The sequence below is a fragment of the Enterococcus sp. HMSC072F02 genome, from assembly GCF_001837725.1.
In the GTDB taxonomy this organism is placed as follows: Bacteria; Bacillota; Bacilli; order Lactobacillales; family Enterococcaceae; genus Enterococcus_B; species Enterococcus_B lactis.
This window is the reverse complement of the sequence record NZ_KV833885.1, coordinates 14,299-71,969: the sequence shown is the minus strand read 5'-3', so window position 1 is coordinate 71,969 and position 57,671 is coordinate 14,299. Positions and strand designations below refer to the sequence as shown.

At 40.1% G+C, this 57,671-nt stretch carries 50 protein-coding genes, 1 pseudogene and 1 other annotated feature (1 of these 52 running past the window's edge); of the genes and pseudogenes, 38 read left to right on the top strand and 13 right to left on the bottom strand.

The features are described 5' to 3' along the window. Positions 1-887, bottom strand: the 5' portion of a protein-coding gene (locus HMPREF2731_RS00700; RefSeq protein ID WP_002336146.1) for an ABC1 kinase family protein. 859 nt of this gene lie to the left of the window's left edge; the window shows 887 of its 1,746 coding nt (coding positions 1-887); its start codon is at positions 885-887; the stop codon falls past the left edge of the window. Between the two features lie 195 nt (positions 888-1,082). Here HMPREF2731_RS00700 and HMPREF2731_RS00695 point away from each other — a divergent pair, with 195 nt between their 5' ends. From HMPREF2731_RS00695 to HMPREF2731_RS00670, 6 genes are all read left to right on the top strand, one after another. Beyond that, positions 1,083-2,159 carry a D-alanine--D-alanine ligase gene (locus tag HMPREF2731_RS00695; RefSeq protein WP_002293424.1) on the top strand — a complete coding sequence of 359 codons (1,077 nt, stop codon included), beginning with the start codon at positions 1,083-1,085 and terminating at the stop codon, positions 2,157-2,159. 152 nt (positions 2,160-2,311) lie between these two features. Beyond that, entirely contained in the window at positions 2,312-3,664 is a 1,353-nt protein-coding gene (gene murF / locus HMPREF2731_RS00690; RefSeq protein WP_002293421.1) for a UDP-N-acetylmuramoyl-tripeptide--D-alanyl-D-alanine ligase, read from the top strand. Between the two features lie 321 nt (positions 3,665-3,985). Beyond that, positions 3,986-5,497 (top strand): degradosome RNA helicase CshA, encoded by a 1,512-nt coding sequence (locus HMPREF2731_RS00685; protein WP_002293419.1) that lies wholly within the window; start codon positions 3,986-3,988, stop codon positions 5,495-5,497. Between the two features lie 129 nt (positions 5,498-5,626). Beyond that, positions 5,627-5,977: a holo-ACP synthase gene (acpS, locus tag HMPREF2731_RS00680; protein ID WP_002293418.1), complete on the top strand. Its 351-nt coding sequence runs from the start codon at positions 5,627-5,629 to the stop codon at positions 5,975-5,977. A 15-nt stretch (positions 5,978-5,992) separates the two neighbouring features. Then, positions 5,993-7,114, top strand: a complete 1,122-nt coding sequence (gene alr, locus HMPREF2731_RS00675) for an alanine racemase (protein WP_002329725.1) — start codon at positions 5,993-5,995, stop codon at positions 7,112-7,114. A 10-nt stretch (positions 7,115-7,124) separates the two neighbouring features. Further along, the gene (locus HMPREF2731_RS00670; protein WP_002289874.1) at positions 7,125-7,487 is read left to right on the top strand and encodes a type II toxin-antitoxin system PemK/MazF family toxin; all 363 of its coding nucleotides are present in this window, start codon (positions 7,125-7,127) and stop codon (positions 7,485-7,487) included. A 171-nt stretch (positions 7,488-7,658) separates the two neighbouring features. Here the strand turns inward: HMPREF2731_RS00670 and rpsN are convergent, their stop codons facing one another. Further along, the gene (gene rpsN, locus HMPREF2731_RS00665) at positions 7,659-7,928 is read right to left on the bottom strand and encodes a 30S ribosomal protein S14 (RefSeq protein ID WP_002293413.1); all 270 of its coding nucleotides are present in this window, start codon (positions 7,926-7,928) and stop codon (positions 7,659-7,661) included. Between the two features lie 187 nt (positions 7,929-8,115). On the opposite strand from rpsN, the gene HMPREF2731_RS00660 reads away from it, so the two are divergent. The 3 genes from HMPREF2731_RS00660 to HMPREF2731_RS00650 all read left to right on the top strand — a co-directional run bounded on the left by HMPREF2731_RS00660 (position 8,116) and on the right by HMPREF2731_RS00650 (position 14,317). Further along, entirely contained in the window at positions 8,116-9,063 is a 948-nt protein-coding gene (locus HMPREF2731_RS00660) for an NADP-dependent oxidoreductase (protein ID WP_002293412.1), read from the top strand. A 307-nt stretch (positions 9,064-9,370) separates the two neighbouring features. Then, the gene (locus HMPREF2731_RS00655; RefSeq protein WP_070872065.1) at positions 9,371-12,076 is read left to right on the top strand and encodes a YhgE/Pip domain-containing protein; all 2,706 of its coding nucleotides are present in this window, start codon (positions 9,371-9,373) and stop codon (positions 12,074-12,076) included. A 417-nt stretch (positions 12,077-12,493) separates the two neighbouring features. Beyond that, complete coding sequence (locus HMPREF2731_RS00650; protein WP_002293409.1) at positions 12,494-14,317, top strand: APC family permease; 1,824 nt, start codon at positions 12,494-12,496, stop codon at positions 14,315-14,317. Between the two features lie 97 nt (positions 14,318-14,414). Here HMPREF2731_RS00650 and HMPREF2731_RS00645 read toward each other — a convergent pair whose 3' ends face one another. The 4 genes and pseudogenes from HMPREF2731_RS00645 to HMPREF2731_RS00630 all read right to left on the bottom strand — a co-directional run bounded on the left by HMPREF2731_RS00645 (position 14,415) and on the right by HMPREF2731_RS00630 (position 17,823). Next, a complete protein-coding gene (locus HMPREF2731_RS00645; RefSeq protein ID WP_070872063.1) occupies positions 14,415-15,092 on the bottom strand; it encodes an ABC transporter permease in 678 nt (225 codons plus the stop codon). Next, positions 15,089-16,006: an osmoprotectant ABC transporter substrate-binding protein gene (locus tag HMPREF2731_RS00640; RefSeq protein ID WP_002293406.1), complete on the bottom strand. Its 918-nt coding sequence runs from the start codon at positions 16,004-16,006 to the stop codon at positions 15,089-15,091. The genes HMPREF2731_RS00645 and HMPREF2731_RS00640 overlap by 4 nt, the downstream gene beginning before the upstream one ends. Beyond that, positions 16,003-16,644, bottom strand: coding sequence for an ABC transporter permease (locus HMPREF2731_RS00635; protein WP_002293405.1), 642 nt, complete (start codon positions 16,642-16,644; stop codon positions 16,003-16,005). The genes HMPREF2731_RS00640 and HMPREF2731_RS00635 overlap by 4 nt, the downstream gene beginning before the upstream one ends. 3 nt (positions 16,645-16,647) lie before the next feature. Beyond that, a pseudogene (locus HMPREF2731_RS00630) lies at positions 16,648-17,823 on the bottom strand (betaine/proline/choline family ABC transporter ATP-binding protein). Between the two features lie 217 nt (positions 17,824-18,040). Between HMPREF2731_RS00630 and queA the strand changes: the two are divergent. Beyond that, the gene (gene queA / locus HMPREF2731_RS00625) at positions 18,041-19,072 is read left to right on the top strand and encodes a tRNA preQ1(34) S-adenosylmethionine ribosyltransferase-isomerase QueA (protein WP_002293403.1); all 1,032 of its coding nucleotides are present in this window, start codon (positions 18,041-18,043) and stop codon (positions 19,070-19,072) included. 865 nt (positions 19,073-19,937) lie between these two features. Continuing rightward, positions 19,938-22,577 carry a cation-translocating P-type ATPase gene (locus HMPREF2731_RS00620; protein ID WP_002312450.1) on the top strand — a complete coding sequence of 880 codons (2,640 nt, stop codon included), beginning with the start codon at positions 19,938-19,940 and terminating at the stop codon, positions 22,575-22,577. 228 nt (positions 22,578-22,805) lie between these two features. Here the strand turns inward: HMPREF2731_RS00620 and HMPREF2731_RS00615 are convergent, their stop codons facing one another. After that, positions 22,806-23,504 (bottom strand): DUF975 family protein, encoded by a 699-nt coding sequence (locus HMPREF2731_RS00615; RefSeq protein ID WP_002293400.1) that lies wholly within the window; start codon positions 23,502-23,504, stop codon positions 22,806-22,808. A gap of 216 nt (positions 23,505-23,720) precedes the next feature. Here HMPREF2731_RS00615 and tgt point away from each other — a divergent pair, with 216 nt between their 5' ends. The 9 genes from tgt to HMPREF2731_RS00570 all read left to right on the top strand — a co-directional run bounded on the left by tgt (position 23,721) and on the right by HMPREF2731_RS00570 (position 34,323). Further along, complete coding sequence (tgt, locus tag HMPREF2731_RS00610; RefSeq protein ID WP_002294183.1) at positions 23,721-24,866, top strand: tRNA guanosine(34) transglycosylase Tgt; 1,146 nt, start codon at positions 23,721-23,723, stop codon at positions 24,864-24,866. Positions 24,867-24,966: 100 nt separating this feature from the next. Continuing rightward, complete coding sequence (yajC, locus tag HMPREF2731_RS00605; protein ID WP_002320627.1) at positions 24,967-25,347, top strand: preprotein translocase subunit YajC; 381 nt, start codon at positions 24,967-24,969, stop codon at positions 25,345-25,347. Between the two features lie 304 nt (positions 25,348-25,651). After that, positions 25,652-28,249 (top strand): bifunctional acetaldehyde-CoA/alcohol dehydrogenase, encoded by a 2,598-nt coding sequence (gene adhE, locus HMPREF2731_RS00600; RefSeq protein WP_070872062.1) that lies wholly within the window; start codon positions 25,652-25,654, stop codon positions 28,247-28,249. 228 nt (positions 28,250-28,477) lie between these two features. Continuing rightward, positions 28,478-29,584, top strand: a complete 1,107-nt coding sequence (locus HMPREF2731_RS00595) for a beta-galactosidase BglB (protein WP_002309738.1) — start codon at positions 28,478-28,480, stop codon at positions 29,582-29,584. A gap of 16 nt (positions 29,585-29,600) precedes the next feature. Beyond that, the gene (locus tag HMPREF2731_RS00590) at positions 29,601-30,629 is read left to right on the top strand and encodes a TRAP transporter substrate-binding protein (protein ID WP_002316606.1); all 1,029 of its coding nucleotides are present in this window, start codon (positions 29,601-29,603) and stop codon (positions 30,627-30,629) included. A 5-nt stretch (positions 30,630-30,634) separates the two neighbouring features. Then, positions 30,635-31,114, top strand: a complete 480-nt coding sequence (locus HMPREF2731_RS00585; protein WP_002309736.1) for a TRAP transporter small permease — start codon at positions 30,635-30,637, stop codon at positions 31,112-31,114. 15 nt (positions 31,115-31,129) lie between these two features. Continuing rightward, entirely contained in the window at positions 31,130-32,425 is a 1,296-nt protein-coding gene (locus tag HMPREF2731_RS00580) for a TRAP transporter large permease (protein WP_002313984.1), read from the top strand. 10 nt (positions 32,426-32,435) lie between these two features. Further along, the gene (locus HMPREF2731_RS00575) at positions 32,436-33,260 is read left to right on the top strand and encodes a sugar phosphate isomerase/epimerase family protein (RefSeq protein ID WP_002309734.1); all 825 of its coding nucleotides are present in this window, start codon (positions 32,436-32,438) and stop codon (positions 33,258-33,260) included. Positions 33,261-33,423: 163 nt separating this feature from the next. Beyond that, positions 33,424-34,323, top strand: a complete 900-nt coding sequence (locus HMPREF2731_RS00570; protein WP_002309733.1) for an AraC family transcriptional regulator — start codon at positions 33,424-33,426, stop codon at positions 34,321-34,323. Between the two features lie 115 nt (positions 34,324-34,438). On the opposite strand, the gene HMPREF2731_RS00565 is transcribed toward HMPREF2731_RS00570, so the two are convergent. Further along, positions 34,439-35,308, bottom strand: coding sequence for an AraC family transcriptional regulator (locus HMPREF2731_RS00565; protein ID WP_002309732.1), 870 nt, complete (start codon positions 35,306-35,308; stop codon positions 34,439-34,441). 152 nt (positions 35,309-35,460) lie between these two features. Between HMPREF2731_RS00565 and rhaB the strand changes: the two genes are divergently transcribed. The 10 genes from rhaB to HMPREF2731_RS00515 all read left to right on the top strand — a co-directional run bounded on the left by rhaB (position 35,461) and on the right by HMPREF2731_RS00515 (position 44,903). Then, positions 35,461-36,921 carry a rhamnulokinase gene (rhaB, locus tag HMPREF2731_RS00560; protein WP_002313985.1) on the top strand — a complete coding sequence of 487 codons (1,461 nt, stop codon included), beginning with the start codon at positions 35,461-35,463 and terminating at the stop codon, positions 36,919-36,921. Continuing rightward, entirely contained in the window at positions 36,918-38,174 is a 1,257-nt protein-coding gene (gene rhaA, locus HMPREF2731_RS00555) for an L-rhamnose isomerase (protein WP_002313986.1), read from the top strand. The genes rhaB and rhaA overlap by 4 nt, the downstream gene beginning before the upstream one ends. A 13-nt stretch (positions 38,175-38,187) precedes the next feature. After that, positions 38,188-39,033, top strand: coding sequence for a rhamnulose-1-phosphate aldolase (gene rhaD, locus HMPREF2731_RS00550; protein WP_002309729.1), 846 nt, complete (start codon positions 38,188-38,190; stop codon positions 39,031-39,033). A gap of 1 nt (position 39,034) precedes the next feature. Further along, positions 39,035-39,346: an L-rhamnose mutarotase gene (gene rhaM, locus HMPREF2731_RS00545; protein ID WP_002293379.1), complete on the top strand. Its 312-nt coding sequence runs from the start codon at positions 39,035-39,037 to the stop codon at positions 39,344-39,346. An 81-nt stretch (positions 39,347-39,427) separates the two neighbouring features. Continuing rightward, positions 39,428-40,579 carry a lactaldehyde reductase gene (gene fucO, locus HMPREF2731_RS00540; RefSeq protein WP_002312462.1) on the top strand — a complete coding sequence of 384 codons (1,152 nt, stop codon included), beginning with the start codon at positions 39,428-39,430 and terminating at the stop codon, positions 40,577-40,579. A gap of 126 nt (positions 40,580-40,705) precedes the next feature. Next, positions 40,706-41,464: an IclR family transcriptional regulator gene (locus HMPREF2731_RS00535; protein ID WP_002293373.1), complete on the top strand. Its 759-nt coding sequence runs from the start codon at positions 40,706-40,708 to the stop codon at positions 41,462-41,464. A gap of 99 nt (positions 41,465-41,563) precedes the next feature. Then, positions 41,564-42,208 (top strand): bifunctional 4-hydroxy-2-oxoglutarate aldolase/2-dehydro-3-deoxy-phosphogluconate aldolase, encoded by a 645-nt coding sequence (locus HMPREF2731_RS00530; RefSeq protein WP_002320629.1) that lies wholly within the window; start codon positions 41,564-41,566, stop codon positions 42,206-42,208. Positions 42,209-42,214: 6 nt separating this feature from the next. Continuing rightward, positions 42,215-43,222: a sugar kinase gene (locus HMPREF2731_RS00525; RefSeq protein WP_002309726.1), complete on the top strand. Its 1,008-nt coding sequence runs from the start codon at positions 42,215-42,217 to the stop codon at positions 43,220-43,222. A gap of 15 nt (positions 43,223-43,237) precedes the next feature. Further along, entirely contained in the window at positions 43,238-44,080 is an 843-nt protein-coding gene (kduI, locus tag HMPREF2731_RS00520) for a 5-dehydro-4-deoxy-D-glucuronate isomerase (RefSeq protein ID WP_002288239.1), read from the top strand. 19 nt (positions 44,081-44,099) lie between these two features. Continuing rightward, on the top strand, positions 44,100-44,903 hold the full coding sequence (locus HMPREF2731_RS00515) for a gluconate 5-dehydrogenase (protein WP_070872061.1): 804 nt from the start codon (positions 44,100-44,102) through the stop codon (positions 44,901-44,903). A 116-nt stretch (positions 44,904-45,019) separates the two neighbouring features. On the opposite strand, the gene fni is transcribed toward HMPREF2731_RS00515, so the two are convergent. Genes fni through mvk form a run of 4 tightly spaced genes read right to left on the bottom strand, consistent with a single transcriptional unit; the run spans position 45,020 to position 49,084 of the window. After that, entirely contained in the window at positions 45,020-46,075 is a 1,056-nt protein-coding gene (gene fni / locus HMPREF2731_RS00510) for a type 2 isopentenyl-diphosphate Delta-isomerase (RefSeq protein WP_002313987.1), read from the bottom strand. Beyond that, positions 46,072-47,157 (bottom strand): phosphomevalonate kinase, encoded by a 1,086-nt coding sequence (locus tag HMPREF2731_RS00505; RefSeq protein WP_002309723.1) that lies wholly within the window; start codon positions 47,155-47,157, stop codon positions 46,072-46,074. The genes fni and HMPREF2731_RS00505 overlap by 4 nt, the downstream gene beginning before the upstream one ends. A gap of 12 nt (positions 47,158-47,169) precedes the next feature. Continuing rightward, positions 47,170-48,147 (bottom strand): diphosphomevalonate decarboxylase, encoded by a 978-nt coding sequence (gene mvaD, locus HMPREF2731_RS00500; RefSeq protein ID WP_002293367.1) that lies wholly within the window; start codon positions 48,145-48,147, stop codon positions 47,170-47,172. Continuing rightward, positions 48,140-49,084: a mevalonate kinase gene (gene mvk / locus HMPREF2731_RS00495; protein ID WP_002309722.1), complete on the bottom strand. Its 945-nt coding sequence runs from the start codon at positions 49,082-49,084 to the stop codon at positions 48,140-48,142. The genes mvaD and mvk overlap by 8 nt, the downstream gene beginning before the upstream one ends. A gap of 315 nt (positions 49,085-49,399) precedes the next feature. On the opposite strand from mvk, the gene HMPREF2731_RS00490 reads away from it, so the two are divergent. After that, on the top strand, positions 49,400-50,059 hold the full coding sequence (locus tag HMPREF2731_RS00490) for a deoxynucleoside kinase (protein ID WP_002316609.1): 660 nt from the start codon (positions 49,400-49,402) through the stop codon (positions 50,057-50,059). An 84-nt stretch (positions 50,060-50,143) separates the two neighbouring features. Next, complete coding sequence (locus HMPREF2731_RS00485) at positions 50,144-51,049, top strand: magnesium transporter CorA family protein (RefSeq protein ID WP_002313988.1); 906 nt, start codon at positions 50,144-50,146, stop codon at positions 51,047-51,049. Position 51,050: 1 nt separating this feature from the next. Here the strand turns inward: HMPREF2731_RS00485 and HMPREF2731_RS00480 are convergent, their stop codons facing one another. Next, positions 51,051-51,683 (bottom strand): pentapeptide repeat-containing protein, encoded by a 633-nt coding sequence (locus HMPREF2731_RS00480; protein ID WP_002313989.1) that lies wholly within the window; start codon positions 51,681-51,683, stop codon positions 51,051-51,053. A gap of 150 nt (positions 51,684-51,833) precedes the next feature. Further along, positions 51,834-51,959, top strand: a sequence feature (ribosomal protein L20 leader region). A 43-nt stretch (positions 51,960-52,002) separates the two neighbouring features. Here HMPREF2731_RS00480 and infC point away from each other — a divergent pair. The 6 genes from infC (at position 52,003) to HMPREF2731_RS00450 (ending at position 57,641) form a co-directional block, all read left to right on the top strand. Continuing rightward, positions 52,003-52,527, top strand: a complete 525-nt coding sequence (gene infC / locus HMPREF2731_RS00475) for a translation initiation factor IF-3 (RefSeq protein WP_002293357.1) — start codon at positions 52,003-52,005, stop codon at positions 52,525-52,527. A gap of 71 nt (positions 52,528-52,598) precedes the next feature. After that, a complete protein-coding gene (gene rpmI / locus HMPREF2731_RS00470; protein ID WP_002289309.1) occupies positions 52,599-52,799 on the top strand; it encodes a 50S ribosomal protein L35 in 201 nt (66 codons plus the stop codon). 52 nt (positions 52,800-52,851) lie between these two features. After that, positions 52,852-53,211 (top strand): 50S ribosomal protein L20, encoded by a 360-nt coding sequence (gene rplT, locus HMPREF2731_RS00465; protein WP_002293355.1) that lies wholly within the window; start codon positions 52,852-52,854, stop codon positions 53,209-53,211. A gap of 251 nt (positions 53,212-53,462) precedes the next feature. Next, positions 53,463-54,800, top strand: coding sequence for a citrate transporter (locus HMPREF2731_RS00460; RefSeq protein ID WP_070872060.1), 1,338 nt, complete (start codon positions 53,463-53,465; stop codon positions 54,798-54,800). Positions 54,801-54,847: 47 nt separating this feature from the next. Continuing rightward, complete coding sequence (locus tag HMPREF2731_RS00455; protein ID WP_002313991.1) at positions 54,848-56,977, top strand: hydantoinase/oxoprolinase family protein; 2,130 nt, start codon at positions 54,848-54,850, stop codon at positions 56,975-56,977. Then, positions 56,952-57,641 carry a hypothetical protein gene (locus HMPREF2731_RS00450; protein WP_002313992.1) on the top strand — a complete coding sequence of 230 codons (690 nt, stop codon included), beginning with the start codon at positions 56,952-56,954 and terminating at the stop codon, positions 57,639-57,641. Before HMPREF2731_RS00455 ends, HMPREF2731_RS00450 begins: the two co-directional genes overlap by 26 nt. The last annotated feature ends 30 nt before the right edge of the window (positions 57,642-57,671 follow it).

Below are 57,671 nucleotides of genomic sequence, written 5' to 3'. Positions count from 1 at the left end.
GCTGTTCGGCGAGCTCGTGTCTGTTCTTCTTTTGTTAGCACATGGAACAGCAAATTCCCCGGATGAGGATCAGCATGGAAAAAACCATCATCAAACACCTGTTTCATAAAGTTCTCAACTAAAAGCTTTGCAACTTCTTGTTTCAGCTGCTTGTTTTGAATACCGGTGATAAAAGTTTCTGTTCCGTTTTCGGCATTCATCAAATGATTCAAGTTTTTACCAGACATTTCTTCCATCACGATCACTTTTTTCGAACAAAAAGCGTCATAAATTTTGGGGCTGCGGATCTCTTTCCAGCCATTGTTCTTTTGATAGAATTGTTCGCCATTTTGACTTTCTTTTAAGAAGTCCATTTCATTGATCAAGGAACGTTTTACTTCTTGGAGTACCCCTTTTAGATCAACGACGCTAGTTTCAGGAATGTATTTGATCAAAGGGATTGCACGTTCAAATAGTTGAAGATCAAGGCGGATCTCTTCGGCAATGTTAGGGTGTTGGATCTTAACAACTACCGCGTCACCGCTTTTCAGCTTGGCACGGTGCGCCTGTCCCATAGAAGCGGAAGCAAAAGGTGATTTGGAAAAATCATCGAATATATCTGATACTGAAAGAGAAAGTTCCGTTTCAATCGTCCTTTTGACCGTTGAAAATGTGTCGCTAGGTACACTGTCTTGTAATGTTTTGAATGTCTGAGTGAAGGCAGAGGAAAGCAAGTCCTCCCGAACAGAAAGCATCTGTCCTATCTTGATGAAGGTGGGTCCTAATTCTTCAAAGGCTTTTTTTACCTGTTCGGGATTTTTTTGCTGTACAAAGTTTGGCACTACATTGTAGTTGATGAACACTCGAATGATTTCTGCCAAGCGGCTGCGTGGATTTGTTTGCGCCATCATCATCCCTCCTTTCCTTTATCATAACTTTTTATAAAAAACGGGACAAATAATCTAGCTGACAAAAAATAAATGACGTTTGTTCTTTTAGAAACCAACTCGTTTTTTTATAAATAAGTTATTCGTTTATTTTTGTTTTGTGCTAAAATATGAGAGTAAATCACTGAACGATTTAGAATACAGGAGGACAATCTTTTGAAGATTACTTTACTATATGGCGGACGCAGCGCAGAGCATGAAGTGTCCATTCTTTCCGCATTTTCAGTTTTAAATGCCATTTATTATAATTATTACCAAGTTCAACTCGTATTTATTACAAAAGAAGGACAATGGGTCAAAGGTCCATTACTAACAGAAAAACCTGCCAGCAAAGATGTCTTGCATCTTTCATGGGACCCAAGTGGACAGACAGAGGAAGGCTTTACAGGAAAAGTGATCAATCCGGGCGAAATCAAAGAAGAAGGAGCCATCGTTTTTCCAGTTTTACATGGGCCAAACGGAGAAGATGGAACGATCCAAGGCTTCTTAGAGACATTGAATATGCCTTATGTCGGCGCAGGCGTATTGACCAGTGCATGTGCCATGGATAAAATCATGACCAAATATATTTTACAAGCTGCTGGTGTGCCACAAGTTCCTTATGTACCAGTACTTAAGAATCAATGGAAAGAAAATCCTAAAAAAGTATTTGATCAATGTGAAGGTTCTTTGCTTTATCCGATGTTTGTCAAACCGGCGAATATGGGTTCTAGTGTCGGTATTACAAAAGCAGAAAACCGCGAAGAATTGCAAAATGCTTTAGCAACAGCCTATCAGTATGATTCTCGAGCAATCGTTGAACAAGGAATTGAAGCGCGCGAAATCGAAGTTGCTGTATTAGGAAATGAAGATGTTCGGACGACTTTGCCTGGTGAAGTCGTAAAAGACGTAGCATTCTATGATTATGAAGCCAAATATATCAATAATAAAATCGAAATGCAGATTCCAGCCGAAGTGCCGGAAGAAGTTTATCAAAAAGCGCAAGAGTACGCGAAGTTAGCTTACACGATGTTAGGCGGAAGCGGATTGAGCCGGTGTGATTTCTTTTTGACAAATAAAAATGAATTATTCCTGAATGAATTAAATTCTATGCCAGGATTTACGGAGTTCAGTATGTACCCACTCTTATGGGAAAACATGGGCTTGAAATACGGTGATTTGATTGAAGAACTGATTCAATTAGGAATGAATCGATACCATCAGCGTCAATCTTTTTTTGAAAAAAATGAATAAAGAGAAATAAAGAAGAAGCTGGAGTGATTGCGTAACCGCGTTCATTCTAGCTTCTAAATACGAATAGAGAAATTTACTTGGAAGTGAGAGTCATGCGAACCCGCCGTTTAGGCCAAACGCTTTTTTCACAACCTTTTTTAGGAGAGATCTCAATGAATCTAACAATACAAGAAATTGCACAAGCCGTGGGCAGCGAATGCTCTGCACTGACAAAGATTACCAATGTCGAATTTGACAGCCGGAAGATAACCGAAGGAAGTTTATTCGTTCCTCTTGTCGGTACGCGAGATGGACATGAATTTATCCAGCAAGCGATCACAAACGGCGCATCTGCTTCATTTTGGAGCTTGCCTGTTGAACAAGCACCAAAAGATTTTCCAGTTATCCCTGTAGCAGATCCTTTGAAAGCCATGCAGCAATTGGCAACCTATTACTTGGAAAAAGTAGGCGCAGAAGTCGTTGCAATTACAGGAAGCAATGGTAAAACAACCACGAAAGATCTAACCGCGTCTGTCTTGTCTGAAAAATACAAAACATATAAGACGCAAGGAAATTACAACAATAATATTGGTCTTCCTTACACGATTTTGCACATGCCGCAAGATACAGAAAAAATCGTTTTGGAAATGGGCATGGATCACGCCAATGAAATCACAGAACTTTCACTTATGGCTCAACCAAAAGCTGCAGCAATCACAATGATCGGTGAAGCACACATAGAAAATCTTGGGTCGCGAGAAGGAATCGCTAAAGCCAAAATGGAAATCACTGACGGACTTGTACCAGACGGATTACTCGTTGTGCCCGCAGATGAACCGTTGCTGACACCTTTAACGGCAACATTAGTACAAACAGTCACAACATTCGGTATTGGAAATGGCGATGTTCATGCAGAAGTGACAGCAGAAGGAAAAGCGCAAACCGATTTTGTAGTAGAAGGAGAAACATTTACGATCCCGCTGCCTGGAAGTTATAATGTAACGAATGCTTTGATTGCGTATACGATCGGGCGCTTCTTTGGACTGTCCATACCTGAGATACGCCAAGGGCTCGCTCATGTTTCTATCACACAAAACAGAACTGAATGGCTAACGGCAGGAAATGGTGCAGCTATTTTGAGCGATGTCTACAATGCAAATCCAACAGCCATGGGACTAGTATTAGATACTTTTAAAAATCTGCCAACAAAAGGGCGCAGAATCGCTGTGTTAGCAGATATGCTGGAATTAGGGAAAGATTCATTAAACATGCATGCGCAAATGAGTGAACATATCGATCCTGAGAAATTTGCCATGATTTTCTTGTACGGGGAACAAATGCATGCATTAAAAGAAGACTTGAATCAAAAATATCCGCAACTACCTGTGTTCTATTTTGAAAAAGAAAAGAATAAATTGATTGAAGCTGTCAAACAAAATCTTGAATCAACAGACAGTATTATGCTGAAAGGCAGCAACAGCATGGGCTTATTCGAAGTAGTAGAACAGCTTCAGCAAATGAAATAAAAATCTGTAAACTTGCAGAAAATGAAAAGCTATGTTAGAATAACCTATTGCCGAAAGATGAAGAGAAATTGGACTGGTTTTGCCATGGAAGCAACTTGTCGAAACCAGATGTCATAATCATGATAAAGCTGAACGCGACCCGTTTGGCTTTTCTAATGCCTAAACTTCGCAAAGTGATTTTTCGGTGGTGCCACAGGGGCTAAGAATGGGTAAAAACGTGCGTGGCCACTGTCAAAAAGAAACAATACACTTTGACCGAACAAATCGACGGGGTAGCAAAAAAGCTACATCCTCAGTTAACAACCATATAGGAGGATTCATTTGAAATTTAAAGAACTAGAATTATCACCAGAATTGTTGAAATCAGTCGAACGTGCTGGTTTTGAAGAAGCAACACCTATCCAAGCAGAAACGATTCCGCTAGCATTAGCTGGAAAAGACGTTATTGGACAAGCACAGACAGGTACAGGGAAAACAGCTGCATTTGGATTACCAATGTTAGAAAAAATCGATCCAGATCGTCACGAATTACAAGGTCTGGTTATCGCACCAACACGTGAATTAGCTATCCAAACACAAGAAGAACTATATCGTTTAGGGCGCGACAAAAAAGTGCGTGTGCAAGCCGTCTACGGTGGAGCAGATATTGGCCGTCAGATCCGTGGCTTGAAAGATCGTCCACATATCGTTGTGGGTACACCAGGACGTATGCTTGACCACATCAACCGCCATACATTGAAGCTTGGAACTGTTCAAACATTAGTCTTGGATGAAGCAGATGAAATGTTGAATATGGGCTTCTTGGAAGATATCGAAAAAATCATTTCTCAAGTTCCTGAGCAAAGACAAACATTACTTTTCTCAGCAACAATGCCGCCAGCCATCAAGAATATCGGCGTTAAATTCATGAAAAGTCCACATCATGTGAAGATCAAAGCGAAAGAAATGACAGCTGACTTGATCGATCAATACTATGTCCGCGCAAAAGAATACGAAAAATTTGATATCATGACTCGCTTGTTTGATGTTCAAACACCGGAACTAACAATCGTCTTCGGACGTACAAAACGCCGCGTAGATGAATTGGCACGCGGATTAGAAGCACGTGGTTATCGTGCAGAAGGAATCCATGGCGATTTGTCTCAACAAAAACGGATGAGCGTATTGCGTTCATTCAAGAACGGTCATTTAGATATCCTTGTAGCGACAGACGTTGCCGCACGTGGATTAGATATCTCAGGTGTCACTCATGTGTACAACTATGATATCCCTCAAGATCCAGAAAGCTACGTTCACCGTATCGGACGTACAGGTCGTGCCGGAAAAGGCGGTATGTCTGTGACTTTCGTTACACCAAATGAAATGGACTACTTGCATGTGATCGAAAACTTGACGAAAAAACGGATGACGACTTTACGTCCGCCAACTGAAAAAGAAGCATTCAAAGGTCAATTAGGTGCTGCAGTTGAACAAATCGAAACAAAACTTGCAGAAAACGGTCTAGATAAATACCTGCAAACAGCAGATAAATTATTAGAAGAATATTCTGCACAAGATTTGGTTGCATTACTGCTGAAAACGACAGCAAAAGATCCAGCTGATGCAGTACCAGTGAAGATCACACCAGAACGTCCATTGCCAATGCAGAAAAAAGGATACAACAAAAATGGCAAACGTGGCGGCGGAAACAACCGTAATCGTCGTGACGGCGGGAATTATCGTGGAAACAAATCAAAAGGCGGTTATAGCAAAAATAATAACAGCCAAAAAGATGGCGGTAAACGTCACAATGATAAAAAACGCGGATTTGTGATCCGTTCAAATAACGATTAAACCTAAAATGAAAGTTTCTCTGTTTTAAGAGAAACTTTCATTTTTGTTATTTGTGGACTTATTTGTGGCAAAATGGTTATAATTTGGTAGAATGAGAGTGTTCTAAATTTATTGAAAAGAGAAAAGCATATGATAAAAGGAATTGGGATCGATGCAGTCGAATTGTCTAGGATCACTCGGCTGATCGAAGAAAAACCAAAATTCATTGCACGAATCTTGACCTCTGAAGAAACGAAACTGTTCCAGTCCTTGCCTTTTCATCGCCAAGTAGAATTTTTAGGCGGGCGTTACGCCTGTAAAGAAGCTTTCTCTAAAGCTTGGGGAACGGGGATCGGGAAAGTTACCTTTCAAGATATCGAGATTTTAAAAAATGAAAACGGTCAGCCCGTTGTTACGCGTTCCCCTCATGAAGGCAATGTATGGGTCAGTATTACTCACACAAATGAAACAGCTTTTGCACAAATTATTTTGGAAGACTAGAAAGAAGGAAAAATGATGGTTGTCGCTTGGCACCGCCCAACGAAAGCAGTGATACATAAAAAAGCTATAACTGAAAATGTAGCAAATGAAGTGGCAAGACTTCCGCAAGGGAAAGAATTGTTTGCAGTAGTAAAAGCAAACGGATACGGTCATGGAGCTGTAGAGACAGCTGAAGCAGCAGTTGCTGGTGGAGCTTCGGGCTTTTGTGTTTCAAATTTAGATGAAGGAGTCGAGTTGAGAGAAGCTGGATTTACTCAGCCCATCCTTATCTTGAACATGGTTCCTTACGACGCACTGGCTTTAGCTGTTGCTCATGATTTGTCAGTAACTGCAGGTACCCGGGAATGGTTGCAGGCAGCAGCTGCTATTTTAGAGGAAAGTAAGCTAGAGATGCCTCTTTCGATCCATTTAAAAGCAGATACTGGGATGGGGCGTATCGGTTTTTGTACACCTGAAGAAGTAAAAGAGGCAGCTGCATTCATCAGAGAAAGTCGTGTATTAGAATGGGAAGGATTATTTACCCATTTTTCTACAGCAGATCAATCAGACGATACGTATTGGAATCTGCAAAAGGAACGCTTTATGGAAGTGCTAAAAAAACTTTCTGAACTTCCTCGATATGTACATGTCAGTAACAGTGCAACGGCTTTATGGCATGATGAAACAATCGGCAATATGATTCGTTATGGAGTAGCAATGTACGGACTGAACCCATCTGGACATGCACTACCGGAAGTTTATCCGTTACAGCCAGCGCTTGAACTGGTTTCTGAATTGATCCAAGTCAAAAAACTCCCAGCAGGTGAAGGAATCGGCTACGGGGAAACATATATCACTCCTGAAGCAGAATGGATCGGAACGATACCGATCGGTTATGCAGATGGCTGGCTACGAAAGATGCAAGGTTTTTCTTTATTGGTAGAAGGAAACTATTGTGAAACGATTGGACGTGTATGTATGGATCAACTGATGATCCGATTGCCTCAAGAATTTCCGGTCGGAACAAAAGTGACGCTTATCGGCAAAAATGCAGACAAAGAAATCACTATGCAAGATGTAGCAGATCAATTAGGTACGATCCACTATGAAGTGGCATGCGGATTAGGACAGCGGATACCAAGAGAATATCAAGAATAAGGAGGATCCTATGGTAAAAAGAGGAGATATTTATTTTGCTGATCTTTCTCCAGTCGTGGGATCGGAGCAAGGCGGAACACGTCCAGTTTTGGTTATTCAAAATAATCTAGGTAACCATTTCAGCCCGACGATCATTGTTGCGGCTATAACGGCAAAAATGGCTAAGCCTAAGCTTCCGACTCACATTGGGATCAAAGCTACTGGAACAGGAATAGAAAGAGACTCCGTTATCCTGTTGGAGCAGATCAGAACGATCGATAAATCAAGATTGAAAGAAAAAGTCTGCCATTTGGATCGTCCAATTATGGCAGAAGTTGACCGAGCATTAAAAATTAGTGTGGGCATTGAGGCACTCACTCCTGTTACTAAATAAGTATAGCGAAGTAACCATGCAGCCTTTACATATAAAAAAAGGACCAACTGTGCGTAAAAAAAGATACGTCCGCTTCTAGTACCAGCATTTCTGCTAGAAGAAGCGAACGTATCTTTTTTGATGATCCAAGGAGTGGTCCATGCGCCCTCCTCCTTTACAGCCAGACTTGGACTACCAGCTGGCTTTTTTTACTCCTGGAATCAAACCTTTATGTGCTAACTCACGGAATTTTATACGGGACATCCCGAATTTACGCATGTATCCGCGAGGTCGTCCATCGATTAGATCGCGATTTTTCAACCGTTCTGGACGAGCATCTAAAGGAAGTTTACGCAAGCCTTCATAATCTTTTTGCGCTTTTAATTCCTGACGTAAAGCAGCATAGCGTTCAATCGTTTCTTGCTGTTTTTTTGCTTTGGCAATCTTTGATTTTTTAGCCATCAACAAATTCCTCCAATTTTTTTATTAGCGTAAATCGTAATCTTTACGCTTTTAGATGAATAATTTAACACGATACGCGAAAAAAAACAACTATTTTGTTTTGGATCATGTTCCAAATCGAAAAGACATTTTTTTTGTCAAAATAAAGGCATGAACGTAAACTTAAAGAAAAAGGGAGATGGTAACCATGCGAAGATTTGCAATTAACGGTTACGGAGAAGCGCAAGATGTTTTTGAAGAAATCGATGCTCATCCCAGAAAAGTCGATTCCGGACATATTCGTGTAGAAATAAAAGCATTCAGCGTGAATCCGTATGATGTTGCCTTGCGTTCAGGAGAGATGAAAGAGATACGAACATTGAAATTCCCTTATGTACTAGGTAATGATGGCGCTGGTATCGTGACAGAGATTGGTTCAGATGTCACAACTGTTCATGTAGGTGATCGAGTAGCTGTCCATGCAGTCGGCGGGACTTACGGAGAAGAAGTCGTACTGCCATCAGCAAAAGCAGCAAAAATTCCAGATGAAATGAGTTGGGAAGAAGCAGCCGGAATGGTCACACCCGGGATTACGGCGTACAATCTAATCAATCATTTGACGGAAATCCAGCCGACAGATACAGTGATGGTTCTAGGTGCCTCAGGTGCGGTCGGGTCTAGTCTGATCCAGCTTCTCCACGAAAAGGGTATCCGAATCTTAACCAGTGCCTCTAGTAAAAACGAAGAAAAAGTAAGGAAACTAGGAGCTTCAGCATTTGCTGCTTATGATAAAACAGATCCAGGTATGCAATTTGCTGATCAAGCAGACCTTGTGATTGATGCCACGAAAGGAAGCATCAAAGGAGAAACCGGCATCCATATCCTGAAACCAGGTGGGAGATATGTTGCATTAAATGACCTCCCAGACCTAGATTTGCGGCAAAAAAAGGAAGGCTTTTATGAATCATTTGTTCCAAGAAAGGAATATCAAGATGCAGAAGCCTTTGCTGGCATAATCAAAGCCTATCAAAAAGGTGCCTTTCATATTTTTATTTCAATGAATCTGTCTGCTTCCCTTGCACATGTCATCCAAGCACATCAGCAAGTTGAAGGGCATCCTCCTGCTGGGAAAATCATTTTGTCATTCGAAAAGTAAGAAATATAGGAATAAAAAATGAAAAAAGTTGAAACATTTTTGTAGGGGCAAAGACCAAAAAAGTGTTTTAGCTTTTTTGCGTATACGTATAATAGATAAAAACTTTGGCATAAAATTATCTTTCCCTTTTATTTCATGATAAAGTAAAGGCTGTAATCCTTAATTATTTCTCAATATGTAAGAGATTACAATGAGACAATTGCCGTGATATGTCCAAAAATTCGACTTTTTTGAAAAAAGCCGATTGAAAAAAGTATGAAATACATGGTAAAGTAATTCAGCTGAAAAAAGAAGAAGGGGGAGAACTATGCAGTCAATCAAAAATACACTTCGTTTATATTTGCTTGACTGGAAACGGATTTTCAAAAACCCGATTGCTACACTTTTGATCATTGCGATCATGATCATCCCTTCGCTATATGCGTGGTTTAACATTAAAGCACTATGGGATCCATATGGAAATACTGGAGAGCTGCCAATTGCTGTTTACAGTGCAGACAAGCCAGCAGAGTTTCAAGGTAAAGAAGTGGCCATTGGGAAGCAAGTCATCGAATCGCTTCATAAAAATAAACAATTAGGATGGCAATTCGTTGATTCAAAAGAGCAATTAGAAGACGGAGTCCGTTCCGGAAAGTATTACGCAGGTATTTACCTGCCAAAGGATTTCTCAGAAGATCTGCTGAGTTTTACTAGTGGTGACATCAAGAAACCGAAAATCGAATATACGGTAAATGAAAAAATCAATGCGATTGCACCGAAAATCACCGATAAAGGAGCAAGTTCGATCCAATCGCAAATCACAAATGAATTTATCAAAACAGCCAGTTCGACTTTATTGAAAGTATTCAATGAAATAGGTTACGACATCGATACGAACCTAGTAAGTATCAATAAAGTCAAAGATATGATTTTATCAACAGATGAAAATCTGGACACGATCGACGGCTACACAAAGCAAGTCCTCGAATTACAAAGTCAACTACCTGACATTAAAGAAAAACTGAATAAAGCAAATGAATTCGTGGATTACATCCCTAAAGTAGACGAGATGGGCGAAAAAGTCGTTGCATTGAATGACAAAATGCCTGAATTGAAAGACCAAGCAAAAATCATCCTTGATTTGCAAGAAAAAATCCCAGAGATCCAAAATGCCGGTAAACAACTAGCAGAGATCGACGGTGATTTTGCTTCGATCCAAGAGACAATGAATCAAGGAATTGACGAAGCAAAACAAGGCTTGACGATCATCCAACAAGTACAAGATATCTTGCCAGATGTGAAAAATTTAGAAAACCAGGCAAGTGATTTAGCAAACCAAACAAAATCAGGTGCCTCTCAGCTGAAAGATGCGATACCAAGCATCACAAACAGTGTAGATGTTACATTGAAGTCAATTGGACAAGTGGCAACAACGACAGGTTCGCTAGCTGAGACGATCAATGCAGCTGTCCAAGATAACCAACTAAGTGAAAAAGAAAAAGAAGATATCGGGAATGTATTAAACAGTTTTATCAACAGTATTCCTCAACAACAAAATGCAATCGATAAACTGGTCGAGTTCCTGACTAAATTGCAAACAAGTGCTGGAAATACGAAATTGCAGCCAGTTATTGATCAGCTAAATCAATTGAAACCCTTGCTAGGCGATTTGCAAAGTCGTCTCACTGATTTGAACACAGCTGTTCAAGAAGGGAACACGGATAGAGTTACTGATTTATTAAAACAAGTACAAACTGCTGCTGAAAATGTTAATGATATCGTTACTGGTATCAAGACGGATCAAGTCAGCTCCACCGTCACTTCTCTACTAGACCAAGTCATCGATACGATTGGGACTGCACAAGGCGCACTGAGCAAAGCGGACCAGATCGACTTTGATTCGCTTCTCAGCTCAACGAAAGCAACTGTAACAAATGCAGTGGCAATCTTAGAAAAATATCAAAAAGAAATGCCTGCAATTGGACAAGAAATCCACGATGCCAATACAATGTTGAATGGCAATATGGAGACCATCGTCAATGGCATCAATGAAGGGGCAGACCTATACAACAATGAATTACCGATCCTTCAGCAAAAATTAGGGTTGGCCGCTGATTTTATCCAAAATGATTGGCCCGCACTAAAAAATGAAATCACCGGTACATTGACAACAGTAAATGAAAAAATGCCAGAAGTCGAAACAGCTGTGAACGCTGCTGCGGACTTCATCAACAATGACTGGCCAAATATCAAAGCTGGTATCCAAAAAGCAGCAGATGCGATCCGAAAAGGCGAACAGGAAGTTGATCTAGGCGAAGTCATCAAATTATTGAAACTAGATGCAACAAAAGAAAGTGACTTCTTTACACAACCTGTTGAGCTGCAAACCAATGCGCTCTATCCAATCGCAAATAACGGTTCAGCTAGCACCCCATTTTATACTGCACTATGTCTGTGGGTCGGCGCTGTTCTTCTTTCAAGTGTTGCTACGACAGAATACTATTTAGGAAAGAAAGACCGAAACAATTTTACGAAACGAGAACAATTCGTTGCTCGTATGCTGACATTCTTGACAATGGCAATCGCGCAAAGCTTGATTGTTACATTAGGGAATATTTTCTTACTAGGAGTAGATGTCCAAAATCCAGTTTACAGCGTGTCATTTGCTGTCTTGATCGCCTTAGCGTTCATGATGATCGTTTACGTCTTGGCTGCATTATTCGATAATGTCGGTAAAGGGATCGCTATCATCATTTTAGTACTGTCAATCTCTGGTGGAGGCGGGAACTATCCGATCCAAGTCTCAGGAAAATTCTTCCAAATGATCAATCCGTTCTTGCCATTTACGCATGCGGTAAACTTGTTGCGAGAATCTGCAGGAGGCATTTATTGGCCAAATGCTACGAATGCAATCTGGATCATGGTCGGTTTGTTTGTTGTCTTTGGAGTCGTAGGAACGGCAGTCTATCCGTTCATCGAAGAAAAAATGACGAAATTCAAAGAAGCGGCGCACGAGAGCCATATTTTTCATTAAAGAAAAGAGGGTGTGAGATCAGCGTTTTGAGCTAATACCGAGGGTCAGCTGATGGAACACCGTGTACCAAGAGGTTGTGAAAAAGCTGTTCTGCATAAAGTAATAAGAATGACCAAACAAAAACAGCTTCACATTTCTCTTTCAAAAGTTAAGATATAAAAAAGGATAGAACCTGATTTTCTAAGTCAAGTTCTATCCTTTTATTATAGAATTCAAAGAAAAAGCCCATAAAAAAATGTTAGATTTTTTCTGTATTAAAGCGTTTGAAAAAGGGCTTGATATTTTTCTGTTTTTTTCCAATTATTTTCTTAAAGTTTATTGACTTTTAAGGTCAGTGAGCGTACTATAACATCTTGTTTACTATAAATTTTCGACTATAATACTTGAAGTAAAATTGCGTGTAAAGGAGTTTAAAAATTGGATTACTTAAAAAGGTTGTTAGTAGGTAAGCCTTTAAAATCTGCTGAAAATGATGAGCACAAATTAACCCGTTTTGCTGCTTTGGCATTATTGTCGTCTGATGCGTTATCATCTATTGCATATGGTACGGAACAAATCGTTGTCGTTTTAGTCGCTTTGTCTGCTGCAGCTATCTGGTATTCGCTGCCCATTGCCGCTTTTGTTATTATTTTATTGATTTCCTTAACGCTATCATATCGTCAAATCATCCATGCTTATCCTCATGGCGGTGGAGCTTATGTCGTCAGCAGTGAGAATCTTGGGAAGAATGCGGGCTTGATTTCCGGTGGCTCTTTATTGATCGACTACATGTTGACGGTAGCAGTATCTGTCTCAGCAGGTGCTGAAGCAATCACATCAGCGGTGCCAGCATTATACGGGCATCAAGTTGCTATTTCTGTGACAATCGTTTTACTACTGATGATGCTGAATCTTCGTGGTCTGAGAGAATCTGCATCGTTCCTGTTATTTCCGGTGTACACATTTATCCTTGTGATCTCGTTGCTAATCGTTGTTGGGTTATATAATATCGTGACAGGTGCTGTGCCATTGCAAGCTACTGCGCTTCCAGGAGCGGCTGTTCCGGGGGTTTCTATCGCCTTGATTTTACGAGCATTTTCTTCTGGTTCCTCCTCTTTGACTGGGGTTGAGGCTATCAGTAATGCCGTACCATTCTTCAAAAAGCCAAGAGCCAAAAATGCCGCTGCCACATTGACGATGATGGCCTTGATCTTAGGTTTCTTCTTCGTTGGAATCACATTTATCAATTATTGGTATGGAATCGTTCCAGAAAAAGAAGTCACTGTTTTGTCTCAAATCGGTAAAGCTGTCTTTGGACATGGTATTTTGTATTACATCCTTCAATTTGCTACAGCGCTGATTTTAGCCGTTGCTGCCAATACTGGTTTTTCTGCTTTTCCAGTTCTTGCATACAATCTGGCAAAAGATAAATTCATGCCTCACATGTATCAAGATCGTGGGGATCGACTAGGCTATTCCAATGGGATTATCACTCTAGCGCTAGGTTCGATCGTGTTGCTGTTTATTTTCCATGGCTCAACAGAACGCTTGATTCCGTTATACTCTATCGGCGTGTTCATTCCATTTGCTTTATCTCAAACAGGGATGGTCGTCAAATGGAAAAAAGAAGGAAAAAAATGGTTAAGCAAATCGATTGCCAATATTACAGGTGCGTTCATCTCATATGCAATCATTGCGATTTTGTTCGTCTATCGGTTAGGAGACATTTGGCCTTTCTTCATCATCATGCCAATCGTTATGTTCATTTTTTATAAGATCCATGATCATTATAAAAAAGTGGCAGAACAGCTTCGTTTAGAAAATGATGCAAAACTACATGACTATGACGGAAATACCGTTCTTGTATTAGTTGGGAATGTGACACGGGTGAATATCGGTGCGTTGAATTATGCACGTTCGATCGGTGATTATGTCGTTGCGATGCACGTTTCGCTAGACGAAGATGTCGAAAAAGAAAAAGAAATCGAAGCAGAATTTAAAAAGCATTTCCCAGATGTCCGTTTCTCAATCGTCCACTCTTCTTACCGCTCGATTGAAAATCCAATTATCCGTTATGTAGATATCGTAAGTAAAAATGCAGCGAAACAAAACTATACAACTACTGTGCTGATTCCTCAATTTGTACCAAACAGACGCTGGCAGAATATTCTCCATAACCAAACAAGTTTGCGGTTAAGATTGCGATTGTCTTGGCGTGAAAATATCGTTGTCAGCACCTATAGCTACCATTTGAAGAAATAAGTCCATCAAGAATCTGGGACACAAAGTAGTTTATTGAATATCATTTAAATAAAAAAGGTCGTAGCGCTCAAGCGCTACGACCTTTTTTTGTCTTGATTCATTCTGTCTGCGATTTTTTTGAAGCAGGATCTAGCCGTCTTTCCAAAATACCTAAAAGCCAGTCCGTGATGATCGCCATTAATGCAGTTGGCAATGCACCGGCTAAAATAATCGATGTGCCATCTGTTGCATTGGTTCCTCGGATAATGATATCTCCAAGACCACCAGCACCGACGAATGCACCGATCGCGGTTATCCCGATGGCAACAACTAACGCATTTCTTATGCCTGCCATGATAACAGAAACAGAGAGTGGTAACTCTACCATGAATAGTCGTTGTCTAGCAGTCATCCCCATGCCTTTGCCGACATCAAGGATATTTTTGTCTACTTGGATCATCCCAGTGTACGTATTCTTGATAATGGGTAACAGGGAATATAAAAATACAGTAACAATCACGACATTGACTCCCAGACCTAATCCAATGATCAGAATGGAGATCATGGCTAAGGAAGGGATCGTCTGGATGATATTCGCCAAACGAATCCCCCAGTTTGCTAATTTACGTCTCCTAGAAATCATGATCCCGACCGGAATCCCGACAACTGCTGCAAAGAGGACACCATAGATAGAAATCAGGAAGTGACGGATAAATTGTGCAAAGATATAGGAGCCATTTTCCTGGAAATAATAGAAAAATTGTTGAAAGACATTCATTTTATCCAATTGCTTCACTTCCCTTCAAAATAGTGGTTTTCTTGTAAGAAACGTTGTGCTACTACTGATGGTTCCACTAGATTATTATCTGCTTCGTAGTTCAATTCCTGCATTTTTTCCGTACTGATGGTATGACCTAACTTATTTAAGGCTTCTTTTAAATGAGGTGTATCAGCTAATACCTTGTTGTCTACAACTGGAGCAGCATCATATGGTGGGAAGAATTGACGATCATCTTCCAACATGACTAGATCATAACTGGCAATCCGTCCATCCGTAGAGTAGCCAAGAACAATATCCATTTTTCCTGCTTCGACTGCATCGTAAACAAGTCCAATCTGCATAGGTAAGATCGAATTAAAAGAGAAGCCATAAGTTTCCTGGAAGCCGTCGTAACCGTCTCCTTTACGATTGATCCAAGAAGTATCTACACCAGCTACTAATTCATCCGCTACATTTTTCAGATCGCTGACTTTAGATAGATGGTATTTTTGTGCGGTGTCTTTTCGAACAAGAAAGACATACGTATTTTCAAAACCATAGGACGGGAACCACGTTTGATCGTATCTTTTCTCAAATTCATCTTTCACGGTAGCAAATGCTTTTTTCGGATCTTTTTCAGGAGGAAGATTCAATGTAGTGGTTAAATCTGTTCCTGTGTAACGAGCTGCTGAAATCGAAGCATCTCCGTTCATCATCGCTTGGTGGTTGATAGTTGTAGTAGCCAGATTGTTGATGATCGCTGTGTTTTTATCTGTATAATGTTCAACCATACCGGCAACTAGACTTGCTAAGATCTGAGCTTCAGAAGTGATTCCACCTGTGATCGAGATGGTGTCTTCATCTGTATTGCTGGCAAGTCCAGGGAAGGAACAACTCGCAAGTATAAGAAGAGAGAGAAGAACCATGGTCATTTTTAATATACGTTTCATTCTTCATTCTCCTCTCTAAGTGCGATCGGTGTCAGCCGGTGTTCCAAGAGACCTAGAAGCCAATCAGCCAACAGTGCTAAAATCGTTACAGGGATCGTACCTGCCAAAATGAGATCTGGTTGGTAATTATTCAGTCCACTAAAAATCAAATCACCTAGACCACCAGCCCCGATATAAGAGGCAAGGGTAGCCCATGCAATCACGTAAACGGCAGCTAAACGAATGCCGGCCATGATCGTTGGCATAGCAATAGGCAGTTCGACGGAAAAAATGGATTGGAACTCAGTCATTCCCATCCCTTTTGCCACATCCCTATAATTCCAATCGACATTTTTCATCCCGATATACGTATTTCGTAGAATTGGCAATAATGAATAAATAAAGAGAGCGATGATCGCAGGTAATTTACCTACACCAAATAGCGGGATCATCAATGCCAATAAAGCAAGAGAAGGGATTGTCTGCAAGGCACTGGTTAAGCCAATCACAATCGTGGCAGCTTTCGGAAAACGTGTCAGTAAGACACCAAGCGGTACAGCAATGATGATACCAATGATCAAAGCAAGTCCCGAAATATAAAGATGTTCAAAACCTTTTGAGAGAATTTCTGAACCGTGCTGATGAAAAAACTGCTGCATAGGTCAGACCTCCTTAGATTCTTCAGGAGTAGCTGACTCTGCAACATCAGTAGTTGCGGGGTCTTCTCCCCAAATCACATCGTAGACGATATCCACTAATGATGCGCGAGTCAAGATACCTACGACTTTGTTCTGTTCATCAACGACCGGCACGTATTTCAGCCCGCGTTTTAAAATGCGTTGCAAGGTATCACGAAGATAGGCGGATTCTTTTACGTAAAAAACATGTTTATTCAAAATGTCGCCTACACTGGATACTTTTCCTCGTTTTTTATTCAACGTTTCTACATCGATAAATCCTTTTAATACATTCGAATTATCGGTAACTAACAACGTATCTACACGTTTTTCCCTCATCAGTTTGATTGCTTCTTGTAATGATTTTTCCGGTGTAATCGTGATTGCTGTATTTAGCATAACTTCTCCGACTCTTGTCGCATTTGGTTTTGCTTGTAGTAAGCGATCTTCTCCAATCAACTCTTCTACGAAATCGTTTGCAGGATGACGTAAAATATTTTCTGGTGTATCGAATTGGATCACACGACCTTCACTCATGATGGCGATACGACTTGCTAGTTTAATCGCTTCATCCATGTCATGGGTAACGAAGACGATGGTTTTACCGAGTCGTTCTTGTAAATCTTTGACCAGATCCTGAAGTGAATCGCGAGTGATGGGATCAAGGGCACCAAATGGCTCATCCATCAGTATGATATCCTGATTGGCTGCCAAGGCACGAACGACTCCAATACGCTGCTGCTAACCACCAGATAACTCATGTGGGTAGCGATCTAACATCTCACGGGGCAATTCCACAAGATCAATCATTTTTTCAGCTGTTTTATTCCGTTCTTCTTGACTGACTTTCAACAATTTTTGGACAAGAGTGATGTTTTCACGAATCGTCATGTGAGGCATCAATCCAATACTTTGGATAACATAGCCTATCTGACGTCGCAATTCCACTGGATCAATTTCTTGGATGGATTTTCCATCAATCAAAATTTTCCCTTGTGTTGGATCAGTCATTCGGTTGATCATCCGCATCGTTGTGGTTTTTCCGCTTCCGCTTGTACCGATAAAACAGATGAATTCGCCTTTTTCAAACGATAGATTGACGTCTTCGACAGCGATTTTTCCGCCTTTATAGATTTTTGAGACATTCTGGAATTCAATCATGGTGCCACCTCTTCTTTTCTTTTTCAATGAAGGTTCTCCTACTACTAGTATGCCTAAAAGAACGCTAGATTACAAATGAGGTGTATTTTTTTGGGCGCTGAGTGTTTTTGATGAAAATAAAAGGGACAGAGTCAAGAAAAATCAGTCGCCGTTTTTTGCCAATTCAGCACGAAAAATGGTAGAATGATTGAGCACATGATAGAAAGTGAGTGACGATATGTTAACAACAGAAGATTTTGATTTTGACTTGCCGGAAGAGTTGATCGCACAGACACCATTAAAAGACCGCGATCATTCTCGTTTACTTGTTTTGGATCGGAAAACTGGAGAAATGAAAGACAAGCATTTCCATGAAATCATTGAAGAATTACACCCTGGTGATGCGCTAGTCATGAATAATACACGAGTTCTGCCTGCTCGTTTATATGGAGAAAAACCAGATACTGGTGCTCATTTAGAAGTCCTTCTTCTAACGAATACAGAAGGAGATACGTGGGAGACATTGATCAAACCTGCGAAACGTGCCAAAGTTGGGACAAGAATCTCTTTTGGTGATGGCAGACTGCAAGCAGTAGTGAAAGAAGAATTGGAACACGGCGGACGGATCATTGACTTTGAGTATGAAGGAATTTTCCTAGAGATTCTTGAATCATTGGGAGAAATGCCATTGCCTCCATATATCAAAGAACGTCTGGAAGACCCAGATCGCTATCAAACTGTCTATGCGAAAGAAAATGGGTCTGCTGCAGCGCCAACAGCGGGATTGCATTTTACGAAAGAACTGCTTGATGAAATCGAAGCAAAGGGTGTTGAATTAGTCTATCTGACACTACACGTAGGGTTAGGTACGTTCCGTCCTGTCAGCGTAGATAAGATCGAAGAACACCATATGCATAGTGAATTCTACCGTTTGACGGAAGAAGCAGCTGAACGATTGAATCAAGTACGTAAAAATGGCGGGAAAATCGTGGCTGTCGGAACAACTTCAATTCGAACATTAGAAACGATTGGGACGAAATTTAATGGAGAAATCAAAGCAGACAGCGGATGGACTGATATTTTCATTACGCCTGGCTATGAATTCAAAGTGGTAGAAGCTTTCTCAACTAATTTCCATTTGCCAAAATCAACTTTAGTCATGTTAGTAAGTGCTTTTGCCGGAAGAGAATTGACATTATCTGCTTATCAGCATGCGATTGACGAGCGCTATCGTTTCTTTAGTTTCGGAGATGCGATGTTCGTGAAATAAGACTGTTTAGAACAATCGTACTCTGAGTATGAAAAAGTCAAGAATATCTCCGTAAAAACAAAGAAAAAAGCTGCCGATTTTTTAACTGGCAGCTTTTTTCGATGCTTCTATTCGCAGATAATTATACAGTTGCGTTTCTGCTTTGAAACACGTGTTATTACTAGAAACTTCATTAACGAGTAATAACATTGAAGAAGTTAAGAACTATCTTTATGATACACCAACTTTTCAGCGACAATCGATCAATTTTTGTATGAAAAATGTAGTAAGATGCAAGTTAAAAGATAAGAAAAATGCGTACAAATAAGAAAAAGCCGAGCTCTCGATAAGCTCGGCTTTCTTGTATCTCGGAAGGATTCAAATAAACAGAAATGATTGTAACTTTCCATCATACATGCAAAGCACGGTGTTGAATTTCTTCATGTTAAACAAAAATTTTGTTTTCGTTACATCTTCAACATTTGAAACATCTCTTGTTCCTATTCAATTTTCAGACGTTTACGTTATTCAATTGTTACGTATCGCATTACTTCTTGTTTCGGATACTTCGTGATCCAAACATCCATACGCATTCACTATTTATAGGTTTGTACTCTACACGCATGTCTGGGTGAAACCTGTACTTCTAACAACTTTGTTTGCTTACACTGTTCTATCGAGAAATTCTTCTGTTTATTTGATGGTATCCTCCTTCCTTACATCTATATAATAGCATCTTTTGGTAGCGTTTGCAAATATAAGTGCTTTGGATTTTATGCTTTCTTAACAAATAATCAATAAGCCCTTTGTTTGAAGTAATTAAAAAAAGGATGTTATAGTAAAATTAGTACCTTTTTTTGTACGAAGATTTTAAAGGAGGAATAGGATGGAAGAATACAAGCAGACAATAGAAGAAGTAAGGAAGGTTACGGAAGCAGATCCAGATACTGGGTTGTCTTCACAAGAAGTGGATGAACGTCGAAAAAAGCAGGGATTGAATAAATTCGATGAGGCACCAAAAGAATCGATAATCAAGAAATTCTTTCGAAGCTTGTCGGATTTTACAACGATCATCCTTCTTATAGCAGCGGTGATTTCCTTTTATACTGCATTTGCTACAGAGCATGGAGATTTATTTGAAGGACTGTTGATCATCGCTATCGTTGTGATCAACTCGGTATTGGCGATCGTCCAAGAAGGAAACGCAGAAAAAGCACTGGAATCCTTGCAAGATATGAATAAACAAACGGCAACTGTCATACGTGACGGCAAAGTGACCACTGTTGAGTCAGAGCAACTGGTGGTTGGTGATATTCTTGTTTTAGAGTCCGGTGATGCTATTTCTGCCGATGCCCGTTTGATCGAAGCATCACAATTACGTGTAGAAGAATCGGCGTTGACTGGGGAAAGTGAAGCAGTTGAAAAAGATGCAGCATTCGTCGCAAAAGAAGATGAGTCATTAGGTGACCAACTCAATATGGTATTTAAAGGATGTACGGTTGCTGCAGGTCGTGGGAAAGCCATCGTCACTGCTATTGGTATGGCTACTGAAATGGGTAAGATCGCGGATCTTTTGAACGAAAACACCATGCAAAAAACACCTTTACAGGTCCGATTGAATCAGCTAGGCAAACGAATCAGTATGATCGCTTTAGCGGCTGCGGCTTTAGTATTTGTGATTGGTGAATTACAAGGAGAACCACTCCTTGAAATGTTCATGACTTCGATTTCCTTGGCTGTTGCAGCTGTACCGGAAACCTTGACTGTTATTGTTACGTTGACACTTGCATACGGTGTGCAGAAGATGGCGAGGAAACATGCGATTATCCGGCAGCTACCAGCAGTAGAGACTCTAGGAACTGCTAATGTTATCTGCTCAGACAAAACAGGAACGCTGACACAAAATGAAATGCGCGTCCGCCGAGTCTGGAGCAAAGACGATGAAGTAACGAATATCGAAGACTCAATGACGAACAGCGCGATGGAAATATTGAAAATGGCCGCACTATGTACAGATGTGACGGTCGAACAAGAAGATGACGACCTTGTTATCAAAGGTAATCCAACAGAGGTAGCCATCGTCAGGGCTGTTGAAGAGAATTATCATACAAAAGCAGAATTAGAAGAAAAATATCCACGAGTAAACGAGCTTCCTTTTGATTCTGAACGAAAAATGATGACAACGGTTCATCAAATGGGCGAAAAATACATCTCAATCACCAAGGGAGCATTCGATGTTCTGGCTCCGCGCTTTAGTTCAGGCGATGTAGAACAAGCAGCAATTGTTAATGATCGCTTTGGTAAACGGGCACTGAGAGTGATTGCTGTTGGTTATGCTACTTATGACGAAGAACCGCAAGATATTTCTTCTGAAGCATTGGAAAAAGACTTACGTTTGATTGGCCTGATCGGAATGATCGATCCACCACGTCCAGAAAGTAAAGGAGCAATCAAGCGAGCGAAAAAGGCCGGCATCAAAACAGTCATGATCACTGGAGATCATGTGGTAACTGCCAGTGCCATAGCGAAAGAATTAGGTATCTTGAATGATCCGTCAGAAGCACTCTCAGGATCAGAACTGCATCAATTATCAGACGAAGAATTAGATGCGCGTGTCAAAGCTCTCTCTGTCTATGCTCGGGTAACGCCAGAAGACAAGATCCGGATCGTCAAATCTTGGCAACGTACGGGTGCAGTCGTAGCGATGACTGGTGATGGTGTGAATGATGCACCAGCGTTGAAAGCAAGTAACGTCGGATGTGCTATGGGGATCACAGGGACAGACGTGGCGCAAAGTGCCGCAGATATGATTCTGACGGATGACAACTTTGCGACGATCGTCGATGCTGTCAGTCAAGGACGCTCGGTTTATCAGAATATTCGTAAAGCAATCAACTTTTTGCTAAGTTGCAACATTTCGGAGATTTTTATTGTTTTGATTGCGATGCTGTTAGGTTGGGGCGCACCATTCACAGCTGTACAGTTACTGTTTGTCAATGTAGTTGCCGATGGACTTCCAGGATTTGCTTTAGGAAGAGAACCAGCAGAACACGGCATCATGGATCAGCCTCCTATTCCGAAAAACGAAGGGATCTTTGCTCGAGGCTTATTGCAAAAAATCGCCATAAACGCAGGGGTCTTCACCATCGTAACTTTGTTTGGTTATTATTTAGGTAGTTATGTCGATACTATCAGCCCATGGGTAGACGCAAGTCAACATGTCGGTCAAACAGTTGCATTCTTGATCTTAGCTTACTCATCAATTTTGCATGTGTTCAATGTACGCAGCAGTCAATCGATCTTCAAAGTCAATTTAGCAACAAATAAAGCGTTGTTTGAAATGGCGTTACTGGCATTAGCTATTACAACGGCTGTTGCTTTGCTGCCGTTTACGCAAGAACTATTCGGCCTAGTACACATCAGTTTGAATCACTGGTTCTTGGTAGGGATTTTGTCTATCGTACCAATCGCGGTCAATGAACTGATCAAGTTCCACCGATTGCCGGAAGCAGAAGAAGAGGAATGATCAACTGTTTCTAAGTTGATTTTCTTTTTACTGGAACTATACAAAAAAGGAGGCGTGACATGAATGTTGTCACACCTCCTTTTTTGCTAATAGGCTGAATGTTTCTTTTACTGCCTCTTGATAAACGGTGTTCTCCTGCCAACCCTTCGGTCACAAGTCACGATATTCATCAAACATGAGAAACTGTTTTTTGTGACTCGGAATTAAACGGCAGGCTCACACTCTCTTTTAAATATCTTTTGGCAATTGTTCATAAAATGCTGCTTTTGTTGCAGAAATGTATGGGCTGAGCCATAGATAACCGATACCAGCAGTTGCTAATGCTAAGATATGCCAGCCGATAAATGAAAGATCTAACCAGAAAAGTTTTCCTTTGTAACCATCCATCAATTTTCGACTTGCGGTGATCGTATCCAGTACTTTAGGCGTTTGACCTGTTTCTTGGACGATATCATAATAGATAAAATAGCTTTGAGAATAAGAATAGCTTTTAATGATTCCAGGAATAACTAATAACAAACCCCATAATGTTGTAAAGATTGAAATCAACACAGCTAAACCGATCACTCCGCCGATAAACAAACCTTTGAATCCACGAAATGCATCTTTGAATGGTTCAATCTGATCTTTTTGACCACGTAAAACATCAAGATAAGTCCAAGAAATACCACTCATGAACAAAGCGCTGATAATGCTAGAAATAATTCCACCACCACCTCCTGAACTACCGCTTCCTGATGCCATCGCATCTGAGACGTTCGCTGATCCATCATATGTGGCAATAGCAAACAAGATAATAGGAATCATAATAAGAAGAATAGCAACAATACCAATCAATGTAGGGATTAGATTTAATAAAACAGCTTGACCCCACCGACCTTTTAAACTCTCTTTTGCTTGGCGTTTTAATTCTGCAGAAGATTGCATGATTTTCCCCTCCTTTCTTTCATAAAACCAATATACCATGTATCAAAAAATATTTCTGTCATAATGTTTTTTTCTTTTTTGTTATTCATGAAAAAAAGATAAAAAAAAGAATATTAAATAAAGTAGAAGGAAGCCGAGGGAACTTGCAAAAAGCACTTGAAACGATTATGATGGTGGGAGTTGTCAAGATATTTTATATAGAAAGTAGGGAAATGAATGACGCAACCTGCCATTCGCTATCGTTTAATCAAGAAAGAAAAACACACTGGCGCGCGTTTAGGGGAATTGATCACGCCACACGGAACTTTTCCCACACCAATGTTCATGCCAGTAGGAACATTAGCTACAGTAAAAACAATGTCCCCAGAAGAGTTGAAAGAAATGGGTGCTGGCGTTATTTTAAGTAATACATATCATTTATGGCTACGCCCTGGTGAAGACTTAGTAGAAGAAGCTGGCGGACTGCATAAATTTATGAACTGGGATCAACCGATTTTAACAGATTCAGGCGGCTTTCAAGTTTTTTCATTAAGTGATATGCGGAATATCGAAGAAGAAGGCGTGCATTTCAAAAACCACTTGAACGGTTCGCGTATGTTTTTATCACCAGAAAAAGCAATCAACATACAAAATAAATTGGGCTCTGATATCATGATGAGTTTTGACGAATGTCCACCATTCGATGAAAGTTACGACTACGTGAAAAAATCAGTAGAACGTACGTCTCGATGGGCAGAACGAGGATTGAAAGCTCATGCTAACCCAGACCGTCAAGGATTATTTGGAATCATCCAAGGCGCAGGATTTGAAGATCTTCGTCGTCAAAGCGCGAAAGATCTAGTCGGCATGGATTTCCCTGGTTACTCAATCGGCGGATTATCTGTCGGGGAACCTAAATCAGAAATGAATCGTGTATTAGAATTCACTACACCGTTGATTCCCGAAAACAAACCACGTTACTTGATGGGTGTCGGTGCTGCTGATTCATTGATTGATGGTGTTATCCGTGGAGTAGACATGTTTGACTGTGTCTTGCCTACTCGAATCGCTCGAAATGGCACATGCATGACTTCTCAAGGCCGTCTAGTAGTGAAAAATGCGAAATATGCCCATGATTTCCGTCCAATTGATGAGAAATGTGATTGTTACACATGTAAAAACTATACACGTGCCTATATCCGCCATTTGATCAAATGTGATGAAACATTTGGCATTCGTTTGACTTCTTACCATAATTTATACTTCTTGTTGAATTTAATGAAACAAGTACGTCAAGCGATCATGGATGATAATTTGCTTGAATTTAGAGAAGCCTTTTTTGAAGAATACGGATTCAATAAAGAAAACGCAAAAAGTTTCTAAAGAAAAATCTTTTAAAAATTAAGTAAAAAACTAGTGTTAGCAGCATTTTTCTGCTAAAGTGTTTTTTGTAGATACAGACAGAATTAGTGAGGTGAAAAAAATGGGATCATTACCAATGCTTGTGATGTTTATCGCGCTATTAGCAATGTGGTTTTTTATGTCACGTTCGCAAAAGAAACAACAGCAAGAACGTCAAAACTTGTTAGATAGCATGAAACCAGGTGATTCAGTCGTAACGATTGGCGGATTACACGGAGTTGTTTCAGAAATCGACAATGATAAACGGACAGTCGTTTTAGACTGCGAAGGGATCTTCCTTGAGTACGATCGTGCAGCAATCAAAACGGTCAAACCAGGGACTGTCGTAACAAATGATGCAACAACGACTGTTGAAACAACAGAAGAACCAGCTGATACAGTTGAAGTAAAAACTGAAACAACAGAAACGCTGGAAGAGACAGAAGAGAAGAAAGAAAAATAAGTATCAAAGCTTATTTAAAGACGAGGTAGGGCAGAAAGATGTCCTACCTCGTTTTTTGTTCAAAAAAGAAAGAGATAAGAGCATGGGATACATTGCTCAATATTGAATAATCGGGTGTGTCATATAAATAATAATAAATAACTTTATATATTTTTCTATACAAATACTTGTAAATAAAGCAATTTTGTATTTAAAAATAACTGTGAAAAAAATCACAAAAAAGTGTTTACATAGAAAAACAAATATTGTATGATATACATGTGAATGATTTAACAAATAACCATGACCCATTAGGAGGATAATGATGGCTAAAGTAATGGAAAAAGAAAAAACGAAGACAATTGACGTACAAGCAATGATTGATGGTTTGGCAGAAAAAGCAAATGTAGCATTGAAAGAAATGGAAAGCTTTGATCAAGAAAAAGTAGACCATATCGTGCATGAAATGGCAATGGCAGCTTTAGATCAACATATGCCATTAGCAAAGATGGCTGTGGAAGAAACAGGTCGCGGTGTTTACGAAGATAAAGCAATCAAAAATATGTATGCGTCCGAATATATTTGGCATAATATCAAACATGATAAAACAGTTGGTGTAATCAACGAAGATGTCCAAAAAGGATTGATTGAAATTGCTGAACCAGTCGGTGTGGTTTGCGGAGTAACTCCAACAACGAATCCGACTTCCACAACGATTTTCAAATCAATGATCGCGTTGAAAACAAGAAATCCAATCGTTTTTGCTTTCCATCCAAGTGCCCAAAAATCTTCTGCAGAAGCAGCACGAGTGGTACGTGATGCTGCTATCGCTGCCGGAGCTCCTGAAAATTGTATCCAATGGATCGAACATCCTTCGATCGAAGCGACTTCTATGCTAATGAACCATCCAGGTATCGCGATCGTCCTAGCGACAGGTGGAGCTGGAATGGTCAAGTCTGCTTACTCTACAGGAAAACCAGCTTTAGGTGTAGGTCCAGGTAACGTACCAGCTTATATTGAAAAAACAGCAAAAATCAAACGTGCAGTGAACGATTTGATCGTTTCGAAAACATTTGATAATGGGATGATCTGTGCTTCTGAACAAGCTGTGATCGTGGACAAAGAAATCTATGCAGCAGTAAAAGCGGAATTCCAAGCACACCAAGTTTATATCGTAAAACCAGATGAATTGCAAAAATTGGAAGATGCAGTGATGAACGAAGGAAAATATGCGGTCAATCCATCGATCGTTGGACATTCTGCGATGGAAATCGCTAAATTAGCAGGAATCAGTGTACCAAAAGGAACGAAAATGCTGATTGCTGAATTGGAAGGCGTAGGACCAGATTATCCGCTATCAAGAGAAAAACTTTCTCCAGTTCTTGCCATGATCAAAGCTAACAACACGGACCATGCGTTTGATTTGTGTGAAGGTATGTTGAATCTTGGAGGATTAGGACATACAGCAGTTATCCATTCAGAAAACGAAGAGTTGCATGTCAAATTCGGTCTTCGAATGAAAGCTTGTCGTATTTTAGTGAATACACCATCTGCAGAAGGCGGTATCGGTGATATCTATAACGAAATGATTCCGTCATTGACTTTGGGATGCGGTTCTTATGGTAAGAACTCTGTTTCTCGTAACGTCTCTGCTGTAAACTTAATCAATGTCAAAACTGTAGCGAAACGGAGAAATAACATGCAATGGTTCAAATTACCGCCAAAAATCTTCTTTGAAAAGAATTCTCTATTGTACTTAGAGAAAATGGAAAATGTTGAACGTGTCATGATCGTTTGTGACCCAGGTATGGTCCACTTTGGTTACTGCGATACAGTTCGTGAAGTATTGTCACGACGCAAAAATGATGTGAAAATCGAAGTCTTCTCAGAGGTTGAACCGAATCCATCGACAAATACCGTATACGCAGGAACGAAATTGATGGCAGACTTCAAGCCGGATACAGTAATTGCTCTGGGAGGCGGTTCTGCAATGGACGCAGCTAAGGGAATGTGGATGTTCTATGAACACCCAGACACATCTTTCTTCGGTGCAAAACAAAAATTCTTGGATATCCGTAAACGGACATACAAGATCGATAAACCAGAAAAGACACAATTCGTGTGTATCCCGACAACATCAGGAACTGGTTCTGAAGTAACACCATTTGCGGTCATCACTGACAGTGAAACACATGTGAAATATCCGTTGGCAGATTATGCATTGACACCGGATGTCGCAATCGTCGATCCTCAATTCGTCATGTCAGTTCCAGCATCTGTCACAGCAGATACAGGAATGGATGTGTTGACACATGCAATTGAATCTTATGTTTCAGTCATGGCTTCAGACTATACACGCGGATTGAGTCTGCAAGCAATCAAATTAGTCTTTGACTATTTAGAAAAATCAGTGAAAACACCTGATATGGAATCACGTGAAAAAATGCACAACGCTTCTACAATGGCTGGTATGGCGTTTGCTAACGCATTCCTAGGTATTTGTCACTCAGTCGCACATAAAATCGGTGGGGAATACGGGATCCCTCATGGACGGACAAATGCGATTCTTTTACCGCATATTATCCGCTACAATGCAAAAGATCCACAAAAACATGCGATGTTCCCTAAATATGACTATTTCCGTGCAGATACAGATTACGCAGATATTGCAAAATTCTTAGGTCTGAAAGGCGAAACAACAGAGGAATTAGTCGAAGCTTTAGCAACTGCTGTTTATGAATTAGGAAAATCTGTCGGCATCAACATGAGTCTAAAAGCTCAAGGAGTCACACAAGAAACACTAGATACAACCGTAGACCGTATGGCTGAATTAGCTTACGAAGACCAATGTACGACAGCTAATCCGAAAGAACCATTGATCTCTGAATTGAAACAGATCATCATTGATGCTTACAATGGATAAGCAAAAGAAAGCATAGAAAAGAGATAAAAAAATAGATGAAAAAGAACTTGGAAAACGTTGTTTCTCCAAGTTCTTTTTTTGTTTTCTAAGTATTTGAAAGTTACTTTTGTTATTTAACGTTTAGGTCAATTTTAGACAGTTTTTGTTCAAAAAGCGATATTTATAGTGAACGGTATTACTGCTATATTAAGGATATAAAATGAAAGCGTTTAAAAAGGTGGCATAAAGATGATTATTAAAGAAGAGATTTTTGTACCTAAAGAATTAGTGAAAGAAAAAATTGACCTGCTCGTTGAAAACCTGACAACGATCAAAGACGATAACGGTGAATTTTTATTGGACTTTGATGGATTGAAAGTAGATGACAAAAGCTGGACAGTATGGAATTGGCCACAAGGTGTCGGATTATACGGTATTTATAAAAATTACCAGATGACAAAAAATCCTCGCGCTTATCAAGTAGTCAATGAATGGTTTGAAGATCGGATGGAAGAAGGCGCTCCGCCAAAAAACGTCAATACAATGGCCCCATTGTTGACGATGGCTTACTTGTATGAAGACACGAAAGATTCACGCTATTTGCCTTATTTAGAACAATGGGCAGAATGGGTCATGAATGACATGCCTCGGACAAATGAAGAGGGGTTGCAACATGCCACATATGGACCGGAAAATAAGAATCAGTTGTGGGACGATACATTGATGATGACAGTGCTTCCTTTGGCAAAAATCGGGAAACTGTTGAATCGCCCAGAATATTTAGAAGAAGCTCGTTACCAGTTTATGATCCATATCAAATACTTGATGGATAAACGAACAGGGTTGTGGTATCACGGCTGGACGTTTGAAGGAAATCATAACTATGCCGAAGCATTTTGGGCTCGTGGAAACTGCTGGTTGACGATTGCTATTCCAGAGATCATTGAAATCTTAGAACTATCGAAAGAAGATGCATTGCGCAAGTTGTTGATTGAAACACTTGAAGCACAAGTGCGCGCATTAAAAACTTATCAATCTGAAAGCGGTTTATGGCATACGTTGTTGGATGATCCTTCTTCTTACGTAGAATCTTCTGCAACTGCAGGATTTGCTTACGGTATTTTGAAAGCGGTCCATAAACGTTATTTGCCGCAAGAATATAAAGAAGTCGCTTATCGTGCTATCCAAGGATTGCTTGAACAAATTGATGAAAAAGGAGAAGTCCAAAACGTTTCAATCGGGACAGGAATGGGGGATAGTTTAGATTTTTATCGGAATATCGGAATCACAGCAATGCCTTATGGACAGTCGTTAACGGTGCTTTGTTTGACAGAATTGCTCGTCTCTTATTGTTAAAAGAAAGGAAACCCATATGAAAAAAACATCACTGCTGTTTGCAGCAAGTTCGCTTAGCCTAGGTCTGCTAGGTCTAAGCGGCTGCGGAAATAATTCTAGTGTGGCAACTGTCGCAGATGCAGACGTAAATGAGACAGTTACCTTGCGCTTTGCTTATGCAAGCAACAGCCAGCCGGTAATTGATGCAATGAATGAATTTGGGCGTTTAGTAAAAGAAAAAACAGATGGTTCCGTACAGATCCAGTATTTCCCAGATGGACAACTGGGTGGAGAACGTGAACTAATCGAATTGACACAGTCAGGAGCAGTAGATTTCACAAAAGTAAGTGCCTCAGCGTTGGAAAGTTTCTCTAAAGATTATTCGATTTTTTCAGTTCCTTATCTATTCAATGATGAAGAACATTTCTTTAAGGTGATGGATAATGAAGAAATAATGGAACCGATCTACCAATCGACCAAAAATTTAGGGTTTACCGGATTGACCTATTATGATTCTGGTCAGCGCAGCTTTTATATGGTAGACGGTCCGATCCATACGCCGGAAGATTTGAAGGGAAAGAAGATCCGTGTGATGCAAAGTGAAACAGCTATTAAAATGGTCGAGCTTTTAGGTGGTTCGCCAGTCCCTATGGGAAGTGATGAAGTGTACACGTCTCTTCAATCCAATTTGATCAACGGATCAGAAAACAATGAATTTGTCTTGTATACAGCTGGACATGGTGGGGTAGCTAAATACTATTCTTATGATGAGCATACACGTGTGCCCGATATCATCATCATGAATGATGCTATCAAAGAACAGCTAACTGCTGAACAGGAAAAAGCGATTGAAGAAGCAGCAAAAGAATCGACGGTTTTTGAAATCGAAGCTTTTGCCAGAGCAATTGAAGAAGAGAAAGCTTTAGCACAAGAAGAACATGGAGTTCAATTCAATGATGTAGATAATACACCGTTTCGAGAGGCAGTCGCACCGCTTCATGATACATTCAAAAACGATCCTGCCTACAAAGACCTTTATCAAAAGATCCAAGAGCAAGGAGCGTAGCTGTAATGAAAATGATTTTAAATAAGGTGTTAGAGATCCTAGGAGCTGTTTTGCTTGTTGGGATGGTCGCTGTCGTTTTATGGCAAGTATTTTCCAGAACGGTTTTAGGAAATCCGAATACGGTGACAGAAGAGCTTGTCCGATTCGGACTTGTCTGGTTTGCTATGTTGTCTTCTGCGTATGTTGTGGGACAAAAAGCACATCTAGCCGTAACGGTTTTAAGTGAAAAATTATCTGGTAAAAAAAGTAAAATTTTAGAAGTCGTTGTTCAAAGTTTGTTTCTGGTATTTGCTACGATGATCATGGTGTATGGCGGATGGAATGCTGTCACGTTGACAATGGGGCAGATCTCGCCTTCTTTAAGCATTCCGATGGGGTACGTCTATTTGTCAGTACCTGTCTCAGGGATACTCATCATTATCTATAGTCTGATCAATCTAATCGATACATTAAGCAACAAGCCAGCAATTCAAGAAAAAATATAAAAATGGAGGAATAAAATGGCAATAGAAGCCGGATTAGTGTTATTTTTTGTATTTGTCGTGTTGCTTGTATTAGGGATGCCGATTGCTATAAGTATTGCATTCTCATCAATGATGACTTTATTGTTAGTTATACCGTTTGATGTTTCTGCTTTTAGTTCAGCTCAAAAAATGGTGGGAAGTATCAACAGTTTTTCGCTCATCGCTATTCCGTTTTTTGTTCTTTCAGGTATTATCATGAATAATGGAGGGATAGCCAAGAAACTAGTGGATTTTGCGATGTTGTTCGTCGGACGTGTACCGGGGGCTTTGGCTCATACGAATGTGTTAGGGAATGCTTTATTTGGTTCCATCTCTAGCTCAGCCATTGCCGCTTCTACCGCGATTGGCGGAGTCTTGATCCCTCAGCAAGTGGAAGAAGGATATGACCGGAAGTTTGCGACAGCAGTCAACATCGCGTCAGCTCCGACAGGTATGGTCATTCCTCCAAGTACTGCTTTTATCATGTATTCACTTGTTGCTGGTGGTACTTCGATTTCTGCTTTGTTTATGGGAGGGTATCTCGTAGGTATTTTTTGGTCATTAGGGATCATGCTAGTAGCATTCATCGTTGCTAAAAAGAATAAATACCCTGTTGTTGAAAAAGGGCAGATGGCTCATGCTGGAAAAATAATAAAAGAGGCGATTCCTAGTCTTCTATTGATTGTCATCATTATCGGTGGTATCTTGACTGGGATATTTACAGCAGTAGAAGCTTCAGCGATAGCTGTCATTTACTCCCTGTTGATTGCTATGTTCTACTATAAGACGGTAAAACTCAAAGATATACCTAATATGTTGTTTCAATCGGTAGCGATGTCAGGGACAATCATGTTCTTATTAGCTACTTCTTCCATGATGTCTTTTGCCATGGCATTTACTGGTATTCCTCAGGCAATCAGTTCGTTGATTATGGGGGTAACGGATAATAAACTAGTTATTCTGCTGTTAGTCAATCTCGTTTTGTTACTTGTGGGGATGTTTATGGATGTAGCGCCTGCTATCTTAATTTTTACACCAATATTTTTACCAATCGTCACAAGTGCAGGGGTTGATCCTGTACATTACGGGTTGTTTTCAATCATGAATCTGTGTGTAGGCTCAATTACACCTCCTGTGGGTACAGGGCTATATGTCGGTGCAAGTGTAGGAGGCGTAAAAGCAGAGGCAATGCTGAAACCACTTCTTCCGTTTTATGGGATTATCCTAGTCGTCTTGTTTTTGATTACCTATTTCCCGCAAATCGTCATGTGGCTACCCAATATGCTGAGTTAGGAGAATAATTATGTTGAACATTACAATTAGAGGACATGATCTTTCCCAAGTCCAAACGATAGAAGATCTTGCAGAAAAAACAAAAGAACAAGGAATCCATACACTGCAGCTCGCCTTAGGTCTTTCGTTTCCTGAAATGTCTTCTGGCGCAAACGAAATCAATTCTGGGATGGGAAATTATGTCAAACGAGTCTTAGAAAAGCAAGAAGTGTCCGTAGGAATTTTAAGCTGCTATATCAATATGATTCATCCAGATTTAACGATACGAGAAGAGTTGCTGACAAAGTTCGAGCAGTATCTTCACTATGCTTCTTCCTTTGGTGCGTCGATGGTTGCTTCGGAAACGGGATGTGTCTTGCCGGAAATTCAATATACGGAAGAAAATTTCACAGATGAAGCATTTGCTGAAGCAGTGTCCGTTATCCGTCGCTTGGTAAAAGCTGGAGAAAAATACCAAATGATGGTGGGGATAGAACCAGGTTTGAATCATCCGGTGTATTCTTTAGCAAGAGTAGAGCAGCTGATCCAAGCAGTGGATTCGGACTATCTAGGAATCATTTTAGATCCGACAAATTTGATTACAAGCACTAATTATCAAGAACAAGTCCAATTGGTAGAAGAAGCTTTTGAGCGTTTTGGTGAAAAGATATGTGCGGTTCATTTGAAAGATTTTCGTGTCGAACAGGAAAAAATCGTGCCGGTAAATTTGGGAGACGGTGTGATCGAGTACACAAAAATCAAAGAAATCATCAAGAAGAACCGTCCGTATCTGTATGTGGTTCTTGAAGAAACAAAAAATGATGGGATTCGTTATGGAAGAAGTCTTCTTGAATAATGTAAAGAAGACATTGATTAACTAATATTTAGAATGGAGGGGGCGGGGCTAGAAGATGTCACGTCTCTTCTTTTTTATAAGAGTATATAAAAGCAGCTCTTTTTGATTACAAAAAACGTGATATAATATAATTGTGCAAAACTGAACAAAGGAGGTGCAGCACATGCTCCAAAAGAAAATAAGCGGTGAGCAAGTCAATACGATGGTTTCTGATCAGTATGAAATCTATCATGTCAAAGATGTCGTCAGCCAAAATAAAACAATCTACCATCACCATGATTTTTATGAAATCCATGCTACATTAAAGGGTGAAGCGACTTTTTATTTGAATGGACGGCAATTTACGATCAAAGCAGGAAGTGTGCTGCTCATCCATTCCAACGATTTGCATCGTATCGTCCGCCAGTCTTCAGATGTATTCGAGCGTGTCTATATCTTTGTTACCCCTTCTTTTCTGGAAAGTCGTTCCACGCCATGGTCTAATCTATCGGCTTGTTTTCAACCAATGGGAGAGAAAAGGAGTCGTGTATTGCAAGTCGAACAGGAAGTGTTGAAGCAAAAATTATCATTTATCGACCACCCTCCTGATAAAAAAATTTACGGTGAAGACATAAAATATGAACAAGCTCTAGTAGAATACTTGATTTTTCTCAATCAAGTAGTACAAAAAGAAGAGAGTGCGCAAGAACAGAATGCTGTAGTTCCAAATGAGCGTGTGGAACAAATGTTACAATATATCTCAAAAAATTTATCTCATCCGCTTTCTTTAGAGGAAATGGAGAAGCAATTTTTTGTCAGCAAATACCATATCACCCGAGAATTCAAAAAGTACACTGGATTTACGTTTCATCAGTATGTAATGAAGAAAAAGCTGATCTATGCCAAGCACTTGTTGCGAGAGTACCGTAGTTCTAGTGCTGTATATAGTAAAAGTGGTTTTTCGTCTTATCCACATTTTCTGAAAGCATTCAAGAGAGAGTTTGGTATAACGCCTAAAGAATTTTTGAAACGCGATACGCAAAACCAGCTTATTCATTATGAACATTTTGAAGATGAAAAATGAGAATAACCACTCCCGAATAACCGAAGTAGCTGCTGTTGTTTATATAGAAGCAGAAACTGCGGTTATTTTATTATTCTACTATATCTTTTAAAAAAATGCGTACATATTATATGAATCAGCTAAATTTACGAAAATCTCTCGGTGATAATCCAGTTTTTGCTTTGAACAAGCGACTAAAGTAAGCAAAATTCTCGATTCCGATTTCTTCGGAAATCATTCGAATAGTAAATTCTGTATACCGAAGAAGGTCTTTAGCGTAAGAGAGTTTTTTGCTGATTAAATAATCAATTGGCGGAGAACCGATGAATTTGGAAAAATCTTTGCTCAGCTGATATTTATTCAGTAAAAATTGCTGTTCTAATTGATCAAGTGTGATCGTTTCTTTGAAGTGTTCGTCCAAGTATTGCTTAAGCTTATAAACGTAAGGGGGAATATCTTCTTCTTCGAAATCCAGTTGATACTTCTGCAAAATCAGTTCATTCAACAGCTCGTGGATAGCTACAGAGGACTGGAAATCGGTACGGGCATTCGCACCTTGCTGCATGTGGATCAATTCTGTGATCAGATGATGGATCTTGTTTTCTGATGGATCGCCTGTCGAATGGAAGGTGTTATGCCCGTCTTTTGTGAACTCTTGATAAAATGATTGGACGCTCTGACCATTCAAATGAATCCAATCCATTTCCCATGGTTCTTCGCTAATTGTTTGATAACGCTGATATTCTTGGCAGTCAATAAAAAAGAGGTCTCCAGCTTTTAGCTGGTGCTGATTATCTTTATATGTAAGCAAACCTTCGCCAGACAAAGTAAATTTTATCAAATAAGAAGGTAAATATGCTCGTTCAGTATAGTAAGGGACCGGCGCTTTAAAGTAACCGATTTCTTGGATATAAAAAAATAAATTCCTACTTCTTTGCGTAGGTGTCAAGATCACTCTTTTTGAGTCTTCCGACCATGAGTGATTGGCTTTTTCCCAGTAATCCATGTAAACACTCCCAACTTGTCAAGATAATGCAATTATATACCAAAATAGTGTGAAGCAAAATATAAGTTTATGTAATATGATAGCATTGTTAATAAATGATAACGCTTTATTAATGGAGTGTTAATCAACAATAAAGTAAAAGAGGTGGAGAAATGAATCCGACATTTGTTGCCATCGATATCGGTGCGTCAAGCGGACGACTAATGAAAAGTACGAGGAATGATGAAGGTTCTTTAGTCTTGGAAGAAGTACACCGATTCAAGAACGGCTTTCGGAAAAAAGACGGTCATGACCGCTGGAAGATCGATTATCTTATCGAAGAGATTTTGATTGGATTTGAAAAATTAAAGAAAACAGGAATCGAGCGTTGTTTTGCAGGGATCGATACATGGGCAGTCGATTACTGTTTGATTGACGAACAAGGGGAACGGATGAATGATCCGATCGCTTATCGGGACGATCGTACCGATGAAGCAGTAAAACAGTTTTCTGAAATCTATTCTCTAGATAAGTTGTATGAGCAAACAGGGATTCAGATCCAGCCTTTCAATACCTTATTTCAATTGTTTGTCGAAGAAAAAGACCATTTGGCAAAAGCACATAAATTATTATTGATTCCTGATTATTTAGGCTACGTCTTTACTGGCAATATGGTGACGGAGAAAACCAATGCGTCTACTATGCAGCTGCTGAATGCAGGAACAAAAGAGTGGGAAACAGAACTTCTTGAAAAAGTTGGTGTCGCGAAAGAATTATTTCCTCCATTGACAGAGCCGGGAACGATACTAGGAGATTTGCAAAAAGAAAAATTCTCAAAATATGATTTGCCAGATGTGACCTTTATCACAGTAGCAAGTCATGATACGGCGTCAGCTGTATTAGGCACACCAGGGCAAGGAGAACAGTGGGGCTATATCAGCAGCGGGACATGGTCGCTTTTAGGGATGGAAACAAAGATCGCCAATGTTTCTCGCGCCGCTTTTTCTGAGAATTACACGAATGAATGGGGCGCTCATAATACGGTGCGTTTCTTGAAAAACATCATGGGGATGTGGTTGATCCAGGAAGTTGCTCGAATGCAGGAGTACGAATACAGTTACGCGGAATTGGCAGAACTTGCTGCAAAAGAAAAGCCGCTGCAACAAGTGATGGAAATCAATGACCCTCGATTTTTGAATCCTAAAAATATGATAGAAGAGATTCAGCAATACTGTTTTGAAACAGAGCAACCAGTCCCTGTCTCACCGGGAGCTATCGCTCGTTGTGTGTATGATAATCTTGCTCTTTGTTACGCACAAGAGCTAATCAAAGTAGAACACTTGACTGGAACGAAATTGGAAAAACTGCACATCGTAGGGGGCGGATCGAATAATCGCTTACTGAATCAATTGACAGCAGATTATGCCGGAATCATTGTAGAAGCAGGTCCTAGTGAAGCCACAGCAATCGGGAATATTGCCATGCAAATGCTCAGTACAGGTCAGTTTTCGAATATAGAACAAGCAAGAAATGTAATCAAACAGTCGTTTCCATGTGAAACTTTTTACCCAGATGAAAATAAGCAAAACACGAATGAATGGTACGTGAATAAAATCAAAGGAGTAATCGTATGAACACGATTGAAAGAAATTACGAACAAGCAAAAGAAAAATATGCAACTATCGGTGTAGATACAGATGCTGTACTAGAAAAGATGCAGAACATCAAAATTTCTATGCATTGTTGGCAAGGAGACGATGTCAAAGGTTTCTTGACACCGGATGGCGAATTGACTGGTGGAATCATGGCAACAGGAAATTTCCCAGGAGCTGCACGGACACCCGAAGAGCTTAGACAAGATTTGGAGAAGGCATATTCGTTGATACCGGGCAAACATAAATTGAATCTTCATGCTATCTATTTGGACACAGAAGAAGCGGTCGATCTCAATGAAATTGAGCCGAAACATTTTGAAAAATGGGCAGAGTGGGCAAAAAAAGAAGAAATCGGTCTTGATTTCAACCCGACTTTCTTTTCGCATCCAATGATGAAAGACGGCTTTACATTGGCTCATCCAGATAAAGAAGTTCGTGAATACTGGATCGAACACGGGAAAAGAAGCCGTAAAATCGCAGAATACTTTGGAAAAGAAACTGGACAAACATGTATCAATAACTTTTGGGTACCTGATGGGATGAAAGACAATCCAATCGACCGTTTTACCCCACGGAAACGTTTGATGGAATCGCTCGATGAAATTTTTACAGAAGAGCTAGATGAACGGTATGTACAAGATGCAGTAGAAAGCAAACTATTTGGTTTAGGCGCTGAAGCTTATACAGTCGGTTCCCATGAATTTTATATGGGTTATGGGTTGACTCGTGACAAACTTGTTTGTCTAGATGCTGGACATTTTCATCCAACAGAAGTGATTTCCAATAAATTGTCTTCCTTAGCTTTATTTAGCAAAGGAATCATGTTGCACGTTTCTCGTCCAGTTCGTTGGGATTCAGATCATGTCGTTTTGATGGATGATGAATTGCAGGAAATTGCTAAAGAATTAGTCCGTAACGAATTATTGGAAAAAACGAATATCGGTCTGGATTTCTTTGATGCAACGATCAATCGTATCGCTGCTTGGGTCATTGGTACGAGAAATACACAAAAAGCATTGATGAAAGCTATGCTGGAACCAGTTGAGCGATTGAAAGAAATGGAGCTGGCTTTTGACTTTACTTCAAGAATGGCTTACACGGAAGAATTGAAAGATTTCCCGTATGCCGATGTATGGAATTATTTCTGTTACAAAAATCAAGTTCCAGTTGGTTTGGATTGGCTGGAAGAAGTCCAAGAATATCAAAAAGACGTGTTGGGATTAAGAAAATAGGAGTGTGGCTATATTGAAAAAAATAGATATTTTACAAGCGCCTTATGTGAAAGAAATGATTGAAACGACATCGAATCTTTATCGCTTGGGTTGGGATGAACGAAATGGCGGGAATATTTCTTATTTACTCAAAGAAGAAGAAATCACACCGTTCTTGGATCCTGAAAAAGTGACCCGTCGCATCTCGATGATTTTTGATGCCAGCCGTTTAGCAGGATGTTATTTTATTGTAACTGGTTCAGGAAGATATTTTAAAAATGTAGCGAGCGAACCTGCCGAAAACCTTGGAATCGTTCGAGTTGCCGAAGATGGCAAAACATTAGAGCTTTTGTGGGGGTTAGAAAATGGCTGCCTTCCTACAAGCGAGTTGCCAAGTCATTTTATGAGTCATATCGCCCGTTTAGAAGTAGACCCAGATAATCGGATCGTTATGCATTGCCATGCTAGCCATTTATTAGCGATGAGCTTTACGCATGAATTAGACGAACGTTCCTTTAGTCGTACGCTGTGGCAAATGTGTACGGAATGTTTAGTTGTTTTTCCAGAAGGGATTTCCATCATTCCGTGGATGGTTCCGGGAACAAATGAGATTGGAGAAGCAACAGCTGAAAAAATGAAAGAAACTCGATTGGTTTTATGGCCGCAACATGGAATCTACGGGTCAGGAAAAGACATGGATGAAGTCTTTGGTTTGATCGAGACAGCAGAAAAGGCAGCAGAAGTCTATACGTACGTCAAAGCGCAAGGACCAATCTTGCAAACAATCACAGATGAGAATTTGTGGCGTTTAGCAGATGCGTTTGGTGTTACTCCGAAAGCAGGTTATTTGGAGGAAGTTCATACGAAAGTAGGGGTCTGACATGGTGAAAAAAGCCTTTTGCATGAAAGTTTACCCAGAAAAACAAGAAGAATACAAAAAAAGACATGATGAACTTTGGCCAGAGATGCGCACAGCACTTCGTGAACATGGGGTCATCGACTATTCGATCTATCTTGATCCGAGTACAAGTTTATTATTTGGTTACTTAGTGGTCGAGGATGAAGAGTTATGGGGAAAAATGGCAAATACACCGATCAATCAAAAATGGTGGAAATACATGGAAGATATCATGGAAACAAATCCAGATGCCTCCCCAGTCAGCCGTGAATTGACACCAGTCTTTGAACTGTAGAAACAAGCAACTGGGCAACCGGTTGCTTGAGATTCTTTCGTTTTCATTGTGAAAAATAACGCAAATTAGGAGGAATAGAAAATGAGTAATCGAATGATTTTAAATGAAACATCGTATTTTGGAAAAGGAGCGATTGAGTCAATCGTTCCCGAATTTCAGCAGCGAGGATTCAGCAAAGCAGCTGTCATTACTGATAAAGGATTGATCGAACATGGCATAGCGACAAAAGTAACAAAGCTTTTGGATAATGCAGCAATCGATTATGCTTTATACGACGGGATCGTACCTAACCCAACAATCCAAAATGTAAAAGACGGAGTGGCTTTTGTTAAAGAGGCAGAGGCAGACTGTTTGATCGCAATCGGTGGAGGTTCGCCAATCGATACGGCAAAAGCCATTGGGATTATTTTGACGAATCCAGAGTTTTCAGATGTTATCAGCTTAGAAGGTGTTGCTGATACAAAAAATCCATGTTTACCTATCTTAGCTGTACCAACGACTTCTGGGACAGCAGCAGAGGTAACGATCAACTACGTCATCACAGATGAAGCAAATCACCGAAAATTCGTCTGTGTCGATCCTCATGATATCCCAATCGTTGCGTTCATCGACAGTGACATGATGATGGGAATGCCAAAAAAATTGGCTGCGTCAACAGGGATGGATGCTATGACGCATGCTATCGAAGGGTTGATCACAAAAGGCGCTTGGGAAATGACTGATATGCTGCATTTGAAAGCAATTGAAATCATTGGTCATTCTTTGGAAGCTTCTGTAGAGGGTGATCAAAATGGACGAGAAAAAATGGCATTAGGACAATATATTGCAGGAATGGGCTTCTCAAATGTAGGTTTAGGACTGGTACATGGGATGGCTCATCCGTTAAGTGCATGGTACAACATCCCGCATGGTGTAGCGTGTGCAGCGCTCTTGCCAACGGTCATGAAATATAACAAAGAATATACTGGAGAAAAATACCGTGAAATCGCTCTTGTGCTAGGGATCAAAGGAGCAGCTGAAATGTCTTTAGAAGATGTAAGAGATGCAGCTTGCGGTGAGATCGATCGATTGAGCAAAGCGGTTGGAATCCCAGCGACCATTTCTGAGTTAGGTGTAAAAGAAACGGATATCCCAGCAATTGCAGAAGATGCTTTGCGAGATGTATGTACACCAGGAAATCCAAGAGAAACGACAGTAGAAGAAATCATTGCCTTGTATCAAAGCTTGATGTAAAAACGAAGCGGATCTTTAACTTTGAGTTGCCTATAAAGAGAAATAGCAGTTTGTATCCGGTTCTCTCTTTTAAATTGATGATATTTCCGCTATAATTTTTCTTATAAAGAAATAGGAGAATATTATATGGAAAATAAAAAACCTTATGGAACTGTATTGATCAAAGCTTCTAAAATACTAGACTATTTAGCAGAAAATCCAGACATCTCTTTGCAGACAATCGCAAAGGGTGTGGGAATGACTTCTTCTACAGTCTTGAAAATACTAGATACTTTACTGATGATCGGCTATGTAAATAAAAATTCAGAGAAAAATTATCGTTTAGGTGCAAAGCTTATTCGCTACGCGAATAAAAACATTGAACAAATCGATTTGGTAGAACTGACTTTACCATTTTTAGAACAGTTGCAGCAAAAGATCGATGAGACTATCCACTTAGGGGTATTGGACAACAATGAGATTTTGTACGTGAACAAACTAGATCCAAAACATCAAACGATCCGTATGTCTTCAAAAATCGGAATCACCCGACCATTATACAATTCTGCGATGGGTAAAGCCGTATTAGCAGAATTCAGTGAAGAGCAGTACACTGATTATCTTGAAAAACATCCGTTGATTCCTTACACGGAGTACACGATTACCAATGCCTTGCGTTTGAAAAAGGAAATCCAAACGGTAAAAGAAACCCACGTCGCATTTGACGATGAAGAAATCGAACGTGATATTTTTTGTATAGGAGCTTCAATCGTGAAAAACGAACAAATCATTGGTGCATTTAGTGTAAGTATGCCGAAATATCGTTTAACAGATGAGACAAAAGAACAAATAATCAGTGCCCTCAAGCAAACAAAAAGCGAAATCGAGCAAAGAATTCAAAAATAACGAAAAAAGCGTTTGCATTTTTTCTTTTCTGCCGTATAATATGGGTATAGATTTCCAAGTTATAAAATAAAATTTCTAAATAGGAAATAGGTGGAGAAGATGAAAAAAATTGATATTTTATCTCGATTGAAAAACGCCGGAGTGATTGCGGTGGTACGCGGAAAAAGTAAAGAAGAAGCTTTGAATGCTTGCCACGCAATCATCAAAGGTGGTCTAACTGGTATTGAGTTGACTTTTACAGTCCCTCAAGCGGATCAAGTAATCAAAGAACTTTTGTCATTCTACAAAAATCAACCAGAAATAGTGATTGGCGCAGGTACAGTATTAGACGCTGTCACAGCTCGCTTGGCTATCTTAGCTGGCGCAGAGTATATTGTTAGCCCTTCCTTTGATCAAGAAACGGCAGAGATGTGCAATCTGTATCAAATCCCTTACTTACCAGGATGTATGACGATTACCGAAATCAAAACAGCGCTGAAAAGCGGGGTAGATATCGTCAAACTATTTCCTGGAAGCGCTTATGGACCAAGTATCATTTCTGCCTTCAAGGCACCGATGCCTCAAGTCAATATCATGCCAACTGGTGGTGTGAGTCTGGACAATATGAAAGAGTGGTTCGATGCGGGTGTCGTAACAGTCGGAGTAGGTGGGAACCTTTTAGCACCTGCAGCTACAGGAGATTTTGACAAAGTAACGGAAGTCGCGCAACAGTATGCAGCAAAAATGAAAGAAATCAAGAGGTAGCTGCTTATGGGAAAAGTAGTGACACTTGGAGAAATCATGTTGCGATTGTCCACAGAACAGGGAACCCGCATCGATTCAAGTGAACGATTCGCTGCCCATTATGGCGGAGGGGAAGCAAACGTAGCAATTTCTTTAGCTAATTACGGACATGACGCGGTTTTTGCTACCAAAGTACCTGATAACGCATTGGGAAAAGCAGTCAAAAAGCACTTGCAATGCTATGGAGTAGATACGAAACAAGTATTATCTGGCGGGCCAAGACTAGGTACTTATTATATGGAAACTGGTAGTGGCGAACGCGCCGCCTCAGTGATCTATGATCGTGCCGGATCAAGCTTTGCTGAAATGGATCATTTGGAATGGTCGCTAGAGGAGTTATTCCAAGGAATAGATATATTTCATGTTTCAGGGATCACCCCAGCTTTGTCTAAAAAATGGCAAAAAATGACGAAACAAGTGATAGAAGTTGCAAAAAAAGCTGGCTGCCTGATCAGCTTCGATATCAATTATCGCGGGAAATTATGGACACAGAAAGAAGCCAGCGAAGTAATCCATCAGCTTTTACCTTTAGTAGATATCTGTTCAGCTGGAAAAATGGATGCTCTTTATTTGTTAGGTATCGAGAAAGCACCAGAAGCAGAAGAACAACCGCTGATTTATTATTATCAAAAAATGCAGGAAAAGTTCCCGAATATTCAGGTGTTTTATTCGACCAAACGTACCGTTCATTCAGCAAGTGAAAATGAATTGAAGGGGACATTGTGGATGAACCATGAATATGTGGAATCCCAAGTCCATAGAATCACCCCAATCGTGGATCGAGTAGGTGGCGGAGATGCTTTTGCAGGTGGCGTGCTCCATGGGATTTTATCCAATATGCCCCCGCAAGAAATCATTGATTTTGCTACGGCAGCTTCTGCCTTGAAGCATACGATCCATGGGGACTGCAACCAATTCAGTCAAGAAGAAGTCGCACAATTTTTAGCATGCGGCTCTGGAAAAATCATTCGATAGAAGGAGTAGAAGAAAATGCAAGAAATGGAAACACGTTATACACACAGTCCAGAAGATATCCGTCATTATTCAACGGAACAATTGAGAAAAGAGTTTTTAGTAGAAAAGGTATTCGAACCAGGAAAAATCAGTTTGACTTATACACACAACGATCGAATGATCTTTGGTGGCGTGACACCTACTGAAAAAGAATTAGAAATCACATTAGACAAAGAACTAGGTGTCGATTACTTCTTAGAACGTCGCGAACTAGGTGTGATCAATATCGGTGGACCAGGATTCATCGAAATCGATGGGCAAAAAGAAGAAATGAAAAAACAAGACGGCTATTATATCGGAAAAGAAACACGACATGTCGTATTTTCTTCTCAAGATGCTGAAAACCCAGCTAAATTCTATATTAGTTCTGTTCCAGCACATCATAAATATCCAAATGTAAAAATCAGTATTGACCAAGTAAAACCAATGGAAACTGGTGAAGGTCTGACATTGAATGAACGTAAAATCTATCAATACATCCATCCAAATGTATGCGAAAGCTGTCAATTACAAATGGGTTATACGATTTTAGAACCAGGAAGTGCTTGGAATACGATGCCTTGTCATACACATGAACGTCGTATGGAAGCTTATGTCTACTTTGATTATGCCAATGAAGATACACGTGTGTTCCACATGATGGGCAAACCAGATGAAACAAAACATTTAGTCGTAGACAATGAACAAGCTATTATTTCACCAAGCTGGTCGATCCATTCAGGTGTAGGTACAAGCAATTACTCATTCATCTGGGCAATGTGCGGAGAAAACATCACCTATACAGACATGGATATGGTGCAAATGGATCAATTAAAATAAGCATAAGGGAGAGAAAATGATGGAATTTAATATGGATATGTTTCGTTTAGATGGAAAAGTAGCATTAGTCACCGGTGCCGTCTATGGTATTGGATTTGAGATTGCACGCTCTTTAGCTACAGCAGGGGCAAAAATCGTATTTAATAACTTGAATCAAGAATCAGTTGATGAAGGTATAGCGCATTATAAAGAAGCGGGCATCGATGCAAAAGGTTATGTCTGCGATGTAACTGATGAAGATGCGGTTCAAGCGATGGTTCAGCAAATCAAAGAAGATGTAGGTTCAGTTGATATTTTAGTCAATAATGCAGGGATCATCAAACGGACACCGATGATCGAAATGGATGCGGCTGACTTCCGTCAAGTGATCGACGTGGATTTAAATGCTCCATTTATCGTTTCAAAAGCAGTTATTCCAGATATGATCGAAAAAGGCGGCGGTAAAATCATCAATATCTGTTCTATGATGAGTGAATTAGGACGCGAAACGGTCAGTGCTTATGCTGCGGCAAAAGGCGGATTAAAAATGCTAACGAAAAACATCGCTTCTGAATACGGTCAATACAATATCCAATGTAATGGAATTGGACCAGGTTATATTGCTACACCACAAACTGCCCCATTACGCGAAACACAAGAAAACGGTGAACGTCATCCATTCGATCAATTTATCGTTGGACGTACGCCAGCAGCACGTTGGGGCGAGCCAATCGATTTGGCTGGACCATCTGTCTTCTTGGCTTCTAGCGCATCGGATTTCGTTAACGGTCATGTCTTGTATGTAGACGGCGGCATACTTGCCTATATCGGAAAACAACCTTAAACGAGGTTTAGTACACTATTTAGTGGAGAGGTTATGAAATCAGCAGCTTGAACGAATACCGAAGGACAGCTGATTAAATATCATTTATCCAAAAAAAGGAGTATGACGTAAATCAGTCATACTCCTTTTTCTGTGCGTCTTCCATACTTCACTAAGTGGATCCCTCTTGCTTCACACCAATCCTTCACTGGACCGGAAAAGATGAGAGATTGTTGGTGGAGGGACGCGGTATTCGTTGCGCCGACCATGGTATAAAGCAGACGAAGTTCCTCTTGCCATTGTTTCATCAGCATAATGGTTTCTTCCACGCCATGATTCATCAGATGAGTCAATACAGTTCCTGAAGTGCCCACTGCTTTTGCGCCGAGACAAAGGGCTTTAAATATATCATAGGCATTGCGGATACCTCCGGAGGCTAGGATTTCCATAGAAGTGTCTGCTTCATTTGCTTCAAGCAATGAGGCGACTGTCGATTGCCCCCAATCAGCTAGATAATTCAGTTCTCGCTTGGAGCGACGGGCGTTTTCAATCTGGGTGAAACTTGTCCCACTTCGACCGCTGATATCAACTGTATGAACCCCTAAAGAAGCTAAATCATTGATTGTTTCTCTTGTCATGCCAAACCCGACTTCTTTTACGATAAGGGGAACGTCAATGGCTGTTTGAATCTCTTGGATAAGTGCTTTCCAGTTAGTAAAATCACGGTCTCCCTCAGGCATGACCAACTCTTGAGGTGCATTCAAATGAATCTGTAAGGCATCTGCGTGAAACAATCGGATAGCTTCTTGGGCTCTTTCGACAGAAGTTCCTGCACCGATGTTGGCAATGATTTTCCCGTGAGGATATTCTTGTCGCATAATTGTATAAGTATCGGCTAAAGAAGGGTCCTTCAAGGCAGCGCTGACTGAACCAGTGGCAATCATCAAATCTGCTTCTCTTGCGATGATTGCAAGGTCTTGATTGATTTTTTTTGTTTTTTCGCTTCCGCCAGTCATCGCATTGATATAAAACGGGCTGCTTAGTGTAAACCCAGCTGCTTGTGTACTTAGATCGACATCAGCAACTGCTGTTTGCGGCAAAGGGTTATGAATGACCCGTACGAAATCAAATTCATTTTTTTGCTTATCATGAAAGGCTTTAGCTAGTGAAACATGTTCATCTTTTCGATTCATCGGTTTTCCTTTCTTTGATCGCTATAGACATGTAACGGTAGGGGGGTGATTTCTGCTTTTTCCCATGCACTCATTAAAGGAAGGATGCCAGATTTCTGATCAACGATTACGATGCCGCAATCCCCACCACCTGCACCGGAAGACTTTGCAGCCCCTTCATACTGTTCAGCTAAATTACATAATTTATTCAAAGCAGGTGTTTCGATAACAACCCCGGTGATAGCCGATAAATCATGCAGTAATTGTCGGTTTTTTCGAATCATCTGTTGGATCAACGTAACATTATCTTCTTTAAATCCTTTGATCATTTCGTTGACGCATTCTGTACTGTTTTTTAAGAAAAGCTGATAAGCCACCATTTTATCTTCTCTCGAACGGTGAACTTGATCGACCAAATCAGAGGTAGAGGCAGGGCTACCCGTCCAACCAATCAATAAACGTAGATCTTCAGGAGCAATCAATGGCTCAATTGAGAGACCTGGCCAATCCATGGCAAGTAACTGACTGATGGAATGCTGAGTTTCTTGTTCTTGGAGCCAAGGATGGTCGAAGGTCGAGAAGGCGATCCAGCCACCATAACAGCTAGCAGCGATGTCGCCGCAAGAACCATTATCTTGAACTGCTAAATTAGCGAGTGCTGCGATCTTGAAAATCTCTAGCTGAGATAAATTCAATGCGTAAAAAACATTCAAGGCTTTGACCGTTGCAACAGTAACAGCGCCGCTAGAACCTAATCCGTATTTCCGACCATTTGAACTGTCTAGCTCGCTTGTTACTTTCAGATCATAAAAGGATAAAAGAATGTTTTTTTCTTGTGCATACTTTTCAGTCAATCGAATAGCAGCAAGGATATAATGAAAAGGATTTTCCCGAATATCTAAAACTAATTCCCCGTTACGTCTTGTCCAACGTACAGGCATCCCGCTATATTGTGCAGATTGGATACTTCCGACTTTTCGTGCGGACTCTACAGTGACTGTCACGAATTGATCGACTGCAGCGATAACTGCCGGATGACCTGTTTCAACAACTGCATATTCTCCGGCAATATAGAGTTTGCCTGGTGCAGATACTTCAATCATAAAAATCTCCCTTTATTCAATAATCGCAATTCCTGGACCAGCGTGGGCAGTAATTACTTGTTCTTTGCTAAATAATTTAGTAAATGTTTCTTGTACCTCAGATAAATGGCTGTTTTCCACTAAAACTTTGACATTAGGGCCAGCATCCATCGTAAAGTAGCATGGAATGCCTTGCTTTCTCAATTGCCGCACCGCATCCATCGCTTTTAAGCTGTCAGGAGACCAGTAAGTGAAAGGTGGTTGGGCAGCTAAAGTCGTTCCGTGCATTTTTAGTCCGTTTCTTTCCATCGTTTCTCCGAGAAGTTGGAAATCTTTTGTTTTGATTGCTTGTTTCAATTGATATAGATCCCCTTCAACGGAATCTAACCAGCCTTGATAAAAACTGGATGTTTCGACTGTCCGACGCATCCCATTTCTGCTAGACACTTCTTTTTTCTGATCGTTGATCAAAATGAAAACCATTGCTAGATCGTCTTCGAAAGAATCAGAAGGGACTGGTTTGGCATAAGAGCTTAAGTCATCATGACCTTTTTCCCATTCGACGAAACCACCAAAAATACTTCGGCAAGCTGAACCAGACCCGCGTCGAGCAAATCTTGAAAGAGAAAGATCGTCTAATCCAAGCTTAAGGGCAGTATTACAAGCGCCTGCTAAAGCAGCTAGCCCGCTAGCAGAGGATGCTAATCCGGCTGCGGTAGGAACGAAATTCTGACTGATTACTGAAGCTTTTAGTGAGATGCCGGCTTCTTTACGAAAAAGGTCAAGAAACTGACTAACTTTTTTTGTTGCTTTTTCGTCTTGCAAGGTGTCATCTAGATAGAATTCATCTGCTATATAGCTATCAGAAAAGATAACTTCTGTTTCGGTATAAAATGCATCCAATGTCAACGAAAGACTGTTGTTCATCGGAAGGATGAGTGCTTCATTTTTCTTACCCCAATATTTGATTAGGGCAATGTTGGTATATGCGCGTGCTTTGCCTTTAAACATAGGTATGTACTCCTAATCCTTGTATCCAAGTTTCAGCCGCACCCACATCTTCAAGTGCTTGACTGATTTCTTGGGCTTTTGTTTTTGTTTGTGCTAATGCAATCATGCAGCCACCGCGTCCGCCGCCAGTTAATTTAGCCCCTAATGCACCGGTATCTTTAGCTGTTTGGATCAGTAAATCAAGGAAATCGTTGCTGATCGTCAGTTTTTCCAGAAGTGATTGTGATTCATCCATTGTTTGAGCTAACATTCCTGGTGAATTTTCAATGATTGCTTGCTTCGCTTGCTTTGTCAAGTATCCTAATTTTTGAATCATTTGTCCAGTTTCATGTGGTTGTCTTTCAAACAGGTGAGCGACATCTTTGACGGCTTCTCTTGTTTGTCCTTTGATTCCTGTATCAGCGACAATCAAAAAAGCATCAATATTCAAAGAAAAATAATCAAAAGGATGCCCTTTTGTAAAATAAATTGGCTGCAAGCTGCTAGTAGCGGCTGCATCGATCCCACTAGGATTACCATGTGCGATTTTTTCCGAAAGTTGTACATTCTCTAATAGTATTTCACGAGACAAAGGGAGTGCTAAGTAATCATAAAAAGCACGAGTGACTGCTGTGGCGACCGCAGCACTTGATCCCATTCCACGTTCAGCAGGAATCGTGCTTTCGATGGTTAGTTGCAAGTTTTTATGGATATCATGCTCTTTTTTTAAATGGATGAATAATTTTTTGATATTTTTTAATGTATGAGGAGCTTCGGCTAAATTTCCTGAATAGTAGGAAGAAACCAATTGATCGTCCATTGCATCCAGCTCTTCAAGGAATGCGGTGACTTTTGTTGCATAAAAAGGAAAGGCAATCGCCGGTTCTCCATAAACAACCGCGTGCTCGCCCATCAAGATAATCTTTCCGCTTGATTCTCCTTGGCCATAGTTTGCCATAATCTAACTCCTTCTCACGTAAAAGTGATTTTTAAGCAAAAAATAAAGCGCCCAAAACGAGTTGCGCTGCTTCACGAAATTTTTTGTCCGCTAAGGGTCTCAAAAAACATTCCTTCTTTATTTTACTAAAATCATCCCAGAAGTAAAACTAAGAATACGTTTTCTAAAGGAAAAACCCTTTTTTCTTAAGAATTTTTTGACCTTTTTACTTTTTTGACTAGAAAAAAATACGATTGACACTACTAGATATTGGGGGTATATTTAAAAAGGTTGGAGTTAAACACAATATTTAGTGATGAAGTGAGCTGGAGGTAAATGAGCGTGATCGTTTTAGCAGGTACAATTGGTGCCGGAAAATCAAGTTTGACAGAAATGATGGCTGAACACTTTGATAGTCAGGCATTTTATGAATCAATTGATGATAATGAAGTCTTGCCCTTATTTTATGCAAACCCTGAACAGTATGCTTTTTTGCTGCAAATTTATTTTTTGAATAAACGTTTTGCAAGCATCAAACAAGCAATGAAAGATGACAATAATGTATTGGACCGTTCGATTTATGAAGATTCGCTGCTTTTCCATCTAAATGCAGATCTAGGAAGAGCGACGGAAACGGAAGTTCGTGTGTATGATGAACTTCTGGAAAACATGATGGAAGAGCTGCCCTATGCTGCCCATAAAAAACACCCGGATTTATTAGTTCATATTCGTGTATCATTTGATACGATGCTAGAACGGATCGAGAAACGTGGTCGTTCATATGAACAATTGTCCTTTGACCCAAGTCTGTACGATTATTACAAAGAATTGAACAGACGGTATGATCAATGGTATGAAGAATACAAAGAAAGTCCAAAAATCCAAATCGATGGAGATCGCTATAATTTTGTGGAAGATTCTCAAGCAAAAGAAGAAGTCTTGAAAATGATCGAAGAAAAATTAGCAGAAATCCGCCAAACTGAATTAGCCATTTGATATAAAGCTACTCAAAAAAAGGATGCTCCTTTATTTGAGTAGCTTTTTTCTTTATACTAGAAACAAATATCAGGAGGATGGAGTATGCGGGAAAAACACTATTTTAATCAAGAACGTAATTTTTGGATCAATATACAGCAAGATGATGTGCTAGCTGTTAAAAATTTAAAAGAAGAATATGGCATCAGCGATGAGATGCTGACTTATTCTCTAGATAAAAATGAGCGGGCGCGCGTAGAATATGACTCTTTTGATGAAGCGTTACTACTTGTATCAAATGTCCCACACCAACAAAAAGTCGATAATCATTACGAAACTAGCCCTATCGCTTTTATTTTAAAAGAAGATGGTTTGTTTACATTTACCACGCCGAATACCGAGTATGTGATTCGACTGATTCGATCACTTTTGGAGCGAATGCCAGACATGAGTGTATACAGTTTATTGTTTCGTACATTATTTTTAATTTCTGATTCCTTTTTTCCTTTAATCGAGGAAGTAAATAGCGAACGTCAACGGCTCAACCTAAAGTTAAGGGAAAAAACAACAAACAAGAATCTACTGCAACTTTCAGATTTAGAGATTGGTTTGGTTTACTTAGTTACAGGAACAAAACAAAATGTAGTACTTTTGGAACAAATCAAGGCATTGGCCATTTATCGCAAGTTGTCAGAAAAGGAAAAGGAAGAGTTGGACGATGCACTGATCGAAGCACGACAAGCAGTTGAAATGACGAACTTAGCTTCGCAGATTTTAGATCAGCTTTCTGGCACTTATAATAATTTGCTGAATAATAATTTGAATGACACGATGAAGTTTTTGACTGTCTGGTCGCTGATCTTGACTGTACCGACTATTGTGACAGGATTTTTCGGGATGAATCTTAAGCTACCATTTACCCATTCCGTTTTCGGATGGGGAATCGCCTTGATCATCAGTCTGGTTTTATCTGTTTGGATGCTCATTGCACTATGGAGGCGGATTCGTTGATCTAGTCTTTGATCTGCAAACCAAGAGCTTGAGCAATCACAAGTGCTTGCTCCTGGTTGACAATCAGTCCTGCCAAATAATCTTGAGATAAAGCAATGGTAGTGAAGAAATTAGTCGTAAAGTCTAATCCCTTCAGAGAAGTTCGGAACCAATTCGAACCAGTTAACTGATTGTCAGACAAAAAAAGATTTTTCCAAGTGACCTCATAAAATTCGCTGTCTTCTAACTGGCAATGATCGAAGGATACGGCTTTCAAGTTTGTGCTGCTAAAGGAAGACATCGAAGCAATGCAGTCAGTGAAAGTGCAGTCTCTAAGATAACTTTCGGCAAAATTCGTACCTGTTAATTTACATTGATGAAACACGACTTGGTGGAAACTGCCACCAATCCACTCCAGATTGGAAAAATCACACTTTTCAAAAATGACATTACTGCATTCAAAATGACGTAAAGCTGTTTTTTGCATGGTCAGTTTTTGGACATGACTCTCTCTTAATACCATATTTTTAGCATCAAGATAGCTTTGATCACCTCCATTGACCAGAAGACCAGAGAGGATTTCTTCATCTTCTAAATAAAAATCTCCTTTTGTCAGAGGAGGAAGAGAAGGTGGGATAGGTTCGATTTTTTTCATGTGAATTCACCTCGTTTTTCTTTAGTATAGCAAAGAAGTGGGAGTCACTGCTAGAAAGTCTGCTAGACCAATCATTTTCAGAAAAGGAAGAAAAACTGTATGAAAAACATTGACATAAGGATTGGTTTTTGCTATACTATGATGGTTGAGAAATAAAAGCAGAAGCACCCGCTTCTCGCCTTAGTTGATAATGTCACTGGGCTAGATAGTTTTCACTGGTTCTATTAGGTGAAGTACGCGCGGGTTCTGTAAGAGAACTCGTTTTTTTATTGCCGTTTATTCGGTAAGCTTTTCTTTCTCTCATAATATTTGGAGGTGAATGACCATAGCAAAGGATATGATGGTTAACGACGGCATTCGTGCACGAGAGTTACGATTGATCGGTTCAGATGGTGAGCAATTAGGAGTTAAGACAAAAGCAGAAGCATTGAATATTGCAGAACAAGCAAACTTGGATCTTGTGTTAGTTGCCCCTGGTGCGAAACCACCAGTTGCGCGAATCATGGACTACGGTAAATACCGTTTCGAACAACAAAAGAAAGACCGCGAAGCGCGTAAAAAACAAAAAGTGATCAATGTAAAAGAAGTTCGCTTAAGTCCTACGATCGACTTGAATGACTTCAATACAAAACTTCGTAATGCACGTAAGTTCTTGGAAAAGGGCGATAAAGTGAAAGCTTCTATCCGTTTCAAAGGCCGTGCCATTACCCATAAAGAAATTGGTCAAAAAGTCTTGAATCGCTTAGCTGAAGAAACTGCTGATATTGCAACAGTGGAACAAAAAGCGAAAATGGACGGACGCAGCATGTTCTTGACGCTGGCACCGAAAAACGACAGTAAGTAATTTGAATGACTAACTGGCTGTTGGACAGCCGATAGTCGGATAACGAAAGATTTTGAGGAGGAAATATAGTCATGCCAAAACAAAAAACACACCGCGGATCAGCAAAACGTTTCAAACGTACTGGTAAAGGCGGATTGAAACGCTTCCGCGCGTTTACAAGTCACCGTTTCCACGGCAAAACAAAAAAACAACGCCGTCAATTGCGTAAAGCAAGCATGGTTTCTAGTGGCGACTTCAAGCGTATTCGCCAACAACTAGCAAAAATGAAATAAGAAGTACAAATAACAGAATCTGAAGATTTATTTTTATTAGGAGGAATTATACATGGCACGTGTTAAAGGTGGAACAGTAACTCGTAAACGTCGTAAAAGAGTGCTAAAATTAGCAAAAGGTTACTACGGTTCAAAACACACTTTATTTAAAACAGCAAAAGAACAAGTAATGAATTCATACAACTACGCATATCGTGATCGTCGTCAAAAGAAACGCGACTTCCGTAAATTGTGGATTGCTCGTATCAACGCAGCAGCTCGTATGAATGGCTTGAGCTACTCAAAATTAATGCACGGTTTGAAAGTTGCTGAAATCGACATCAACCGTAAAATGTTAGCTGACTTGGCTGTAAACGATGCAGCAGCATTTACTGCATTGGCTGACCAAGCAAAAGACGCTTTGGCTAAATAAGCTAAACAATTATAAAGAGGAAAGAAGATAACGAAAAGTTATGTTCTTTCCTCTTTTTTTGTTTCCAATTCTTCACCATAGAAAACGGGATAACAACGTATAAGTCTAAAATAGCATAATTAAGGTTTTTTAATTGAAATCCGAACATTTATGGTCATCCTCTAATGAAAGCGCTAACTACATAAGCTAGAATGAACTTAACTGATATATTAGTTTGTTTATCAGAAAAATAAAATGGACGGAGGAATAACATGAGTGATATTATTATTGGTATTTTGTTAGTTATCTCATTCTTTTTCATGGTCTGGTACTGTGTAAAGGGCTACAACTTGATGGTCGGTTTTGCCATCATGGCGACTGTATGGATGGGATTAGCACTAGTGGGAAACACGTTTTCGCCGAACCCGGCGATGGAAGGGCAAGGAGTAATCGATGTATTGACGCATATCTATACGACTGGACCTGCTGAGTACGCGAAATCGATCTTGGTAAATGTCTTCTTTGGTGCCTTTTTCGGTCGTGTTCTAGTAGATAGCGGAATCGCAGCCACATTGATTCGTAAAGTAGTCGAACTTGGAGGGGACAAACCAAGAATCACGATGAGTTTGCTGTGTGTTGTAACCGCTGTTATATTCATGTCGATGACAGGAATTGGACCAGTGATTTCTATCGCAGTCATCGTTTTGCCGATCTTGATGTCTTTAGGAATCTCAGTACCAGTTGCGTTGTTCTCATTTATGGGCTCGATCATGGCTGGAATCTTTGCTAATATCGTCAACTTCAAACAGTATCAAACGATTTATGCTGGTTTCAACCCAGCAGCTGAAAGTTACACTTATAACGACTATTTCCAAATCGGTATGATTGGGATGGTTGTAAGTTTAGTTGTTGTACTAACGGTGGCTAATATATCAATGAATAAAAAGAAACGCTATGCAATGGCAGCAAACGTACCGGCTGAAGGTGACGACGCACCAATGATCTCATGGTTAGCCGTATTATTACCAGTTTTAGGGGTCGTTTTGTTAGATCTTCCAATCATCTTAGGTTTTATTCTAGCAGGTATTTGGGCATTGCTGTTTACTGGAAAATTGCGCGGAGGTTATAAAGAAATCTGTCGTCAATTTGCGAAATTATTTACAGATGGTGCAGTCGACGTCGCACCAATGGTCGGTTTCTTGATGACCTTAGCGATGTTCAATAACTCAGCTGCGTACGCTTCTCCTTATTTTTCAGCTATTTTCGGAGACTTGATACCGCAATCACCATTAGTCTTGGCAATCGTATTTGCTATATTGACACCACTAGGATTTTTCCGCGGTCCAATGAATCTAGTCGGTTCAGGATCAGCTATTTTAGCTGTTGTATTAGCTGTAAACCCAACAATGTCGCCAGCCTTTTTGTTCCCATTGTTTGCAATCACAACGATTGCCCCTCAGCATTTAGATATTACACAATCTTGGGTCGCTTGGGGATTAGGGTATACAAAAGTAACGTCTCGAGAATACATGAAGAAATCCATCCCAACTGGTTGGATCATCGGTGCGATCTTATGTTTGATTACATTCTTCTTGTACGGGAACGCCTAGTAAACAAAACGTCGATAGAAATGATTAGATGAATGGAGGAAAAGAAAATGAAACGTTTTGTGCGAATGGGAATTGATGTCGGTGGTACGCATACGAAAGCAGTGGCAATTGATAATGCGACACATGAAATCATCGGAAAGTCTTCAGTGAAAACGACCCACGATGATGTTCGTGGGGTAGCTGCAGGAGTCGTTCAATCTTTTCAAAATTGTTTGCGGGAAAATAATATTAGTCCAGAAGACGTTGTTTTTGTTGCACATTCTACTACGCAAGCGACGAATGCGCTGATTGAAGGGGACGTAGCAAAAGTCGGTGTAATCGGTATGGCAAAAGGGGGATTAGAAGGCTTTTTAGCAAAACGACAAACTAGATTGAACGATATCGATTTAGGGAATAAGAAAAAAATAGAGATCGTCAATGCATTCTTACCTGTCAAACACTTAAATGTAGACCGTGTTTCAGAAACGATTTCTTCTCTAGAAAGAGAAAGAGCGGAAGTTTTGGTTTCTTCTATGGCATTTGGAGTAGATAATGGGGAGCCAGAACGGGTCGTTTATGAAGCAGCATCGGTAAAATCGATTCCTACAACGATGGCTTCTGATATCACAAAATTATATGGATTGACAAGAAGAACTCGGACAGCAGCGATCAATGCGTCTATTTTACCCAAAATGCTAGATACGGCAACATCGACAGAAGACTCCGTACGAGAAGCAGGAGTCAATGTCTCTTTGATGATCATGCGCGGAGACGGCGGGGTAATGGAAATCAATGAAATGAAAAAACGACCTGTTTTAACCATGCTTTCCGGTCCAGCAGCATCAGTCATGGGCTCTTTGATGTACTTGAGAGCGTCTAATGGGGTTTATTTTGAAGTAGGCGGAACAACAACCAATATCGGGGTCATTAAAAATGGACGTCCAGCAATCGATTATTCAATTGTAGGTGGCCACCCAACATATATCTCTTCATTAGATGTTCGGGTTCTAGGTGTGGCAGGCGGTTCGATGGTACGGGCCAATCAGTCAGGAATCATCGATGTCGGTCCACGTTCTGCACATATTGCCGGTTTAGATTATGCAGTATTTACGGAGACAGAAAAAATCAAAGGTCCTAAGGTTGAATTTTTCTCTCCTAAAGAAGGAGACCCTGCTGATTACGTCAAGGTAGTGATGGAAGACGGAGAAGAAGTGACTATTACAAATACATGTGCAGCCAATGTCCTTGGATTAGTGCAAGAAGAACATTTTTCTTATGGAAATGTCCCATCTGCACGAAAAGCCATACAGGCATTAGCAGACTATTGTCATACGACGGTTGAAGACATCGCAGAGCAGATCATGGAAAAATCCTATGCTAAGATTGAACCAGTGATTTTAGAATTGGCAGACAAGTATCATTTGGAGAAAGATCAGATTTCTCTTGTAGGTGTAGGGGGCGGCGCTGCCTCTTTGATTACTTACTTCAGCAATAAAATGGGTGTGAAATATTCCATCCCTGAAAATGCTGAAGTGATCTCTTCTATTGGTGTGGCACTTGCAATGGTCCGAGATGTTGTAGAACGTATCATTCCTTCACCAAGTAAAGAAGATATCCGATCATTGAAAAATGAAGCGATGAATAAGGCGATTGAATCAGGTGCTATGCCAGAATCGATCGAAGTCCACGTAGAAATCGATCCACAGACTTCAAAAGTAACGGCTATCGCTACTGGTTCTACGGAAGTGAAAGCAACCGATCTAACCAAGGAGATCACAACAGAAGAAGCACTAGAGCTTGCTGCAGAGGATATGCGATTAAATAAAAATGAAGTTTGCTTATTGGAAAATACACCTTTCTTTTATGTATGCGGCGAACAGCATCGTTCAAAAAATGCTGGAAGTCTTCGGATCATCGACCAAAAAGGATTTATCAAGGTCCAACGTGGACATGCTTCTTGTCTGAAAACAACTGCAGCCAATTATATGGCAGCAGTCGAACAACTTTGGGAAGATATGGCAGTTTATCAAACGGAGTTGATCGCCCGACCAGAATTTTATCTCTGTTTAGGAGCAAGAGTCTCTGATTTTACAGCGACGGATCTGGAACAACTACAGCTTTTGATGGATCTGGAAGTATCTACTATGGAACCAGAGGAAGAAGTGATCGTCGTTGCCGGAAATATCAAACAAACATAAGTTAGAAGAGTTACTAAACAAATTACAACAGATCCCCGAAGAAATTTGGGGATTCTATCAGTTTCAGCGAGATTTGTTTTGGAAAAAGATTCCTTTGTCCAAGCAGAAAATCCTCATACCACAATCAATCGATTGTGGTATCGAAACGGCATGTAGCATCAAAAAAAAGTACCCTTTTGCCGATGTAGGAGAAATTTGTGAACAAATGGCTATTCCAATCGTTCCTTGTGAATCAGAGCAAATAAACGAACGAATCACTTTTGCAACTTATGCAGAAGATGAAGGGATCCGATTGATGACGGAGCCGTTAGAAAAATTAAAATGTTCAGGACTTACTTCGATCTCTAAAGAAACAGCGCAAGCTTTGATTATTGGACATGAACTATTTCACCACATTGAAGCTTCTGTTAAGGGAATTTATACGCAAAACGAAAAAATTGTGCTATGGCGGCTGCCTTTTTATACACACCAATCAACCATTCGTGCATTGAGCGAGATAGCAGCGATGAGTTTTTCAAAAGAGATGAATCAAAGCCGTTTTTCGCCTTATGTATTAGAGGCAGTCTTGCTTTGGCCATATAATGAAACCCGTAGCCAAGGGATTTTAGAAGAAATAAAAGAAATAGAAAAAAGATGTGCGGAGTATGATTTCGCTCACAAATAAAGAGGTTGTGACAGAAGTGGTCAGCTTCAA

Bases quoted from the DNA above. Each gene is read 5' to 3' on its own strand.
- yajC (WP_002320627.1), top strand. From the start codon at position 24,967: ATGGGATCATTACCAATGCTTGTGATGTTTATCGCGCTATTAGCAATG.
- tgt (WP_002294183.1), top strand. From the start codon at position 23,721: ATGACGCAACCTGCCATTCGCTATCGTTTAATCAAGAAAGAAAAACAC.
- HMPREF2731_RS00580 (WP_002313984.1), top strand. From the start codon at position 31,130: ATGGCAATAGAAGCCGGATTAGTGTTATTTTTTGTATTTGTCGTGTTG.
- fni (WP_002313987.1), bottom strand. From the start codon at position 46,075: ATGAATCGAAAAGATGAACATGTTTCACTAGCTAAAGCCTTTCATGAT.
- fucO (WP_002312462.1), top strand. From the start codon at position 39,428: ATGAGTAATCGAATGATTTTAAATGAAACATCGTATTTTGGAAAAGGA.
- mvaD (WP_002293367.1), bottom strand. From the start codon at position 48,147: ATGTTTAAAGGCAAAGCACGCGCATATACCAACATTGCCCTAATCAAA.
- HMPREF2731_RS00530 (WP_002320629.1), top strand. From the start codon at position 41,564: ATGAAAAAAATTGATATTTTATCTCGATTGAAAAACGCCGGAGTGATT.
- infC (WP_002293357.1), top strand. From the start codon at position 52,003: ATGACCATAGCAAAGGATATGATGGTTAACGACGGCATTCGTGCACGA.
- HMPREF2731_RS00575 (WP_002309734.1), top strand. From the start codon at position 32,436: ATGTTGAACATTACAATTAGAGGACATGATCTTTCCCAAGTCCAAACG.
- HMPREF2731_RS00460 (WP_070872060.1), top strand. From the start codon at position 53,463: ATGAGTGATATTATTATTGGTATTTTGTTAGTTATCTCATTCTTTTTC.
- HMPREF2731_RS00640 (WP_002293406.1), bottom strand. From the start codon at position 16,006: ATGAAACGTATATTAAAAATGACCATGGTTCTTCTCTCTCTTCTTATA.
- HMPREF2731_RS00655 (WP_070872065.1), top strand. From the start codon at position 9,371: ATGCAGTCAATCAAAAATACACTTCGTTTATATTTGCTTGACTGGAAA.
- HMPREF2731_RS00595 (WP_002309738.1), top strand. From the start codon at position 28,478: ATGATTATTAAAGAAGAGATTTTTGTACCTAAAGAATTAGTGAAAGAA.
- rhaA (WP_002313986.1), top strand. From the start codon at position 36,918: ATGAACACGATTGAAAGAAATTACGAACAAGCAAAAGAAAAATATGCA.
- mvk (WP_002309722.1), bottom strand. From the start codon at position 49,084: ATGGCAAACTATGGCCAAGGAGAATCAAGCGGAAAGATTATCTTGATG.
- rhaB (WP_002313985.1), top strand. From the start codon at position 35,461: ATGAATCCGACATTTGTTGCCATCGATATCGGTGCGTCAAGCGGACGA.
- HMPREF2731_RS00615 (WP_002293400.1), bottom strand. From the start codon at position 23,504: ATGCAATCTTCTGCAGAATTAAAACGCCAAGCAAAAGAGAGTTTAAAA.
- HMPREF2731_RS00455 (WP_002313991.1), top strand. From the start codon at position 54,848: ATGAAACGTTTTGTGCGAATGGGAATTGATGTCGGTGGTACGCATACG.
- acpS (WP_002293418.1), top strand. From the start codon at position 5,627: ATGATAAAAGGAATTGGGATCGATGCAGTCGAATTGTCTAGGATCACT.
- HMPREF2731_RS00565 (WP_002309732.1), bottom strand. From the start codon at position 35,308: ATGGATTACTGGGAAAAAGCCAATCACTCATGGTCGGAAGACTCAAAA.
- HMPREF2731_RS00660 (WP_002293412.1), top strand. From the start codon at position 8,116: ATGCGAAGATTTGCAATTAACGGTTACGGAGAAGCGCAAGATGTTTTT.
- alr (WP_002329725.1), top strand. From the start codon at position 5,993: ATGGTTGTCGCTTGGCACCGCCCAACGAAAGCAGTGATACATAAAAAA.
- HMPREF2731_RS00585 (WP_002309736.1), top strand. From the start codon at position 30,635: ATGAAAATGATTTTAAATAAGGTGTTAGAGATCCTAGGAGCTGTTTTG.
- HMPREF2731_RS00535 (WP_002293373.1), top strand. From the start codon at position 40,706: ATGGAAAATAAAAAACCTTATGGAACTGTATTGATCAAAGCTTCTAAA.
- murF (WP_002293421.1), top strand. From the start codon at position 2,312: ATGAATCTAACAATACAAGAAATTGCACAAGCCGTGGGCAGCGAATGC.
- HMPREF2731_RS00480 (WP_002313989.1), bottom strand. From the start codon at position 51,683: ATGAAAAAAATCGAACCTATCCCACCTTCTCTTCCTCCTCTGACAAAA.
- HMPREF2731_RS00485 (WP_002313988.1), top strand. From the start codon at position 50,144: ATGCGGGAAAAACACTATTTTAATCAAGAACGTAATTTTTGGATCAAT.
- rplT (WP_002293355.1), top strand. From the start codon at position 52,852: ATGGCACGTGTTAAAGGTGGAACAGTAACTCGTAAACGTCGTAAAAGA.
- rhaM (WP_002293379.1), top strand. From the start codon at position 39,035: ATGGTGAAAAAAGCCTTTTGCATGAAAGTTTACCCAGAAAAACAAGAA.
- HMPREF2731_RS00670 (WP_002289874.1), top strand. From the start codon at position 7,125: ATGGTAAAAAGAGGAGATATTTATTTTGCTGATCTTTCTCCAGTCGTG.
- HMPREF2731_RS00525 (WP_002309726.1), top strand. From the start codon at position 42,215: ATGGGAAAAGTAGTGACACTTGGAGAAATCATGTTGCGATTGTCCACA.
- queA (WP_002293403.1), top strand. From the start codon at position 18,041: ATGTTAACAACAGAAGATTTTGATTTTGACTTGCCGGAAGAGTTGATC.
- HMPREF2731_RS00490 (WP_002316609.1), top strand. From the start codon at position 49,400: ATGAGCGTGATCGTTTTAGCAGGTACAATTGGTGCCGGAAAATCAAGT.
- HMPREF2731_RS00590 (WP_002316606.1), top strand. From the start codon at position 29,601: ATGAAAAAAACATCACTGCTGTTTGCAGCAAGTTCGCTTAGCCTAGGT.
- HMPREF2731_RS00515 (WP_070872061.1), top strand. From the start codon at position 44,100: ATGGAATTTAATATGGATATGTTTCGTTTAGATGGAAAAGTAGCATTA.
- HMPREF2731_RS00570 (WP_002309733.1), top strand. From the start codon at position 33,424: ATGCTCCAAAAGAAAATAAGCGGTGAGCAAGTCAATACGATGGTTTCT.
- adhE (WP_070872062.1), top strand. From the start codon at position 25,652: ATGGCTAAAGTAATGGAAAAAGAAAAAACGAAGACAATTGACGTACAA.
- rpsN (WP_002293413.1), bottom strand. From the start codon at position 7,928: ATGGCTAAAAAATCAAAGATTGCCAAAGCAAAAAAACAGCAAGAAACG.
- HMPREF2731_RS00505 (WP_002309723.1), bottom strand. From the start codon at position 47,157: ATGATTGAAGTATCTGCACCAGGCAAACTCTATATTGCCGGAGAATAT.
- HMPREF2731_RS00620 (WP_002312450.1), top strand. From the start codon at position 19,938: ATGGAAGAATACAAGCAGACAATAGAAGAAGTAAGGAAGGTTACGGAA.
- kduI (WP_002288239.1), top strand. From the start codon at position 43,238: ATGCAAGAAATGGAAACACGTTATACACACAGTCCAGAAGATATCCGT.
- rpmI (WP_002289309.1), top strand. From the start codon at position 52,599: ATGCCAAAACAAAAAACACACCGCGGATCAGCAAAACGTTTCAAACGT.
- HMPREF2731_RS00635 (WP_002293405.1), bottom strand. From the start codon at position 16,644: ATGCAGCAGTTTTTTCATCAGCACGGTTCAGAAATTCTCTCAAAAGGT.